This window comes from Bacillus cereus group sp. BfR-BA-01408 (genome assembly GCF_022663305.1).
Lineage (GTDB): Bacteria > Bacillota > Bacilli > Bacillales > Bacillaceae_G > Bacillus_A > Bacillus_A pacificus.
In genome coordinates, this window is sequence record NZ_JAKUFF010000022.1 from 1 (window position 1) to 56,635 (window position 56,635).

The following is a 56,635-nucleotide window of genomic DNA, read 5'->3' on the forward strand; positions in this document are numbered from 1 at the left end:
CGTTAAACCTTTTTCCTTTCTTTGTTTTTCAATTTTTTTACCAATATCTATATTTTCCATAATGAAAATCTCCTTAATTATTATTAAATTATATTTAAATAAATTAAATTAAAATTAACTTAAGTGGATAATTTATGTTAAACTATATTAAAATTAATTTAATTATAATTTATTAAATTGTAAGCTACAAGGTGATAAGGAGGAAGAGGAATGAAGGAAATAGAGAAATTAAAAGAGGAATATCCACTTTTAAATAAATTAATCGCAACAGAAGGAGTGTTTTGGGTGAATCCGAACATGGAAAAGTATGAAACGGCAATAAAAGATTCGCCACTGAATGAAGAGAATGTAAAAGATGCGGAAGAGAGGTTAAAGCGTTTTGCACCATATATTGCGAAAGTTTTTCCTGAAACGAAAGAGACTAATGGCATAATTGAATCACCTTTAGTGAAAATCCCTTCAATGAAACAAGCTTTAGAGAAAAATTATGAGCAACCTATTTTAGGAGAATTATTATTAAAATGTGATAGTCATCTTCCGATATCAGGGTCAATTAAAGCTAGGGGCGGCATTTATGAAGTGTTGAAGCATGCTGAACAATTAGCGTTGCAGTATGGTATGTTAACAGAAGAAGATGATTATTCCATTTTAGATAGTGATACATGTAGAGAGTTTTTTGCCACGTATTCTATCGCAGTCGGTTCAACAGGAAATTTAGGGCTAAGCATTGGGATTATGAGTGCGAAACTAGGTTTTAACGTAACGGTTCATATGTCAGCAGATGCGAAACAATGGAAAAAAGATTTATTAAGAAGCAAAGGTGTAAATGTTATTGAATATGAAGCTGATTACAGTAAAGCTGTAGAAGAAGGAAGAAGGCAAGCAGATGCAGATCCTAGCTGTTATTTTGTAGATGATGAAAACTCACATGATTTATTTTTAGGATACGCAGTAGCAGCCTCGCGTTTACAAAAACAATTAGAAGAGTTAGAGATTGTAGTGGATGAAGAACATCCTTTATTCGTTTATCTACCATGCGGAGTAGGGGGCGGACCTGGCGGAGTCGCATTTGGTTTAAAGTTATTGTATAAAGACAACGTACACTGTTTCTTTGCCGAGCCTACGCATTCTCCATGCATGTTACTCGGTTTAATGACAGGACTTCATGATAAAATTGCCGTTCAAGATATCGGGATTGATAATGTAACAGACGCGGACGGACTAGCGGTAGGAAGACCGTCTGGATTTGTCGGTAAAACGATAGAACCATTTTTGAGTGGAAATTACACAGTAAGTGATGAAGAGTTATATAGATTATTAAAAGAACTAGCTGATACGGAAAAGATTTATTTAGAGCCTTCTGCATTAGCCGGTATGATAGGACCAGTGAAAGTATGTGCAGAAGATGAGTATTTACAAAAACAACAGTTAACAGAGAAGATGAAGAAAGGTACTCATATTGTGTGGGGAACTGGCGGTAGTATGGTTCCAGAAGATGTGATGAATGGGTATTATAAGAAAGGTTTAGAATTAATACTGTAAGGAAAATGAGGCTAGTTATAGTCTCATTTTTTCATGTACATAAAAATCTTTGTTATTTTCACATATGTTCTTTATAGTATAGATATAAAGGATTACTAAGATCGAATAAATATAACAAAAAAGCTTTATTTTACATAATAAGAGGATGTGTATACGATGTCATTACAGACTAAATATATAGCGGGTATTTCGCTTGGGGTTATGGGGGTAGGTTTTGCGGCTTCTATTCCTTTTCAAGGGACGGTAGCTGGTGAGATTATTCAAGGTGGATTTGAAGCTGGGTTAGTTGGTGGACTTGCGGATTGGTTCGCAGTTACAGCTTTATTCCGTCATCCGATGGGAATTCCAATTCCGCATACAGCTTTGTTACCTAAAAACCGTAAACGAGTAACGAAAGGGCTCATCAATACGTTAGAAAATGAGTGGCTAACGAAAGAAAGTATTACGAATAAAGTAAAAGAAATGCAACTAGCACAAATGGTGCTGCAAATTGCAGAGAGAGAAATGCAGTCTAATGCTGTGAAAAAAGGGATTGTAACGATTGCTGAGAAGGCGATTGTTTCAATAGATACGGAAAAATTAGCGGTTATTATTGAAAAAGAATTAAAAACGTATTTGCATACAATGAATACAAGTAACATCTTACAAGTGCTTGTTGATCAATTAGTTGTGCAAGAATATGATGAGAAGACACTGGATTATATTTTAGTAAAAGTAAAAGATTGGACAGCGCAAGATGAAGCACGCTACCAGCTCGGAAGTTTAGGGATGAAGGCGATGGAAAATATAAAAGTAGATGGATTTTTACAGTTTACATTGAAGTCGTTTATGAATATTGTAGATGAAGATAAAATTGGCGGCATTTTGCAGAAATTCATTATTAGCAATATTAACAGCTTACAAGATGCGGATAATAGCACGAGACAGCTTATATTAGCAAAAATTCGTCAAGAAATTATAAATGTAAAAGAAAATGAAGCGTTACTACAAGAATTAGAAAATTGGAAAGAAAAATGGATTTCAAATTGGAATGCTACTGACAAAATTAAAGAGATGTTGGAACAAGCGCAGCAAAAAGCAGTTGCCTTTGTAAACAATGAAGAATTTGCGGATAAGTATGTTATTCCATTTTTGCAAAAACAAATGAATAAAATAAAAGATGATGAAGTGACTGTTCAAAAAATAGAAGATTGGTTACAAAAACAAGTTGTGAAGCTTGTTGAGAATAACCATTCGAAAATCGGAAAGCTTGTGCAAGAAAATCTTGATAAGTTAGATGATAAAACGTTAATTGAAATGATTGAAAATAACGTCGGTAAAGATTTACAATGGATCCGAGTAAACGGAGCTGTTTGCGGATTTATGATTGGCTTAGTGTTAGAGGGAATTAAAGCGATTATATGAGAAAAACCTTCCACAATTGTGGAAGGTTTCTTATTTTTCAATAACACTCATATTTAAATTGTAAGCTTTCTCAATGCTTAATTTGTACGTTCCATTTCCAGTTTTAATCGAATTTTTATACCAATGTTCTTGTTCGTTTAATTCTGGATTTTCTTCTGAAGTATTCTCTTCTTTTTTCGTTAAATCTTCAACTTGTTCCCAAGGTGTGTTTCCGTGGGATTCTTTTTTGTTTGTTATGGCGATTAAAGATACATCGCTTTCTTTCGTTAAATGAACAGATACATTTGAACTTTCCTGTACAAACCAATTATTTTGTAATTGACCTGGATAAAGGGATAGTTCGTTATTTGAAGCACGAACTTCTACATTTTTATTTTGTGGAAGAACGAGTGTCGGTTTGACCTGTGGTGCGGAATTCCATAACGTATGTTGAACTGGTAATGATTTTAAAGTGATATACATCGTTTCCCCGGCTGTTTGAACGGAAAGAAAATCTTCTTGTTTTAAATTAAGTTTTTCATTAGCTTTCGTCGTCATTTCATATGTTCCAAGAAGATGAATTTGATTTGTATCATTTCCCTCTATTGTTAGAGGGTGCTGTCCTGCATCCACTACAATTTTTTTGATAGATTCAGGTATATTAAGTTGTCCACTTGGAATATTACTCGTTTGGCGAGTGGTATGAATAGAATGACGAACTTCATCTAGCAATCCAGTTGATAATAAACAGTAAAAAGCAATGCCAACACTTCCTAAAACACCGATAAAGAAAATACTAAAAATATCATATTTAATAAATGATTGTTCCTTCTTAGAAAATAGAAGGTAAAGTAAAATTTCCACGCCAAGTATAATAAGTAAAACAGGCCACCATGCTGTTAAGGAATCTAATACCTCAGTACCTTTTATAACTGAAAATAGTAAGAAGCAACCTAATGCAATAATAGAAAGCCCCATTGAAAATGTTCCAACGCGCCATGTTCTCATTCTTTCGTACCACCTTTATTTTCTTTATTTCCAAGTAACAATTTAAAGCCGCCACCAATTAAGAGGAGTGCAACGATAGATGTTTGGAAATAGCGATAATACAGCTCGCTAAGATGAATGTTAAATATAGTTGCGAAGTAATCATTCAAAATAGGAAGGACTGTTTGATCTAATAAATAATACCCTCCGAGTGTAATTAACCCGATACCGATCCATCTTTGATGATTGATAAAATAATCAATGATAGGTTCGTCATGTACACGTTCTTTTCCATACTTTGCAGTTTGCTGTAAAGCGTCAAAGAAGCTATAGAACCAAATGATGGGTACTAAAAATAAAAACGCTGAAAGTCTTAATAAGTCAAGTAAATAGATGGAAAGTAAAAAGGCTGCCATAAGCTGGAGGCCTCGTCGCTGTAAGCCTAAATACATATGTCCTGCTCCAGGAAACATCGCTAAAATAGAAGCGAATGTTTTACTTTTCTTTCCTTGTTCACGGTGCTCTTCAAAATCTTCAAAAATAGTGCGGTCAACTAATTGCTCACCACGTTCTTTTTTCTGGAGTTGCTGAACAACATCGAAGAAATTATAAATCCATAAAACAGGTAACGTCACGAGAAAGATAAGGAAACTTTCTTGAGATGTTAAAAGGGCAACGAAAATGATCATACTTCCGATTCCTGTACAAGCTACTAAAAATGTAAGTCCACGTTGCATAAGCCCTAATTGAAAATGACCAAGTCCAGGGATGATGGAAAGAAGAATGATATAAAATCGTTCGCTCTCTTTAGAGGACTCTGTTAATTCTCCGGTTGCTTGTTTTTTCGATTGGTTAATAATCGTGATAACTAAATCTAGTAAGTTGACCACCCATAACACGGCTAGTAAAAATAGAGAAAGAAAAGCAATATCACGCGCTCCCAATGCTATTGTACAAAATGCTGCAAAGATAAATAGAAATACAGCCCCTCCGCTATATAAAATAAACCGTCCAAATTTCTTTAAATATAAATGTCCAAGCCCAGGAATTAGCCCTAATACAAGTGCTAAAAAGGGGTTTTTATTCATGCTTTGAACCTCCGTCCTTTTTTGATGTGTCTACCGATTTGTTTACAATTTGTTGTGAGATAGAAGACTCGTTATGTTTTGAAGATTTCTCGAAATTTGATGTCGCTGTGAAAATATATTGGAATAAACCACTTACCATAAAAATAATTGTAGCTGCGGTTGCAATTATGTAGTGAATAATCGTTCGCTTTAATGAGTTTGTTTTTATATTTTCATTAGGTTGTAGCGTTTTAAAATTAATTTGCGTCATAACTTCGTTCGTAAATGAATCATCATTTATCATTGGAAGGTTTTCCTGTTGTTCATCAATACTTTCCATATAAATCGCTAAACAATGATCACATTCATAAAGATGTTCTTCCATAGATTCACGTTCATTGCTTTCTATAACATTTAATGTATAATTGCGCCAATCTTCTTTTGAATAATGCATCATAGAAACTCTTCCTCCTTCCAATGTTTTTTAATCCATTTTCTTGCCCGATACAGTTTCATTTCGACTGTTTTCACTTCGATATTTTCCTGCAAAGCAATTTCGTAATAACTTTTTTCTTCTAAGTAATGTGCGAGAACGACATCACGGTAATTATGGGGAAGTTCTCTCAGTTTTTGAGCAATTAGTAATTTTTGTTCTTTCGTCAATAATAAATCCTCAATATTTTGAGAGGATTTTATATTTTCCTCAGTTTCTTTACATAAGGAGAGTTCTTCGTTTTCTCTAGCTTTTTTTCTCTTATAATCAATAGCGTGATTGGTAGCAATACGCGCCATCCACGTTTTTAATCCGCGAAATTGATAATTTGGGAGAGAGGCGTGAATTTTTACGAATACTTCTTGTGTAACATCTTTCGTATCTTCTTCATGTCTTAAAATAGAAAAGATAACTTGGAAAATATAGTGACGATATGTTTGCACAAGGATACGAAAAGCATGTTCGCTTCCTTGCTGTGCTTTTTCAATTAATTGTTTTTCCTCAATGGGTCTCTCCCTCCTTTTTGACGCATTCTATTATATAGACGTAAAGAATGATAAGTCACCCTACACATTTTGTAAAAAAAGAATAATATATTTTTTGCAGATGAGCTAGATGAAAAAAGGTGTGAAAAAATGGTAAAGAGAAGTATATAATGAGCAAGTAGGAAATGTTACAGGGAGAAAGGATGTGAGTGTTAGTAGGGAAAGGTCCATACTAACAAACATGAAAATTAAAATATTAATAGCAGATGATAATTCTTTTATTAGAGAAGGCATGAAAATTATTTTAAATACATATGAAGAGTTCGAAGTAGTAGATACAGTAAATGATGGGAAAGAAGCAGTGGAATATTGCAAAAAGAACGACGTTGATATCGCCCTTTTAGATGTTCGCATGCCAAATATGAACGGGGTAGAGGCGACGAAATTCATTTGCGAAGAGACGAAAACGAAACCGCTAATTTTAACGACGTTCGATGATGATGAATATATTTTGGACGCAGTGAAGAACGGGGCAAAAGGTTATTTATTAAAAAATAATGATCCAGAGCGTATTCGTGATGCGATAAAAGGAGTATATAACGGTCAAACAGTTATGCAAGATGTAGTTCTCGATAAAATTAAGTCTAATTTAATGGAAAGTAAAGAGGAAGAATGTAAAATAGATAAAAGTCTTTTTACTGAAAGAGAGCTGAGTATTATCGCATTAATTGCAAAAGGCTTTTCGAATAAAGAAATCTCGAAGCAACTTTTCATATCAGAAGGAACAATTGCAAATTATATTACGTCAGTTTTAGGGAAAACTGGACTGGAACATCGTACACAAATTGCGATTTATTATTTAACAGGGAAAGTAGATTAAAGATATGGAATTTTGGTTAATTGTAAGTAAATTAATTGTATTTATATATATTGTGTTTAGTTACATTTATTTAAATGTTGCAAACTTACCATGGATTATACTGACTTTGCTTTTATATCTTTCTGTAAACGTGCTAATTTCTATATGTAAAAAAAATACGAACAAAAACATATTAACTTCTGTATCGATTGGCTTAGTTATGTTATTTACATGGAAGATTCATCCGTTCTTTATTTTGTTTTTACCATTGAACTTATATGAAATTATATTCCGTTATATAGAGAAGAAATGGCAACTCTTTCTCATTATGATGATTCCTATTATCTTTACAAATGAAAGTATTAGAATGACATATGGATTAATTGTTGCATTTTCCTTTCTCGTATTAACGATGGCAGAACGGTATATATCACGCGTATTAAAGCTTGAATCACAAAATGATCAGATGCGAAAAAATATGCAACGGCTGACGAAAAGCTTAAATGAAAATAAAGAGTATATAAGGCAATCAGAGTACACATTTAAGTTAGAAGAGAGAAATCGACTTTCTCAAGAAATTCATGATAAAATTGGCCATTCGATGACAGGTGCACTTATTCAAATGGAAGCAGCAAAGAGATTAATGGCGATAGATAAAGAAAAATCTGCTGAGTTATTACAAAATGCAATTCATATTTCGAAAGATGGAATTGAAAGCATTCGGATTACATTAAAAAATATGAAGCCACCAACTGAGCAAATTGGTATTCATCGTATGAAATTATTCATAGAGGAATTTGCCGGTAAGCATGATGTGAATATTCCTTTCGTTTATAAAGGGAACTTAGATATGATTTCTCCTATACAGTGGAAGATTATCGGTGAAAATGTCACGGAAGCATTAACAAATGCGATGAAATATGCTGATGCGACAGTCATTTCAATCGATATTCATGTACTTAACAAGATGGTAAAGATACAAGTGAAGGATAATGGAAAAGGTGCAATGTTTGTTAAAAAAGGTCTCGGTATTATGGGGATGGAGGAACGAACGGCATCTGTAAATGGTAAAATTATTGTAGATGGAACAAGTGGTTTTTCAGTAACAATGTTGCTGCCGATATGAGAATGAATCATCTCATATGAAAAAAGTGAATAATCTCATGTGAAAAGAATGAACTTCTGCACTGAGCAGGTTCATTCTTTTTGTTTATACTAAAAGCAGAGAAACCGAAATAGGGGTGAAACGATGAATACTTTAGAAATTAAAAATTTAACGAAAAAATTTGGTGATTTCATCGCAGTTGATAATATGTCTTTATCTATTAAAGAAGGAGAAATATTTGGCTTTTTAGGATCGAATGGTGCTGGTAAAAGTACAACGATAAATATGGTTGCTGGCTTGCTAAGAAGTAATGAAGGTGAAATTAGCATACTAGGAAAAAATATAAAGAAACATAATCGATTTGCGAAGATGAATATCGGTATCGTTCCGCAAGATATTGCGATTTATGAAGAGCTAACTGCCTATGAAAATGTGAAATTCTTTGCTGGATTGTATGGGTTAAGGGGTGCTGAGTTAAAAGCGAGAGTGGAGGAAGCACTTCAATTTGTAGGGCTTAGCGATAAATATAAAAGTTATCCAAAAAACTTTTCAGGCGGGATGAAACGAAGGCTGAATATTGCTTGTGCGATTGCTCATAGACCGAAGTTAATTATTATGGATGAGCCGACAGTTGGAATTGATCCACAGTCAAGAAATTATATCCTGCAGTCTGTTCGAAAATTAAACGAAATGGGAAGTACGATTATTTATACGAGTCACTACATGGAAGAGGTAGAAGAGATTTGTACGAAAATCGCAATTGTTGATCACGGTAAAGTAATTGCAGAGGGCACGAAAGAACAGTTAAAAGCGATTATTACGGATACGAAAGACATTTGGATTGAAGTGAAGTCAGTAGAAAATTTAGATGTAGAACAGTTAAAAGAAATAAATGGAGTGAAAGCTGTTCAAATTGATGAGAATGTAATTAAAGTAAACTCGGATGCAGGGTTAAACAATTTAAATAAAATTATTCAGAACTTCATTAATCATGACATTGAAATTCGTTCGTTAGAGGAGCAGGCTCCAAACTTAGAAACAGTATTCCTTACGTTGACTGGAAGAAACTTACGAGATAAATAAAAGGTAAATGAAGAAAAGGTAAAGGGAGGTTCATCCATTGAACATCTTCAATATTGCAATTATGCATATGAAAAGAGATTTCAGAGACGTAAGAACTTTAGTTTTTATGTTAGCTTTTCCGATTGTGCTTATGCTTGTATTAGGTACAGCATTAACAAACGCATTTAATAGTGATAGTCATTCAATTAAAGATATACAGGTGCTATATAAAGATGAAGCGAGTAGCACGTTTTCTCAAGCATTTGAAGCATTTGCGAAAGAAGCTGATAAATCGGGTATTCATTTTAAAAAAGCTTCTGAAGGTATAGATGGGAAGGAAGCAGTGAAGCAAAATAAATATGCTGCTTATGTAGAATTAAATAAAGATGGCGCAAAATTGTACGGAAGTGACAAAAGTAGTATTGAGGGAAGTATTGTGGAAGGCATGCTAACAACATTTGTTGATAAGTACAATGTAGCAGCCGAAGTTGCAAAAGTAGATCCTAGTAAGGTGAGCGCAGTTATTTCAAACGGAAATCATAATGATTATATAAAAGAAACATCTTTACAAGCAGCGAAAAAGCCAGGTTCTATGGATTACTATGCAGTTGTAATGACGACGATGATTGCACTATATGCAGCGATGGGAGCCAGTTCTTTAATTCGAGGAGAACGAATACGTAAAACAGGAGATCGTCTCATTGCTGCGCCTATAAGTAAGGCTGAAATATTCATTGGAAAAGTACTTGGGAGCCTAGTAGCAAATGCTCTGTGCATATTGCTTGTCATGTTATTTAGTAAATTTGTTTTTCAAGCGAATTGGGGCGACCATCTTGGAATTATATTTATTATTTTATTAACACAGGTTTTTCTAGCAATTAGCTTCGGTTTAGGGATCGGATATATTACGAAAACAGCTGAAGCATCGAGAGCAATTATTATGGTAGTCGTGCAATTAGCTTCTATTTTTGGTGGTGCATATTTCGTAGTAGAAGAAAATTTCGTTACGAATTTATCACCATTAACGTGGGCAAATACAGCTGTTATGAAAATTATCTACGCGAATGATGTTGGGGCAGCACTGCCGGTAATAGGTTTAAACCTTGGAATTTCGGCACTCTTTTTATTAATTGCAATTATTGCATTACGTAGACGGGAGGGGCTATAGTATGAAAGATATTTTATGGCTCATACAAAAAACGTTATCTGTACTTTTGAAAAATAAAAAAAGTTTATTTATTATTATTAGCTTGCCAATAATAGGAACGCTCATCGCCTTTTCGGAATACGGAAATGTAGGGCAAGGAACGTTAAATATCGGGGTTATAAATAAAGAAAATCAACCTATAGTAAATGATACAGTGAAATTTTTAGAAGGATTAAAGCATGTAAATGTAAGTAAGATTAAAGGTTCTGAAGTAGAAGATAAACTCACTTCAAAAAAACTTGATGGTGTTATTACATTAGATTCTGGTTTTTCCGAAAGTGTTCGAGAAGGGAAACCTGATCATATTGAAATCTCATCGATTAAAGGTGATCAAGTAACAGGATTTATAAGGTCCTATTTATATAATTATATTGATAATATAGCAGCGATTAGTAAAGTTGCAGGAACAGATCAAAGTGCATTTGATACTATGTACGCAGGGTATCAAAAAAGTGCATTTAAAATGAAAACTGAAACATTAGAAGATACTTCGAAAAATAAAGATATGACAACCCAAACGATAGGTTACCTTATTATGTTTATGTTGTTTTCAGCAGCGAATTTATCGGGTCATATTTTAAAAGAAAAAGAGAATAGAACATATTTTAGACTCTTATCAACACCGATAGACGGAAAGAAGTTCATATTATCTAATGTTGGGGTAAATATGATGATACTAACAGTACAAATTCTAATTACAACTTTATTCCTAACGAATGTTTTTCATACGAATATCAATATGCCTTTCATAGTGATGTTGGGCGTGCTCATGTTATTTGCTTTAATAGCAATTGGAATATCATTAGTCCTTGTCGCTTTTTCGAAAAACTCAGCGTCAGCAAATGCAATGCAAAATATGATTATTGTACCGACATGTTTACTGGCTGGATGTTATTTCCCGTATGACATTATGCCAAAAGCGGTACAAAAAGTAGCTAATTTCCTTCCGCAGCGCTGGTTATTAGACACGATAGCAAAACTACAGCAAGGAATTCCATTCGCTGAGTTGTATTTAAATATTTTCATTTTATTCGCTTTTGCAATTGCATTCTTCTTAATTGCGATTTATAAATTTGGAAGAAATAATGATGCGAGGAACTTTGTTTAACAAAAAAAGGTGTGGCGTAGTGCTACACCTTTTTTGTTTTGTAATTTAGAGTATCTTTTGTAATATAGGAATGCTTTTGTAGAGCACTTCGTTATGTGAAGCATGCACAACACATTTATTTCCCTCTAGGAGAAAAACGCTATGTAAAATAGCGTTCCCGTCACCATGTTTTGTAAGCATATCACCGACGACTTTGCCGTCTGTCCATTTCAGACTAGAATATGAAGGAACGACTTGTAAATATTGAATGGTTTCCTCTCCATCTCCAGCAATGAGTGTAGTTTCAATATTTCTTTTTTGTATCATAAATCTATTTTTATTTAAATTATCGAGGAAAGGGTTTTTCGTTTTCATTTTACTATAAGGAATAAATGTAATTGAAGATCCAGATTTTATAAATAAATAATTCCCGTAATCTTTACACGGAATAACATCTTGTAATCCTGGAAAGTAAAGATGTATCGCCTCAACTGTATTCATTTTATATAAGGTGCTTAAGTAGTGAATGTATTGTTCCATATAAAAATGAACGATATTTATTTTAGAAGAGGCATGGACAGGGAGACTACCTCCAGTCCAATAACTATAATTTGCCGGAGATCCAGCGCTTGGTGTACAGAGTATGATAAGTTGATTTACATCATTTTTATATTCTTCACTTTGAACGTAAGAACGTCCAAGAAGTCCTCCCATACTATGACAGATTAGATTTAGTTTATCGCGCCCTGTAATTTTTTTAGCATAAGCAATCGTTTGTAATAAATATTTTTGTGTAGAAAAAATAATCCGCTGACGCCAGTCATAAAAACAAATAAATAGGTTTTTATTTCGTTCATAGCCCATACTTTCTAACATCAAAATAAATGGCTCATAAACAAATGCAGATAGTCCGAAGCTCCAATCACCAGTACCCGGAATAATAATATTATTCATTGAACCGAAAAGTCCAGGGACAAAAACAATAGGTGTTTTTCCTTTTCTCATATTCTTCGCTCCTTTACCTGTTTAACATCGATGAAAATGAAGAAATACATTCCGTATGAAAATATATTTAAATGAAACACTACAGAGTAGAATGTAATTTGAGCGGAAGGAAATTAAAATGATTAAAAAAATATTGCGAGTTACTTCTATTATTGTTGCTATTGTTGTTTTTATTTTAATTTGCATGCATATCGATGTTACCTTAGGTAGAAAAATGGAAGCCGGGAAAAACATGCCGACAGAGTATGCACCTCATTATAGTGACTTTCAATTATATGTAGAAGGGAAGTCATTTTATAAACAGTTATTTACTGATATAAGAGAGGCGAAGAGATCTATTTATACGTACTTTTTTATTTTGTCAGATGATAAAAGTAGCCATACTTTTTTAAACTTATTAAAAGAAAGGGCAAAAGAAGGAGTAAATGTCTATTTATCGGTTGATCGCATTAATGATTTATCATTTGAAAGAAAGAAGATAAATGAATTGCGGGAAAGTGGTGTACATTTTACATATAGTAGAAAACCTGAATTACCATTCGGGTTTTATTCACTTCACCATCGTAATCATCGCCGTATTACGACGATTGATGGAGTGATTGGTTATACGGGTGGTTTTAATATAGGGGATGAGTACTTAGGAAAAGATAAGCGATTTGGATATTGGCGTGACTATCATGTGCGACTTAAAGGAGAGGGCGCAAAAGATTTAGAAGAACAATTCGCTTTAGATTGGAAACGAGATACGAAAGAAAAGATAAAAAGAAGTACGAATAAAGCGAGTAAAGGGAATACATTACATACGATGGCTAGTTACAATGGACATCACGTCGCTGAAAAATATATAGAATTAATAAAAGAAGCAAAGCATTCAATTGTCATTACAACACCTTACTTTATAGCCAAAAATAAAGAAGTAATGAATGCTTTAATGGAAGCACAAAAACGTGGAGTTACTGTAAAAATACTTTGGTCATATAAACCAGATATTCCTCTTATTAAAGAGGCGGCGTATCCGTATATTCGCCAAGCTGTTAATAATGGAATTAAAGTATATGGTTATAAAAAAGGGATGTTTCATGGCAAATTAATGCTTATTGATAATGAACTAACTGTTATTGGTACGACAAATTTTACTTCGCGAAGTTTCAATATAAATGATGAAATGAATTTGTATATTCATGGTGGTTCAATTGTAGGACAAGTTAATGAGGCGTTAACGGAGGATTTTCATAATTCAAAAGAAATGACGAAAGAATTTTTTGAGAAGTTATCGTTTTGGGAGCGTTGTAAGGAAAAGTTGGGGGGATTGGCTGATTTTTATTTCTAAAGTTTAAAGAAAGGGAGTCTTTTATAGACACCCCTTTTTTATGATTAATAATTATTTTTCATGCACGAGCAATGAGGCATCATCATTAATCAACGTCCCCACATGTTCACCTAAGCAAATTCTTTTCATTACTCCAGGCTCATCAAAGTTAAAGACGTGTGCTGGTAAATTATAATCACGGGCAAGCAATAAAGCGGCTTGATCCATTACTTGTATGTTTTGCCTAACAATATCGTTATAGTTTAGTTTTTTGTACATTTTTGCTGCTTTATTATGTTTTGGATCACTAGTAAAGACGCCATCTACTCCTTGTTTTGCGACTAATATAGCATCACTATTCATTTCAATAGCCCTTTGAACACTTGGGTAATCTGTCGTAACGAACGGTTGCCCGTTACCACCTCCAAAAATAACGATATACCCGTTATCTAAATGGTGGATTGCACGTAGGCGAATGTATGGTTCAGCTACAGCATTAAACGGGATGGAAGTCATAACGCGCACTTCTGTATTTGTTTTACTTGTTAAAACACCGCGTAGCATTAAGCTGTTAATGATTGTACCTAACGTACCGATATTGTCAGCTTCTACACGATCGATTCCCCATTCTTCCGCTAGATGACCTCTAAAAATGTTCCCGCCTCCAATGACGATAGATACCTCAATACCTAAATCAACGATGGATAAAATTTCGTTTGCGATATGTTCTAATCGTTTGGAGTTAAAGCTATTTCCGGTTTGATCGGCAAGTGCACCGCCGCTTAATTTAATTAAGACACGTTTATAAAGCCTCATAACAATTCCCCCTATATAGATCGCAATAAAAAAGGAACAAAGGCGAATGCCTTTGTTCCTTTTTAAGAAAATGAAAAAGAAAAGAAGAAGATAGAACGAATTTTTGCACATAATTTTTCATATCATCCACTCCTTTTCATTTTGATTTGTTGTAAGTATATATCTTTTTGATTATACGAAACAATCTGATTACTTATCAAGTATATTTTATAGTTTTTTAACAAAATGGTGTCAATGAAAAAAAGAAGAAAAATATTTGAATTTTTTGTGACGAACTTGTAGGTTTTTGTATGATTTTGTAGGTTCGCTTATAAGATGTGTGAGTAGCGTTTATAAATTCAAATTGAAAGCGTTCGCATGAAGGGGATGAACATAAATGAAAAAATTCGGATTGGCAACACAAATTTTTGTCGCGCTTGTTTTAGGGATTGTAGTAGGGGCAGTCTTTTATGGCAATAAAACGGCGATTTCTTATATTACACCAATTGGGGATATATTTATTCACTTAATTAAGATGATTGTAGTACCAATTGTTATTTCAGCATTAATTGTTGCAGTAGCTGGTGTAGGCGATATGAAGAAGCTTGGGAAACTAGGCGGGAAGACAATTCTTTATTTCGAAATCATTACGACAATCGCTATTTTAATGGGGTTACTTGCGGCGAATATATTCCAGCCGGGTACTGGCGTTGATATGAATAACTTACAGCAAAGTGATATTTCTTCTTATAAACAAACAGCAGATGCTACAGAGAAGCAAGGATTCGCTGAGACGATTGTTCATATCGTACCGAAAAACGTATTTGAATCGATTGCACAAGGTGACTTATTACCGATTATTTTCTTCTCAGTATTATTTGGTTTAGGAGTCGCAGCAATTGGGGAAAAAGGAAAGCCTGTTTTTAACTTCTTTGAAGGTGTACTCGAAGCGATGTTTTGGGTTACAAATCAAGTTATGAAATTTGCACCATTTGGTGTATTCGCATTAATTGCTGTTACGGTTGCAAAATTTGGTGTAGCAACACTACTTCCTTTAGGAAAACTAGTGCTAGCTGTATACGTAACTGTTATACTATTCGTTGTGATTGTATTAGGTATAAATGCAAGAATGGTTGGCGTAAACATTTTTACGTTAATGAAAATTTTAAAAGAAGAACTTATTCTTTCATTTACGACAGCAAGTTCAGAAGCTGTTTTACCTAATATAATGAGAAAAATGGAAGAGTTCGGTTGTCCAAAGGCAGTTGCCTCTTTCGTAATTCCGACAGGTTATACATTTAACTTGACTGGATCGGCTATTTATCAAGCGTTAGCGGCATTATTTGTTGCACAAATGTACGGTGTGCACATGTCACTGACAGAGCAAATAACGTTATTATTCGTTCTCATGTTAACATCCAAAGGTATGGCGGGAGTTCCAGGTGCATCGTTCGTTGTTGTATTAGCAACGTTAGGTTCAATGGGGTTACCACTAGAAGGTATCGCGTTAATTGCGGGGATTGACCGCATTTTAGATATGATTCGCTCATCTGTCAATGTATTAGGGAATGCATTAGCGGCCATTGTTATGTCGAAGTGGGAAGGCGAATTCGATAATGAGAAAGCAAAACAATATGTAGAAACAGTCAAAGAAACAAAAGCAGCATAAGAAATCGTTAAGGAGTGAATAAGTATGGCAACATTAACTGAAGTTAAAAATGGTGTTCGAATTGAAAAAGATTTTTTAGGTGAAAAAGAAGTACCAAACTATGCATACTACGGTGTACAAACAATGCGTGCAGTTGAAAACTTCCCAATTACAGGATACAAAATTCATGAAGGTTTAATTAGAGCGTTCGCAGTTGTAAAAAAAGCTGCAGCGCTTGCGAATACAGATGTAGGAAGATTGGAATTGAACAAGGGCGGCGCAATCGCAGAAGCTGCTCAAGAAATTCTTGACGGGAAATGGCATGATCATTTCATCGTAGACCCAATCCAAGGCGGAGCAGGTACTTCAATGAACATGAATGCAAATGAAGTCATTGCCAATCGTGCTCTTGAATTATTAGGAATGGAAAAGGGAGACTATCATTATATTAGTCCAAATAGTCATGTAAACATGGCGCAATCCACAAACGATGCATTCCCAACGGCGATTCATATCGCTACATTAAACGCATTAGAAGGTTTATTACAAACGATGGGCTATATGCACGATGTATTTGAATTAAAAGCAGAACAGTTCGATCATGTGATTAAAATGGGTCGTACACATTTACAAGACGCTGTGCCAATTCGTCTTGGGCAAGAATTTAAAGCGTACTCTCGTGTGCTTGAACGTGATATGAAACGAATTCAGCAATCACGTCAACACCTATATGAAGTGAACATGGGAGCAACTGCAGTTGGTACAGGCTTAAATGCAGATCCAGAATATATTCAAGCTGTTGTAAAACATTTAGCTGCAATTAGTGAACTACCACTTGTTGGTGCGGAAGACTTAGTAGATGCAACGCAAAATACGGATGCATATACAGAAGTATCAGCAGCACTGAAAGTATGTATGATGAATATGTCTAAAATTGCGAATGACCTTCGCTTAATGGCATCAGGTCCACGTGTTGGTTTAGCAGAAATTATGTTACCGGCTCGTCAACCAGGTTCATCTATTATGCCAGGGAAAGTAAACCCTGTTATGCCAGAGGTAATTAATCAAATTGCGTTCCAAGTAATTGGTAATGACCATACAATTTGTCTTGCTTCAGAAGCAGGTCAATTAGAATTGAACGTTATGGAACCAGTACTAGTTTTCAACTTACTTCAATCAATTAGCATTATGAATAACGGTTTCCGTGCCTTTACAGATAATTGCTTAAAAGGAATTGAAGCGAATGAAGATCGCTTAAAAGAGTATGTTGAGAAGAGTGTAGGAATTATTACAGCCGTGAACCCTCATATCGGTTATGAAGCAGCAGCTCGCGTTGCGAAAGAAGCAATCGCGACAGGGCAATCCGTTCGAGAACTTTGTGTGAAAAATGGTGTACTGTCACAAGAAGACTTAGAATTAATTCTAGATCCATTCGAAATGACGCACCCAGGGATTGCAGGAGCAACTCTTTTAAAGAAAAATTAACAGAAGAGGGGGGACAAGCCCCTCTTTTTTGTTTACAATATAGAAATGCTATATATGAATAGAGGTAGGGATGTTATGAGTAAGTTTACAGTAGCTTCTAATGGTTCATTAGAAACGACATTAAGAGGAGTAGAAGTATTATCAACACCACTTTTAAATAAAGGGGTCGCTTTCACGCAAGAAGAAAGAGAAGAATTAGGTTTAAAAGGGTTATTACCGCCAGCAGTTTTAACATTGGAAGAACAAGCACGCCGAGCATACGAACAATTTTGTTCTCAGCCGGATGATTTATTAAAGAATGTATACTTAACAGCGTTACATGATCGAAATGAAGTATTATTTTATCGTATTTTAACAGATCATTTACGCGAAATGTTACCAATCGTATATACACCAACTGTTGGTGTAGCGATTCAAAGATATAGTCATGAATATCGTAAACCACGTGGTGTGTATTTATCAATTAACGATCCGTCAGGTATTGAAGAAGCGTTCGCCAATATTGGTGCAACAGCAGAAAATATTGATTTAGTCGTTGTAACTGATGGGGAAGGTATACTTGGAATTGGTGACTGGGGCGTTGGTGGTATTAACATCGCCATCGGAAAATTAGCTGTTTATACGGCCGCGGTTGGAATCGATCCTAGTCGTGTATTACCTGTAATTTTAGATGTAGGTACAAATCGTGAGGAACTATTAAACAATCCATTTTATATTGGAAATCGTCACCCTCGTATAACAGGTGAAGCTTACGATGAGTTTATTGATACATTTGTACAAGCGGTAAATAAACAATTCCCGAAAGCACTTTTACATTGGGAAGACTTTAGCTCTCGAAATGCACGAAAAATTTTAGATAAATATCGTCATGATATTTGTACGTTTAATGATGATATTCAAGGTACAGGTGCAGTTTCACTTGCTGCTGTATTATCGGCAGTGAAAGCTTCGGGTGTACCACTAAGTGAACACCGCGTTGTTGTATTTGGTGCTGGTACGGCTGGAATCGGTATCGCAGATCAAGTTAGAGATGCAATGGTCCGCGTAGGTGTATCAGAAGAAGAATCGTATAAGCGTTTCTGGTGTATTGATCGTAACGGATTAGTTACAGATAATATGAAAGATCTTCTTGATTTCCAAATGCCGTATGCAAGAAAAGAAGCGGAAGTAAGTGAGTGGAAGCAAAATGGTGTAATCGGACTTGCTGAAGTTGTGAAACATGTAAAACCGACAATTTTAATCGGTACATCAACTGTTGCAGGCGCATTTAAAGAAGAGATTGTTAAAGAAATGGCTTCTCACATAGAAAGACCAATCATTTTACCAATGTCGAATCCGACGCCACTTGCTGAAGCAAAACCAGCAGATTTAATCAAGTGGACAGAAGGAAGAGCATTAGTTGCAACAGGAAGTCCATTTGAACCAGTTACATACAACGGTGTAACGTATGTGATTGGACAATCAAATAATGCACTTATTTTCCCAGGACTTGGTCTTGGAACAATTGTCGTACGTGCAAGCGTCATGACGGATGGCATGTTCGCAGCAGCAGCTGAAGCAGTTGCGAGCATGGTAGATACAAGTCAGCCAGGAGCACCTATTTTACCAGAAGTTGAAGAGTTACGTAATATCTCGGAAATGGTAGCAATTGAAGTAGCGAAAGTTGCTGTTGCAGAAGGTGTTGCTAGAGAGAACTTAAGTGATAACGATATCAAGATTGCAGTGAAAGAAGCAATCTGGGAGCCTGAGTATCGCCAAATAAAAGCGGTAGAAAAGGTTAGAATATAGAAATAAAGCCCGTTTATAAATATAAGCGGGCTTTCACTTTTATTATTGAAAAAAGAATATAGGAAGTGGCACCTTTGAATTGGAATCAATTATGGAAGAAAGACATATCCCTTTTAATTATATTAATTGTTGTTGTTCCGATTGCTGGAGAGCTTAATTTTCATCCTTTTAATGATACGTTTCGCGTTAGCTTTGGTACGCCGTTATTCTTCTTTTTATTACTATTTTTAAGAAGAATACCAGCAGGAGTTGCAGGTATTGTTGTTGGTATATGTGTAGTCTTATTCCGCGTATGTCTTGACTGGGTCATGCAAGGTTCATTTCATATGACAGAATCATTTTATTTGCGCTATCCTGTGTTTTTTTATTATTTTATTTATGGAAGTCTTTTTTCACTCTGTAGGGTGAATAAGTTTCATCAGAGACCAATTATTATTGGATGTCTTGGAATTTCAATTGAAATTGTTGCAAGTATGTCGGAACTTGCGTTTTATCACATGTTAGTACTAGGTACAACAATAACAATTTCTGAAGTAAATAAACTCATCATTATTGCTATTTTTCGTAGCTTTTTTGCACTTGGCTTTTTAAATATGATGAATTTATATGAAACGAAATTAAAAGAATCACAAGTGCGAAAAGAAAATGAAAAAATGTTAATGCACTTATCCAATTTATATGTAGAATCTGTTCATTTGAAAAAAACGTTACAAAATGCAGAATTAATTACACAAGAAGCGTATCAATTATATCGGAATTTACAAGTAAGCGATCATTCGAATGGTAAAACAGCATTGAAAATAGCAGGAGAAGTGCATGAAATAAAAAAAGATAATCAAAGGATTTTTGCAGGATTATCTAAACTGTTATTAGATAAAAATGTGGCTGAGTACGTAGAAGGTCATGAGCTTACAGAAATGATTGTAAGAATAAATGAAAAGTATGCTGAAATGCTAGGGAAAGATATACGTTTCTCTAAACATATAGAAGGCGAGCATGCTGCATATCACGTGTATACAGTGCTATCAATTTTTAATAACTTAGTTGCGAATGCAGTTGAAGCAATTGATGATAGAGGCCTCATTCGTATTAAGTTATATAAACGAGAGCAACATGTAATCTTTGAAGTAATTGACGATGGCCCTGGTATTGCGCAAAAGTATAAGAAATTAGTATTTAAGCCCGGGTTTACTTCAAAGTATGATCAAACAGGAACACCGTCCACAGGTATTGGACTTTCTTACATATATGAAATGGTAACAGAGCTCGGCGGAGAAGTAAGGTTAGAAGACAATGAAAATGGGAACGGGTGTAAGTTTATCGTTTGTTTACCGGAGTGCAGTTTAAAGCGGGAAGGGGAATAGGTTTGTTTTATTATATTGTAGATGATGATGAAGTTTTCCGTTCGATGCTTTCGCAAATTATTGAGGATGGCGATCTTGGGGAAGTAATTGGAGAATCGGAAGATGGAGCTTTTGTTGAGGCAGAACAGCTAAATTATAAAAAAGTGGATATTTTATTTATTGATTTACTCATGCCGATGAGAGACGGTATTGAAACAGTTCGTCATATAGCGTCTTCATTTACTGGGAAAATTATTATGATTTCTCAAGTTGAATCGAAACAGCTCATTGGTGAGGCATATACACTTGGTGTAGAATATTATATTACAAAACCACTAAACAAAATAGAAGTAGTATCTGTTGTACGAAAAGTGATAGAGCGTATTCGTTTGGAGCGCTCTATATATGACATTCAAAAATCATTAAATAATGTATTTCAGTGGGAAAAGCCGCAAATGCGTAGTGAAACAGTGCAAGAAGAGAAAAAGATATCAGATTCAGGACGCTTCTTACTAGCAGAACTCGGTATTGCGGGAGAGAACGGAAGTAAAGATTTACTTAGTATGCTGGAATATTTATATGGACAAGAAAAGGCGCAAACATTTGAATTTGGATTTCCTGCGTTAAAAGATATTTTCCACCAAATTACACTGAAAAAATTAGGGGAAATAGCTTCAGATGCAGATATAGAGAAGGAGAAAAAAGCATCTGAACAACGTGTAAGAAGAGCGATTTATCAATCATTGAATCATTTAGCTTCCCTTGGATTAACAGACTTTTCAAATCCGAAATTTGAAAGTTATGCTCCGAAGTTTTTTGATTTCACTGTAGTTAGAAAACGGATGACAGAAATGACAAAGGATGGGGTAGCGACTTCTGGACATATACGAATTAATACGAAAAAATTTATTCAAGTGTTGTACTTTGAGGCGAAACGACTGATGGAGATAGAGTGAAAAGGTGCTTATAAATAAGCATCTTTTTTTGTTAAATCAACATTTTATATTTTCTCGTGAAGCATGTAAAATGTTAAGTAAGAGAAAATGGTTTTACATTAAGGAAGTGTTAAAACAATGAGTTTTACATTAAATAAATCGATTATTAAAGAAGTATGTGGAGAAACCTCATATAAAAGAGGCGAAGCTTATTATAAATCAAATAAAGTAATCGTGAATTACTATGATGAAACGAAAGAAATTTGTGAGGCGACAGTAAAAGGGAACGAGGATTTTCGTGTTACAGTAGAAAAAGCTAAAAAAGGTGATGTTGTTGCGAGATGTAGTTGTCCTTCATTAGCGTCTTTTCAAACGTACTGTCAACATGTTGCAGCCGTACTAATACAAATAAATTATAACCAACAAACGGGTGGAATGGGCTCTGTTAGTAGCAGAAATGATCAATTAACAAACGGGATGTTTCAGTTATTTGCAGACAAACCACTGAGGCCAAAAAGTAAACAACATCGGTTTGATACACGTGAAATATTAGATGTTGCGTTTATATGTTCACCAGTAGCGAAGAAAAGCGGTGGGGCTCTTCTTGGAATTCAGTTAAAACTTGCGAAAACATATTTTATAAATCATGTTAGAGAATTTCTTTCTAAAGTGGAGAAGAGAGAGGCTTTTCATTGTTCCAATGAATTTACATATACGCCAGATGTACACAGTTTTAAACAAGAAACAGACGCGATTATACAACAACTTATTAAAATATATCATAACGAAAAAATGTATGAAGATGCACTAGAAGTACATGCGAAACAAGATGAAAGTATGATATTTATACCGCCAGCTTCATGGAATGATATGCTCTCTGCACTTTCTAGAGCCGAGTATGTACAGTTGAAACAAAATGAGCAACTGTTCCAGGGATTACACATTTCAAAAGGGTTATTGCCATTACATTTTGAGTTTACGAAAGGGAATAATGGCGGGTTTACCCTTCATATAGACGATCTAAATCGTGTTCGAGTTATGGAGATGTATAACAACGCTCTTTACGATGGGAAATTATATCATTTACCTATGGAAGATTGTATGCGACTTATTGAATTGCAAAAGATGATGAGTCGCTCAAATAGCAATCAGTTTTATATTCCTGAAAATAAGATGGAACATTTCGTAGCGAAAGTTGTGCCTGGATTAATGAAACTTGGAACAGTGCGCATTGATGAAGTCATATCCGATCGTGTTGAAACGCCGTCGTTAAAAGCAAAGCTATATTTAGATCGAGTGAAAAATCGTTTGCTAGCAGGTCTTGAATTTCATTATGGAAACGTCGTGATTAATCCGCTAGAAGAAGACGGGCAACCTTCTGTTTTTAATCGTGATGAGAAAAAGGAAAAAGAGATTTTAGACATTATGAGTGAAAGTGCCTTTGCGAAAACAGAAGGCGGTTACTTTATGCATAATGAAGAAGCTGAGTATAACTTTTTATATCACATTGTTCCAACGTTAAAAGGTTTAGTTGATATTTACGCGACAACAGCAATCAAATTACGCATTCATAAAGGGGATACAGCGCCACTTATTAGAGTGAGAAGGAAAGAAAGAATTGATTGGTTGTCATTTCGTTTTGATATAAAAGGAATACCGGAAGCTGAAATTAAAGGTGTATTAGCGGCTCTTGAAGAAAAACGGAAATATTATCGGCTTGCGAATGGTTCTTTATTATCACTAGAGAGCAAAGAGTTTAATGAAATTAATCAGTTTGTAAAAGAATCAGGTATTCGAAAAGAATTTTTACATGGGGAAGAAGTGAATGTTCCGCTTATTCGGAGTGTAAAATGGATGAATGGACTACATGAAGGTAATGTTTTAAGTTTAGATGAGTCTGTTCAAGATTTAGTTGAAAGCATTCAAAATCCGAAAAAGTTAAAGTTTACAGTACCGCCAACTTTACATGCTGTAATGAGAGAGTATCAAGTATACGGGTTCGAATGGATGAAAACACTCGCCTATTACCGTTTTGGCGGTATTTTAGCAGACGATATGGGACTTGGAAAAACGCTGCAAAGTATTGCTTATATAGATTCTGTTTTGCCTGAAATTCGGGAGAAGAAGCTGCCTATATTAGTCGTTTCACCGTCCTCGCTCGTTTATAATTGGTTTAGTGAATTGAAAAAATTCGCCCCACATATTAGAGCGGTTATTGCAGATGGAAATCAAACAGAACGACGAAAAATCTTAAAAGACGTAGCGGAATTTGATGTCGTCATTACGTCATATCCATTACTAAGAAGAGATGTAAGGTCATATGCGAGGCCATTTCATACACTATTTCTTGATGAAGCACAGGCGTTTAAAAATCCTACAACACAAACTGCAAGAGCAGTGAAAACAATTCAAGCTGAATATCGTTTTGGACTAACGGGAACGCCTGTCGAAAATTCATTAGAAGAGCTATGGTCTATCTTTCATGTCGTATTTCCAGAATTATTACCAGGAAGAAAAGAATTCGGTGATTTAAGGCGTGAAGATATTGCGAAGCGCGTAAAACCGTTCGTATTAAGACGATTAAAAGAAGATGTATTACAAGAGCTTCCAGATAAAATAGAGCACTTACAGTCATCGGAGTTATTACCAGATCAAAAGAGACTATATGCTGCTTACTTAGCAAAATTAAGGGAAGAAACATTAAAGCATTTAGACAAAGATACGTTACGTAAAAATAAAATTAGAATTTTAGCTGGCTTAACGAGATTAAGACAAATATGTAATCATCCTGCTTTATTCGTTGATGATTACAAGGGGAGTTCAGCTAAATTCGAGCAACTGTTAGACATACTAGAGGAATGTAGAAGCACTGGTAAGAGAATTTTAATCTTTTCTCAATTTACGAAGATGTTGTCCATTATTGGTCGTGAATTAAATCGCCAAGCAATTCCATACTTTTATTTAGACGGGAATACACCTTCGCAAGAACGTGTAGAACTATGTAATCGGTTTAATGAAGGAGAAGGAGATCTATTCCTCATTTCTTTAAAAGCTGGTGGTACAGGTCTTAACTTAACAGGCGCTGATACGGTTATATTATACGATTTATGGTGGAATCCAGCTGTTGAACAACAAGCAGCAGATCGGGCATATCGAATGGGGCAAAAAAATACAGTACAAGTTATTAAATTAGTAGCACACGGAACCATTGAGGAAAAAATGCATGAACTACAAGAGAGTAAGAAACATTTAATCGCTGAAGTGATTGAGCCAGGAGAAGAGAAATTATCATCAATCACGGAGGAAGAAATTCGAGATATTTTAATGATCTAATAAAAAAAGCTATGCCTTCAAATGTATGAGGGTATAGCTTTTTTGTTGTAATAATTATATTTTGTTTTGTACAAAGTAAAGAAATCAAATGTTATTTCAATTATTTCTTTGTACCTTTACTTTTGTATGGCTTTGCTGCTTTCTTTTTCTTTGCGCTTGATTGCCAACGGTTCCATCCTTTACTTCCTGTACCTTGTCCTACACCTTTTTTCGGTTTTGCTTTCGTTTTACTCATATAATCACTCCGTTATATAAAAATCTTATTTGATAATAGTCAATGATTTAGAAAATACTCTTTATAAATGACTATGTTTGTTTTAAGTAAAAACAAACTGCTTGAATGCTATAGTATATCATGAATTTGCAAGTAAACTGAAAGGAATTACAAAGAAAATGAAAATAATACGAAATACTGCGGATTCTATATTTCGGACGATTACATTAATTGTTGTATATATGTTAGTTTCTGTTAGTGAAACGTTTTTTGGAATGCCCAGACAAAAGAAGTAAAGAAGGTATATTGGAAACAATCAATAAAGCCGTAAAATAAAGAATTGAAAAATATTTTAAAACTTTTTGTTGACTTTATTTATTTTTTGTATAGAATAATCATTAATAAAATGTTTCAGAGATGTGACAACAAAACGACTATGAAAGGACGAGTAGTAGTAGGACGTAGTCTAAGCGAGTCAGGGGTGGTGTGAGCCTGATACGAAGCCTATTATGAAGAACCTCCTGGAGTTGCTAACCGAAATCCTTGACAGGAAAGTAGACTTAGCCGGGAACTTCGCCGTTACAAGAAGAACAGTATCGAGATACTTCATCTCCGTATTGTATAAGTGAGCAACCTCTGTTGCTAATTTGGGTGGTACCGCGGAACCAAAGCCTTTCGTCCCAGTTTTTTGGGAAAGAAGGGCTTTTTTTGTTGGCTTCTTTTCACAACATCCAAACATTTTAGGAGGAAACCACCATGTATCAATCATTAATGACAGTAAGAGAGACTCAAATCGCAATTAAGGAAGTTAAAACATTTTTCGAGGATCAATTAGCAAAACGACTTGAATTATTCCGTGTATCTGCACCATTATTCGTAACGAAAAAATCAGGACTAAACGATCATCTAAACGGTGTAGAACGTCCAATTGAATTTGATATGTTACACTCAGGAGAAGAATTAGAAATTGTGCACTCACTAGCGAAGTGGAAACGATTTGCACTGCATGAATATGGATATGAAGCTGGTGAAGGTTTATATACAAACATGAACGCGATCCGTCGTGATGAAGAACTTGATGCAACACATTCTATTTACGTTGACCAATGGGATTGGGAAAAAATCGTTCAAAAAGAATGGCGTACTGTAGATTACTTACAAAAAACAGTACTAACAATTTATGGAATATTCAAAGATTTAGAAGATCACTTATTTGAAAAATATCCGTTCCTTGGGAAGTATTTACCAGAAGAAATTGTGTTCGTTACTTCTCAAGAACTAGAAGATAAATATCCAGAATTAACACCGAAAGATCGTGAACATGCAATTGCAAAAGAACACGGTGCAGTCTTCATTATCGGAATTGGTGATGCACTTCGTTCAGGTGAAAAGCATGATGGACGCGCAGCTGATTATGATGATTGGAAATTAAACGGTGACATCTTATTCTGGCACCCAGTACTACAATCTTCATTTGAATTATCATCAATGGGAATTCGTGTTGATAGTAAATCACTTGATGAGCAGTTAACGAAAACAGGTGAAGACTTCAAACGTGAGTACGATTTCCATAAAGGTATTTTAGAAGACGTACTACCATTAACAATTGGCGGTGGTATCGGACAATCAAGAATGTGCATGTACTTCTTACGTAAAGCACATATCGGTGAAGTTCAATCTTCTGTATGGCCTGATGATTTACGTGAAGCTTGCAAGAAAGAAAACATTCATCTGTTTTAATAGAAGAGAGAGAATAACTCAAAGAGTTATTCTCTCTTTTTTATTGTGTAAACGAGTGGTTTACAGCGGATTTTACTAATAGTTTCTTTCTTTTTCATCTCCTATTATGTCATAATTTTTTAAAAGAGGGGACGTTATGAGCTTAGGAGAGCAGTTAAAAAAACTACGAGAGTCAAAGGGATTTTCACAAGAAGATGTTGCTAAAAAGATTGGTGTGACAAGGCAAGCAATATATAGATGGGAAAATAATAAAAGTTATCCTGATATTGATAATTTAATTTTGCTTAGCGAAATGTATAATGTTACGCTCGATGCGTTAATAAAAGGGAATCAAAACATGAAAGAAAAAATACATATTGATGAAGATGATGAGGATTTTGAGAAAGAGAACGAATTTGGTTTTTATATTGGATTTGGTTTGTTAATTATGAGTGCTTTCGTTGAATATGAAAAAATACAGGTGGTTGTATTAGGCGTTGCATTATTCATGATGGTATTTTACTCGGATGTGAAGAAAGTTATTTTGAATGAATATAGATCGTTTTTTCATAGGAAAGAGCGATAAGTTATAAAATGAGAAGAGTCAGTTATATTTCCTTGGAAAAGGTAAAGCGAATAATTAAATTATTTCATAATGATTTTTTGGATGTTAGTGATATGTTAAAGAACTGTTTGGATAGAGTCTTGAAATCTATGTGTAAAATGAAAATATATTTTTAAAAACTCAAACAAGCATAACCACGTTCTGGAGTGAGGACATGGTTAAAAATATAGTAGTTTCATTTATAATACATCACTTACTTGTTACCGAGTTCTTCCGCTAAACCGATTAAAATCCCTTCGGTCCACGAATGTAGCAGAGACGGTAAGAGTTCTCGTATTGAACTACTTCACCAACGAGTTGAGCACCATGCTTAGTAGTAAGCCTAGATACCATTTCATCAATGTCTTCAACGGTGAACATGACGCGCAAATAACCGAGGGCATTGACAGGAGCTGTCCGGTGATCTCCTATAGCGGGCGGGGTAAGAAATCGCGAAAGTTCAATTCGGCTATGGCCATCTGGAGTCACCATCATAGCAATCTCTACGCACTGCGAACCGAGTCCGGTTACGCGACCAGCCCATTCCCCCTCTACAGTGGCGCGCCCTTCGAGTTTTAACCCAATCTCCTCGAAGAAAGAGATTGCATGATCAAGGGATTCTACAACGATGCTAACATTGTCCATTCTGAGTAATTTATTTTTTGACATTGTCTTTATCTCCTTATATGTAAAAGTGTATTATCTAATCATCATCTTCATTATACTATTAAAAAGTTACAAATTCCTTTCAAACAAAAACACCTTGTCACAGTTTAGGAAAATGTGACAAGGTGTTTTTAAGTATGTCATATAGTATCTTGTTAACAAACAATACCGAGACTTCCTTGCAAAAATATTTCTATCCTGTACGGCATTAAATGATCCGATTGTTGTATAGAATTAATTGTATTTTTTTAATGACACATAAATTTCTTGTCACTCTATATAATGCAAACAGCTTTCTATTTTTAATAGGAAGGAAATAGATTCATATAATTTGTTTTAAGTAGTACCGCTGGAAATTAACTCATTTGTACTAAAGGCACAATTTTCGCCATAAATGATTGATGCAGTGCCTCAACACCTGTCACTAAATGAAGGCGGTCAATAACGACAGACACTTTAATTTCTGATGTACTTACCATTTTAATATGAATATTTTCTTCTTTTAAAGTAGTGAACATATTCGCAGCAACACCTGGATTAGAGACCATACCAGATCCTACAATTGATACTTTTGCTAAATGATTTTCATATTCTACTGCTTCATAGTGAAGTGCCTCTTGATTTTGTTCCAATACTTCTAATGTTTCTCTTAAATCATTAGAATGGATGGAGAAGGAGAGATGAACAGTTCCTTCATTAGTAATACTTTGAATGATGATATCTACATTAATATGTGCCGCTGCTAATGTAGAGAAAACAGTTGAAAGTGAACCTTGTTCTAATCCTTTCACTGTGATGCGTGTAATATTATCTTCAAATGCAATACCTTTAACGATTGATTGTTGTTCCATGTTACATTCTCCTTTTACAATTGTTCCGTTTTCTTGTTCCATACTTGAGCGAACTTCTAAAATGACATTATGATTTTTAGCAAACTCAACAGCACGCGGGTGTAATACACCAGCACCGAGGTTTGCAAGTTCTAACATTTCGTCATAAGAAATTTCATCTAATTTATAAGCATCTTTTACAACTCGTGGATCCGTCGTATATACGCCAGTCACATCTGTGTAAATATCACATTTTTTTGCGTTTAGTGCAGCAGCTAATGCGACAGCAGTTGTATCAGAACCGCCTCGTCCAAGCGTTGTAATTTCAAAATCTTCACTGACTCCTTGGAAACCAGCTACAATAACAATCGTGCCTTTAGTAAGATAAGATTGAATTCGATCTGTATTAATTTCAGTAATCCGTGCACTACTATGTAAAGATTCTGTCGTAATACCAGCTTGCCATCCTGTTAATGAAATCGCGTTATACCCTTTTGCTTGTAGTGCCATCGTTAATAATGAAATAGTTACTTGCTCTCCTGTCGATAGAAGCATATCCATTTCACGTTTACTTGGATTTTCTGTAATTGCGTTAGCAAGTGCTACAAGTTCATCTGTACTTTTTCCCATTGCTGAAACGACAGAGACGATACTATGTCCTCGTTCATATTCTTCAATAATTAAATTTGCTACATGTTGAATACGCTCAACACTTCCGACAGAAGTGCCACCAAATTTTTGTACAATCGTTTCCATTACGAATTCCTTCTTTCATCCATTTTTAAGAATAGATTAGGACATATATAAATCCCAATATTCCTGTAGTTACCAGAGAAAAACAAAAAACACCATCTCAAATAAGTGAGGATGGTGCTGTTACAGGAAAAGGGAAACAGAAAACGGAGCTAATAAAAAAACCGCCAAAAAAGGAATACCATGAAAATGATATCTCTTTTTTGTAGATAGCTCTTCATACATACGCGTCTGTACATATGACAGTTCTGTTTCTATTCGAAAACAGCCCCAATCGATACATACAGAGAAATATATCGATTTCGGCAATACTTCCTTTCATCTAATTTCATAGACCTCCCTGTGTCTCCATTAGAATACTCATAAGTATCGCAACCTCTATCTCACGTTTTAGGCGAGAGTGTTTGATTTATGAAGTTGTTGGTAACATTTGTTTTATAATAATTTAAATTTTTCGAGGAATCAAGTGTTTTATATATATTTTAAAAATTCTATTTTTTTACGAGGGAGTTTGTGAAAAATGTAGCAAAATAAATTTATTACATGTACATTAAAATTATAGTTCATTGGAGGTGGAAGAATGAAAGGGAGAAAGCCTATTTATGTTTCAGCAGACATGTAATAGATAGTAAGGAATACAACGGCTTAGTTGATAAAATGGATGATTTTCATAGTGAGGCATTTGACGTGACGAAGATACCTTTAAGCATTATTCGGTTTTATGAAAATACAAAAGAGTATGAGTTACAATCGCATATTAAATGGACTCGTTCGTTCCGCCTGTTAGCATTTTGTTATGAGAAAATGAGTAAGCGTGTAGGACAAATACATTTAGGAATGGGCGGCAAGTGGGAAACAATGCACGGCTCTATCATAGGGGTAATGGATGAGAAGGATGGAAGGGAGAATGTAAGAGCTTGGTTAAGAAAAAATGAAGCAGGAGCATCTATTTTTGTAGCTCTTTACTCAAAACATACGTATAAGAATGAGACATATATGAATATCGCATTGCCTCTACCATATTCGAATATGACGGGGATTTTAAAATTACGTAATGATAATAATAATTTAATTATTACTAGTAAGCTGAGAAGAAATGGTAAGGGAGATGAGGGGATTTATTTACATACTCGTTTCTTTACAGTACGGTTACCGTTAGCTGAGACGTTTATTATTAAAGAGGGCACCAATCAAATGTTAGAAGCTAACCATAAAATGTGGATATTTGGAGTTAAGTTTTTAGAAATTGATTATGAGATTAAGAAAATAGAGGAGAAGTAAGAAAAGCTTGGAGAGATTCCAAGCTTTTTTACGTATGGGTAATTGTCATAGCGACTTGTTTATCTAAGTCTTTGTCCCAAACACGTTGAATTTCAAATGTACCTTTTTCAAAAAATAATGGAAATCTTTCTTTAAACCAATCTTGCATAGGAAGATTTAGTGCTGTATCGATTGGTACCCATAATAATTCGCCTTCAGGAGGATTCGAAAGGAGTTCACCTTCAAATGAATCTGTCCAATAGTTAAATACCATATATCGAACATTTTCTTTCGGATTTACGTATTCATCTAATCCTTTAAAAGTTAAATTTGAAACAAGTAATCCAGTTTCTTCTTTTACTTCCCGTTTAGCAGCTTGAACGATACTTTCTGGAAAATCTACTTTTCCGCCGGGAGCGATGTAACCAGGGAAGCCAAGGTGATTGGGGCGCTGTATTAACAATACTTTGTTATTCCGCTGAATCATACACATTGTATACATACGGTGCTCTATATCTTTCCAATTGTTGCTCATATGAATCTCTCCTCTTAATAAAATCTTATAGTTTTTAACTATAGTTATGTATGACAAAAAATACAATAATAATACAATATTATACAATTTTCAATTGACTATTACTAATTTTCAGAACTATAATGAGTCTGTTACATAAATACATCGTACTTGAGAGGGGAATATATTCTATGAAAAATAGAATAATCGCAGCAGGAGTAATTGCAGCTAGTATATTATCGTATTCATCTAGTAGTTTCGCGCAAACGAAAAAATTTCCAGATGTCCCAGCTAAACATTGGGCAGAAGACTCTATTTACTATTTAGTAGAGAAAGGTGCAGTTACAGGTAACGAAAAAGGAATGTTTGAGCCAGGAAAAGAAATCACTCGTGCAGAAGCAGCTACAATGATGGCTCAAATCTTAAACTTACCAATCGATAAAAATGCTAAACCATCTTTCGGTGATTCTCAAAACCAATGGTATACCCCATTCATCGCAGCTGTAGAAAAAGCTGGCGTTGTAAAAGGGAAAGGAGCGGGCGTATTCGATCCAACTGGGAAAATTGACCGAGTTTCAATGGCCTCTCTTATTGTAGAAGCTTACAAATTAGATTCTAAAGTAAATGGTACTCCAGCAACTAAATTCAGTGATCTAGAAAAAAGTTGGGGTAAAGCAAAAGCTAACATTCTAGTTGAATTAGGGATTTCTATTGGAACTGGTGAAAAATGGGAGCCTGAAAAAATTCTAACTAAAGCAGAGGCAGCTCAATTTATTAAAAAGGCAGATTCTCTTAAAATAGGTAACCCTTTAGTAGAAAAGGTAGTTATTATTGATCCTGGTCATGGAGGATTTGATCCGGGGAATCCAGGACAAGGCGTAGAGGAAAGTAAAATTGTATTTGATACATCTTTAAGATTACAGAAGTTGTTAGAAAAAAATACACCTTTAAAAGCTTTGTTAACACGTGAAGAAAATGGAAATCCAGGAAGTAACAAAAATGAATCTCTTGCGAATCGAGTAAAATTTGGTCAAGAGAACAATGCAGATATATTTGTAAGCATTCATGCAAATTCTTCTGAAAAACATGATGGTCATGGAACGGAAACATATTATTATAAAAAATCCAAGCGTGGAGAAGAGACACAGATTGAAAAGGATAGTGAAGTATTAGCGAATAAAATTCAAAATAGAGTAGTAGAAGCACTACATACAAGAGATAGAAAGATAAAAGACAATCACTCACTTTATGTAGTAAATAATAATACAGTACCAGCAGTTTTAACAGAGCTTGCCTTTATTGATAATGATATAGATAATGGTAAATTAGCTACTGAATCAGGAAGACAAATTGCTGCTGAGGCAGTTTATGCTGGTATTTTAGATTATTATGAATGGAAAGGTTTCGATGTTGCAAAATATCGTTTAGCTAAATAACAATGTTGATTGCTAAGCCCATCGCCTTTATATAGATGGGCTTTTTATGTGATTTTATGTAATTTTGTATCGGAATAAAAAGATATATCGTATTATATTGATTATAAATAAAATAATGGTAGATTAGTTGATTTTTATCACGTATACTTTTACTGTTGACTATTTAAGAGTTTGTTAGTTTAATAGGGAAAATTATACGATAAAGGGAGGCAAGTTAACACGGGACAAGCATATAAAAAACGTGTTAAAAAATTTATGAAAAAAGTTATTTCTAATGTGTTAGCAGTGACAGTCGCGCTTCAAGTAGTGATGGCTCCAGCAACTTCGTTTGCATCTACAAAAGAATTTCCAGACGTTCCAAAAAATCATTGGGCACTTGAAGCAATTACTGATTTAACGTCAAAAGGGATTATTGCAGGTTACGATAATGGTAAATTCGGCTTCGGAGATGTTGTAACTCGTGAGCAAGTAGCAGCATTAATGTATCGCGCATTAAAACCAGAAGCAAAAAGTGATTATAAAAATCCATACTCTGATATTAGTGCAGGAACGACAATGTTCCCAAAGGAAATTTTAGCATTAACAGATATGGGGATTTTCGTAGGTGATGATAAAGGAACGTTTAGACCGAAAGAATCATTAACTCGTGCTGAAATGTCTGTTATTTTGCAAAGAGCATTTAAATTAGAAGTAAAAGCACCACATACATTTAATGATATAGATGCATCATATTGGTGGGCAAAAGAAGCAATTAGTGCATTGCAATCTAATGGTGTATCAATAGGGAATGGACTTGGAGGATTTGATCCATCAGGTGTATTAACACGTGAAAGCTATGCACAATTGTTATATAGAGCGATGCAAATTAAAAAGGATGTTCCTGCTGAACAGCCTTCATATATTAATCTAGATGTGACATTACCATCTAACGTAACAGCGCAAGAGATTGATAATTATATTCAAAGATTCCATCCAGATAGCCCGTTAGTTGGAATTGGACAAGACTTTATTAAAGCGCAAAATGAGTATGGTGTGAATGCACTATACTTAGCTGCACATGCAATCTTAGAATCTGGTTACGGTAAATCAGAAATTGCATATCGTAAACATAATTTATTTGGTTTAAGAGCATATGATCGTGATCCATTTGCATATGCAAAATATTTGCCGTCATACGGACTAAGTATTTCATATAACGCTGATTATGTAAAAAAGAACTACTTAGAAGAGGGTGCAAGATATTTCAAAGGTTACACATTGCCAGCAATGAATGTTATGTATTCAACAGATACAGCATGGGCTGGAAAAATCGCTAATATCATGGAACGCATTAAGCCTTTTAATAAAGCAGATTACCAAAATGCAAAACGACTACCGAAAAACCCTAATACATTAAATGTAGAAGTATTAAGTGAAGCGATTCCTTATACAGATTATGCAAAAGATGCAAAAGCTACTGTCCAATCGGTAGGATCTTACTATCAAGTTCCATTCCCGTTTAACAATCCAATTAAGAGTGTACCAAATGTGACACAAAATGAAGTTGGAAAATTAGAAAATGGTACAAAAGTAAATGTATATCGTGAAGATCCAAATGGCTGGGTAGAATTTTCATTTGAAAATGCGCAAGAAAAATATTGGACATTGAAGAAGAACTTAAAATTATAAATAAAAAGGTGTTTTCATTTATGAAAACACCTTTTTATTTATATTCATCAAGTAATATTCCATAGTATGTAATATCCATAGGTTCACCAGATTTTACAACATGCTGTTTAAACGTTCCTTCATGTTTCATTCCGATTTTCTCCATAATTCGCCATGAACCAGGATTATTTGTAAAAGCTGCAGCGAATATTTTATTTAAATGCAGCTCGTTGAATCCATAGTGTAGTAGTGTTTTCGCTGCTTCGGTACCAAATCCATTTCCCCAATAAGGCTTTCCAACCCAATAGGCCAGTTCCCCACGTTTATGAATATGATTTAAATTTAAATTAATTACACCTATTAATTCTTTATTATTCTTATCTATTATAGAAAAAATCACAACTTTTTTATCGATCTCTGCTTGTATCATATGTGTAATGAAATCTTTTGCAGAGCCTTTTGGATATGGGTGTGGAATAGATAGGGTTGTTTTAGCAACATCATAATCGCTAGCTAATTTTTCGATTACTAGAGCGTCATATAATTGTAATGAGCGTAGTATGAGTCTTTCTGTCTCAATTGTTTTCATATATTATCTCCTTTATGTTCTTGATAATATTACCATAAATTTAATAATTTCATATATAATTAGATTGAATATTATTAAAAATAAAACATTTTATTAGGAGGATTTAATCCTTCGAAAAGAGGAGAGAGGTATGCAAGGAGAAATACCAACAGAGAAAAAATTAAGCTATATCGGTAAATTGCTATTGCCAGTTAAAGCGTCACCACATTTTAAATTTTTATGGATTGGGCAATTGCTTTCGACTTTAGGTAGTTCGATAACGATGGTTATTTTGCCAGTCGTTGTGTATTCATTAACTGGTTCAACAGTTGTAATGGGAATGACTATGGCAATGTACATGCTCCCTAATATTCTTGCGTTACCGTTTGCTGGATTAGTCGTAGATCGAATGGATCGGGTGAAAGTAATGTTATTTACAGATATAATTCGCTGCATATTAATGCTATTACTTGCAACACTTATATTTATGGATGTATTAACAATTCCACTTCTATATGTACTTGTAGCATTATATGGACTTATGGAAGGCATATTTCAGCCAGCGTATGCGGCTGTAAGAGCGAAAGTATTTGTACCAGAAATTCGCAATGCAGCTAATGCATTAACGCAAATGAGTAATCAAGGTATACGACTAATTGGACCAGCTCTTGGAGGATTAATCGTTTCAGTTGCATCTGCTGGAATAGGGTTTGGACTAGATGCAGTAACGTATTTGTTATCATTTTTTTGTTTATTATTTTTAAGAGAAATAAAGTTTAAAAAAGTAAAATCTATTGAAAAGAAAAAAGTCGATTATAAACAAGAGTTTATGGAAGGTGTTTTTGTTTTAAAAAGTCATCCGTGGCTATGGATTACAATTTTAGTCTTTTCTTTCATCAATATTTGTTATGCAGGAATTATCGTCGTATTAATTCCATGGTTATTTAATGTTCATCATCATTTTGAAGCATATGTGTATGGATTAGGCATGGCATCCTCTGGTGTTGGAGCTGTAGTTGCTGCGCTAATATTTGGCGGGAGAGAACGGTGGTATAAGCGGGGAGTACTTGCCTATGGTGGTGTTTTAATAAGTGGTTGTGCGCTTTTAATAATGCCGTTCATTACTTGGGCACCTGTTTTAATTATATTAATGGCAATTGAAGGGTTCGGTATGATGATATTTGGACTCATTTGGGAGACGAGTTTACAAGAGCTTGTGCCAGAAGAAGCATTTGGAAGAGTGGCAAGCCTTGATATGTTAGGTTCATTTGCTTTATTGCCACTAGGTTATGTAGTTGTAGGGTGGTTAGCTACTGTCATAGGTGGCGAGATAACGATTATAACACTAGCTATTTTAGTACTTGTAACAATTGGAGTAGCATTATGTGTGCCGAGTATTCGAAGATTTGATTGATGATATAAGGGAAGGTGGGAACGACTTATATGCTTATAGAAAATTTGAACGATATAGTCGCAAAGGAATGGGACAACCAATATACTTTGCAGGAAAAGGTCTTTGAAGCAAAAAATTTCACAGTCTATATTGCTACCCAAAGAGAAAATAAGCTAGCATATAATCAACTAGTATTAATAAAACATTTTTGTAACGAAAAGCCTTCCGTGCATATTTGGTATAAGAAAATTAGCACCGATGCAACAAAACTGGACATCACAAAAGAAGTGACAGAAGCCATTCAAACTGGTTTTGTAAATGAAGAGTAAGCCCTAATTAAATTAGGGCTTACTCTTCATTAAATACAAATGTTTGTTTCATTTTTTTACTTTCATTTACTGGATGGCCGTTGTAAGAAAAGTTCTTTTCTTCCCAAGTAATCACAACTTTAAAATTATGGCTATTAAAGTCTAATGGGAATACCATGTAGTCAAAGCTTGTATGACTTTTAGAAATATTTTCATTAGGTGTAGTAGGTTTAAAGGTAGCTTTAGAGGTAGGATTGTTATCAAGTATTTCCACGGATACGTTTGATACATCATGACCGATGTTTTTTACGAGTAAACTATATGTATCAAATACACCTTGTTTTGGCTGGATTGCTTGCTTGTTTACGTTATGAGATTTATCAATTTCGATATACCATTGTTTAGACTTTGATGCAATTGGTAGTGATTGAAATGTGTATGCACTAGCTTGTATTGGTAGTGCTAAGCATATAAGCGTAAAGAGAGTTAATATTTTTCGTTTCATTTTTTGAGAGCTCCCATTCTGTAACGGATTTATTTATTATTATCTTCTCTTTATGTTAAGATATACTATATAATATAAGGGGTTCGTTTTATGAATATTGGGTTAGGAGTTATTATATTATTTGCTATGCTTGTATTTAGTTTTATTACAGCTTTTTCTAAACAAGAAAGCCGATCCGCCTTTAGGCATGGAATGAAATGAAAGGGAAGTTGGATCCGGAATACTACTAAAAACCGTAAGGATCGTGGTTCTTTAAGTATCCGAAGTTTAGATAGTGTCTTCAGATTTTTTGTTTTAATTTTTCGGAAATAAATGATAATAGAAGAATGTTTTAAAGTGTTGGTTGAAGGGATATGTAACGAGCTTGATATGGTTAATATGGCAATGGTATGTGATACTAACAGCGTTCATTTGTTTTTAATTAAACGGACGGTCATCCCCTTAGCCCTACAAATAAAATGATTAATATCAAAATGTTTAAGAGAAGAATTCCCTCATCATAACGTTAAATGTAATAGGATGTTTATGTTTAGGGGATTAAAGAAGGAAGCTGTGTAAAGGTCATACTACACAGCTTTTTTGTACGTCTAATTTTAGAATAATCGATTAAGCGTATTTAATTGTTACGTATACGTAGTTCTGTCTCACTATCAAAAAAATGTGCTTTTGTTAAACTAAAGGCTACTGAAAGCTTATCGCCAGCTTTCAGTTCTGATCGAGCATTAATTCGTGCGACAAAACTTTGATTTTCAAGTTTTCCATGTATCATAGTCTCAGCGCCTAATAGTTCAGCAACTTCAACATTAATTTCGACAGTTGAATCGGGAGAAGATTGAAGGACAATTGGTTCATCGTGAATGTCTTCTGGACGAATACCGAGTATAAGTGTTTTTTTGTTATATCCCTTTTTCTGCAATTTTTTTAATTGCCCTTCTGGTACTTTAAAACGAATATTTTCTATATGAAAATAGTTATCTTTTAATGTTCCAGTAAAAAAATTCATGGCCGGAGAACCAATGAATCCGCCAACAAAAACATTTTCAGGAGTATCATAGACTTCTTTTGGTGTACCAACTTGTTGTATGATACCATCTTTCATCACAACAAGGCGTGATGCCATTGTCATTGCTTCCGTTTGGTCATGTGTTACATATATAGTAGTTGTGTTTAAGCGGCGATGAAGCTTAGAAATTTCTGAACGCATACTTACACGTAATTTAGCATCTAAATTGGATAGAGGCTCGTCCATTAAGAATACTTTTGCATCACGAACGATAGCTCTTCCTAATGCAACACGCTGGCGCTGTCCACCCGATAATGCTTTTGGTTTTCGCTTTAAATAATCTTCAAGACCTAATATTTTTGCTGCCTCAGTTACACGACGATTAATTTCATCTTTTGGTAGTTTTCGTAATTTTAAACCAAACGCCATATTATCGTAAACAGACATATGTGGGTATAGTGCGTAATTTTGAAATACCATTGCAATGTCACGATCTTTTGGAGCGACGTCATTCATAAGTTTACCATCAATATAAAATGAGCCGTCAGAAATGTCTTCTAAACCTGCAATCATACGTAGAGTAGTTGATTTTCCACAACCAGAAGGACCAACAAATACAATAAACTCTTTATCTTGAATATGTAAATTGAAATCAGAAACAGCAGTTGTTTTATTATCGTATAATTTGAAAATATGATTTAATACGAGTTCAGCCATTATACATCGCCCCTATTTTTATAATTAACTGAATTATAAGTTTTATTTAATGTAAGGTGAATTGGTAAGTTGCACAAAAAATGTTAATTTTTTTATGCAAAATTACGAGATGTTCAAAGAAAGAAAAGCCAAATAAACAGCCACAGCACCTTCAAATGTTTTTATATTCAATCCTGTTTTTTCAATAAATTTGTCAATTCTATACTGTAAAGTATTTCGGTGTAAATATAATTGTTTAGCCGCAAGTGATACATTTAAATTACATTGGAAGAATACTTTAATACTCTCTATTAGTTCTTTATCATTGGAAACATTTTCTAATAAACGGTTTGTATATTTTTCTCTCTTTTCTTTTGGTAATAAGGTCATTAATTGATAAGGGAGAAGTTGTTCAATGTATGTAATTTTCTTTGATAAATAGGGAGAAAGATAAGAAAATAAATTTCGTTCCCATTGATACAAGTGAGAAACTTGATTGGTTTGGGTGTAGTGTCTGCCGACAAAAAAGGATAAGGATATAAAAAAATCTGTTTCTAGCGTATCAAGGGCTGTTTGCAATCTATATTCAGATGTATTTTCTGTTAAGATGAGGACTCCAGTTTGTGAAGTTTCCCATATTGTAGGAGTATCAAAACCAAGTATTGAATGTAAAGCATTATGAAATTCTTCTCGTTCCGTTATAGGATGTGTTGTGAAGAAATGTAAAAAGCGTACAGATGTTATTTGAATATCTTTACTCTGATATAACGCTTCGTACCAATACTTTTCTATTTTTGTTTCGTAGCATGTGTCAGTATGGATGGGAGTTAAGAGGGATGAAAGCAATTGCCCCTCCCGTTTATGTAAGCGAGATTTACGAATTCCTACTCTATTCCCGTCAATCAAAAACCAACTGTAATCTTCAGAAAGTATTGCTTCATTAATTTTTATATCTTTAGCGTAATATTTTTTTAATTGTTGAATCATATGAACACTCCTTATCTTTATATTATTTATTAATAACAAATTATATAGGGATAATGGATTAAGATGGTTTGTTATAAAATTAAAAAAATTCAGAAAATATATTGCGGAGGAAAAAGTGATAGTGTTATACTTCATAACAACTGGTAATGACAACATCATGTCGTGATTAAATTGGTATATGTATAAATAATATATCAATGATAGTTTATTCCTTCAACTGGTAATGACATAAGTCTACTAAATTTGATAGGGAAGGGAGAGAAGAGCATTGTTTTTTATCAATGAATATTTTTTGTAAACGTTTTCTTTAAGGGGAGCTCCAAACCTTTTGTAAAGTTGATTATATTAGTTTAATTTGTCATCAGTGAGTTAAAAGAAACATAAGTAAAGATTTTGTTATATAGATGATTATTTTCAGGGGAGGAACAGGGATGAAAAAGTGGTTTATTTTCTTTTTGTCAACATTGTTATTGACAATAGTAGGCTGTTCTAACAGTGGCGAAAAAGTTAACACGTCATCTAAAGATGAAAAAATAGAATTACGATATGCACTTTGGGATAAGAAACAGCTACCAGCAGTGGAGAAAGTGGTCCAACAGTTTAATGAAAAACATCCGAATATTAAGGTGAAAATAGAATTAACAGCGTACGGGCAGTATTTTCAGAAGCTTGAAACGGCAGCAACAGGAAATGCATTGCCGGATGTATTTTGGATGAATGGTCCAAATGTTGTGAAATACGCTTCGGGGAAAGTATTGATGCCTTTGGATGATAAAGCGAAAAAGGATAAGTATAAATTGGAAAATTATCCGAAATCTTTAGTTGATTTATATACAGTAGATAATAAAACTTACGGTATTCCAAAAGATTTTGATACAACGGCACTTTGGTATAATAAAAAATTATTTGATGAAGCTGGAGTAGCATATCCAGATGATTCATGGGATTGGGAGAAAATGAAAGAAGCTGCAAAAAAATTGACGAAAAAGGAAAAAGATGTTTGGGGATTTGCAGCAGCAATGGGAAATCAAGGTGGCTATTATGATCTCATTTACCAAAATAAAGGGTATGTTCTTTCTAAAGATAAAAAAACAGTAGGATTTAATAAACCACAAGCAATTGAAGCGTTTAATTATAACATTAGTTTTATTAAAGAAGGATTATCACCAACATTTGCTCAAATGACAGAGACAACAGCATCTGATTTGTTTTTATCAGGTAAAGTAGCGATGATTTTTGATGGGCCTTGGATGGTACCAGAATATAAGAAAAATCCTGATTTAAATATTGCTGTTATGCCAAAAGGGAAAGAAAGAGCTGTTATGATTCATGGTCTAGCAAATGTCATCTCAGCGAAAACAAAATATCCGGATGCAGCTTGGGAATTTGTGAAATATTTAGGTTCTAAAGAGGCAGCAGATGTGTTTGCAGAAACTGGAACAGTTATTCCTGCTTTTAATGGAACACAAGAAGCATGGGTTAAATCCGTTCCAAACTTGAATTTACAAGCGTATATCACTGGTCTTGAATATTCTTACCCATTACCGAGTGTGAAAAATACAGGAGCTTTATGGGAGCAAGAAACAAAAGTATTAAAAAGGGTATGGGGAGGAGAATTGAATGTTGAAGATGCAACAAAAGAATTAACAGAGAAAGCAAATGAAGTTCTTTCTAAAAAATAAGGAGAGGGATCCTCTCCTTGCTTTAAATCAAAAATTATGGGAGGAGTGAAGAGATGGAGGATCTATCAATAAAGGTAGTGGAGCAAAAAAACACACATATACAAAAAAAATATAAAAAGAAAAAGAAATTAGATTATATATGGGCATATGTCATGATTGCCCCAACTATGCTAGGATTATTCATTTTTTATATGTGGCCAATTTTGCAAAATATTTATTTTAGTTTTACAGCGTGGGATGCGTTTGGTAGCTATGAATGGATTGGATTAGAAAACTATAAAAAGATGTTTACTGATCAAGATTTAGGAAAGGCTTTTCAAAATACATTTATTTATATCGTGCTTACTGTTCCAATCAGTATATTTTTATCCATCATATTAGCGGTGCTATTAAATCAAAACATTAAAGGGAAATCCCTGTATAGAACATTATATTTTTTACCTGTTATTACAATGCCTGCTGCAATCGCGATGGTATGGAAATGGATCTATAATTCTGACTATGGGTTACTCAATTACATGTTATCATGCTTTGGAATTGATGGTCCTAATTGGCTTACCAACCCTAACATTGCATTATATTCAATTATTATAGTTGCGATTTGGGGTGGGATAGGATATAACATGGTTATTTTTCTATCTGGTCTCCAAAACATCCCTAAAACATACTATGAAGCAGCAATTATGGATGGAGCCCGGCCAATTACAATTTTCTTTAAGATTACATTGCCACTTTTATCGCCAGTTATTTTCTTTGTAACGATTATGTCTTTAATTGGGGCATTTCAAGTATTCGATCTCATCTTTATGATGATTGGTAGAACAAGTAATGTAATTGAAAATACACAATCTATTGTTTATTTATTTTATCAAAATGCCTTTATTTTGAATGAAAAAGGATATTCGGCAGCCATAGCAGTTGTATTATTAATTATTATATTAATCATTACAGCGATTCAAATGATATTACAGAAAAAGTGGGTGCATTATGATGAATAAAAGAGTAGGTGCAGTCAATAAAAATAAAATTATGATTCATGCAATGCTTATCATAGGTGCCTTATTAACCATGGGTCCTTTTATTTGGATGATATTAACGTCTCTAAAGACTTATGCAGAATCTGTTCAAGTTTCACCAGTTATTATCCCATCTCAATTTATGTGGAGTAACTATACGGAAATATTCAACTTATTACCATTTTTAAAATTTATGATGAATACTGTAATTGTTACAATAGCTAGAACGATTGGGCAGTTGTTTTTATGCTCATTAGCAGCTTATGCTTTTGCTAGAATACAATTTCCAGGTAGAAGTGTACTGTTTTTACTTACTCTTTCCGTCCTAATGGTTCCAGCTCAAGTGTTTTTGCTTCCACAATATTTAATTATGGTAAAACTGGATTGGTTGAATACATTACAAGCGGTAATTGTACCTGGGTTATTTAGTGCATTTGGTACCTTTTTATTGCGTCAGTTTTTTATGGGCGTTCCAAAGGAACTAGAAGAAGCAGCGAGATTAGATGGTTGCAATCACTTCCAAATTTATTGGTATGTTATGCTGCCACTTGCGAAACCAGGTTTAATTGCACTTGGTATATTTACAACACTCTGGTCTTGGAATGAATTGATGTGGCCGATGATTGTAAATAATTCACCAGATATGATGACATTATCAGTTGGCTTATCTTCACTACAAGGGCAATATGCAACAAACTATCCTGTACTAATGGCGGGATCATTTTTAGCGATTTTACCAATGTTGTTATTGTTTATTTTTTTACAAAAACAATTTATTGAAGGAATTACAATTACAGGTGGAAAATAAGAATAATAGAATAGGAGAGGATATGTATGATTACGGCGGCATTAATTGGGGCAGGAAGTCGTGGAATGTACGCTTATGCTTCTTACGCGTTAGAACATCCAACAGAGATAACTTTTGTTGCGGTTGCAGAATTGGATAATGCAAAAAGACAGAAATTCTCTGAAATGCATAACGTTTCGGAAGATATGCAATTTGAAACATGGGAAGAGTTATTAGCGAAAGAAAAGCTTTGTGATGTATTGCTTATTTGTTCGCCCGACCGGTTTCATTATAAACCTGTAATGCAAGCGATTGAGAAGGGATACAAAATTTTATTAGAAAAACCAATGTCACCAAGTCCTACAGAGACATTGGAAATTGCAGAGGCTGCCACGAGATATAACGTGTTATTAACGGTATGTCACGTGTTAAGGTATGCACCATTCTATAGGACTTTAAAAGAAATTGTTGATCAAAAGAAGATAGGGGATATCGTTTCAATTCAATGGAATGAAAATGTCGGTCATTGGCATCAAGCACATAGTTTTGTAAGAGGGAATTGGCGTAATAAGTCTGAATCAAGTTCAATGATTTTGCAAAAATGTTGTCATGATATGGATGTGCTACAATGGCTTGTGGGTGCAGAGTGTGAAAAGATTTCATCTTTTGGAAGTTTGACTCATTTTAAATCTGAACATGCACCTAAGGGTTCGACGTTACGTTGTACAGATGGTTGTGAAGTTGAGGGAAACTGCCAATATTCTGCTCTAAAATGGTATTTACATGAGAGAGATGAATGGCCAGCGAATGTAGTTTCTATTGATACAAGCATTGAAAATAGACTGGAGGCACTAAAAAAGGGACCTTATGGGCGTTGTGTGTACCATTGTGACAATGATGTTGTGGATCATCAAGTAGTAAATTTGCTGTTTGATAATGATGTAACAGTTGCTTTTACAATGTCTGCATTTACAAAAGAGTGTTGCCGTACGTTTAAAATTATGGGAACACATGGTGAAATTCATGGTCATGATGTATTAAATGAATTGAAGGTCAAATATTTTTCAGGTGAAGTTGAAACGATTTACCCAAAAACAATAGAAGGTGGACATATGGGAGCAGATAATGCAATTATGACTGATTTTATCGAAAAGGTAAAAAGCAATAAAACAGAAAGTTTAACGTCTGCAATGATTTCGGCAAATAGTCATTTGATTGCATTTGCTGCTGAAAGATCAAGAATAACGGGTGAAACAGTAAATCTTAAGCAATATGTGAAAGAGTTACAACAATCGATGAATCTAGCAAAGTAAGAAGAGTGCATATAAAGAAACAAATTAAATATACGATTCAAGTAAATTTTAACAGATAGAATAAGCTTATCTTTCTCTGTGAGAAAGTAATGGTAATTCCTATTTTCATTCGATATAATAGCCATAAACTGGTCATAACAACTTTATAGATGAGGGAGTAAAACATGATTGCAAAAGATAATCGAACACCATTATACTACCAACTAATGGATATTATTGTGGAGCAAATTGAAACTGGGAATTTACAAGAACATGATAAGCTTCCATCAGAACGTGAACTATGCGAGATTCATGATGTAAGTAGAACAACAGTAAGGCAGACGATGCAAGAATTAGAAAAAGAAGGATATATTTATAAAAAACATGGTAAAGGGAGTTTTGTCTCACCTCGTGTATTTAATCAAAGTCTTGTCCGTTTTTATAGTTTCACAGAAGAAATGAAAAAATTTGGAAAGGTTCCATCATCAACAGTCGTATCATTTTCCATAATTCATTGCGATAAAAAAATATCGAAAATTATGAATCTTAACAATGGAGAAGAGGTGTATCAAATTACGAGATTAAGGTTAGCTGATAAAGAACCCATGCTATTTGAAACATCTTATATTCCTGTAAAGTTCTTTCCATATTTAACGAAGAAAGAATTAGAAGAAACACCAATGTACGAGATTTTCCGTAAAAAATACCAAGTTCATATCACACGTGCGGTGGAAAGTTTCAAAGCGATTGCAGCAGAAAAAGAGCATGCAACATGGCTACAAGTTGAAAAGAATGAACCATCTTTATCTCTAGAACGTATTGCATATGCGAAAGAAAATATAATTGAATACACACAGACCATTGCAAGAGGAGATAAATTTACTTACACAGTTGAATTACAATAAGTATAGTTATACTTATTGTAATTCAACTGGTAATGATGACGTGATAAGATGTGGACTAATATTAAGGGGGTTCTGAAATGTTATTACATGCAAATGATGAAATAAGAGAAACATATGGAGCGTGTTTTACAGCGAAAGAAATTGCACAACAGCCAGATCTTTGGGAGCAAGTATATTTGAATTTTCAAAGCAAACATCATGAAATTATAGACTTCTTTTCACGTATTTCAAGAGATCATGAACAAGTGAGGGTGATTTTCACTGGTGCAGGGACATCCGCTTTTGTTGGAGACACAATTGTTCCATATGTAAAAAGGATTACGGATTTAAAGAAAATGCATATTGAAAGCATTCCAACAACAAATATAGTCTCAAGTCCTTATTACTATCTTCAGCCAGACATCCCAACAATTTTAGTGTCCTTTGCTCGCTCAGGCAATAGTCCAGAAAGTGTAGCGGCAGTGCAATTAGGAGAACAAATTATTCATTCAGTTTATCATATTATTTTAACATGTAATGAAGAAGGAAATTTAGCGAAGCAATTTCAGCATAAAGAGAACGCCTTTGTTATGTATATGCCACAGGAGGCAAACGATCAAGGGTTTGCAATGACAGGAAGTTTTACTTCTATGATGTTAACTGCACTTATGTTATGTAACTATAATCAGACCCATCTTTTAGAACCTAGCATTATGGATATTGTAAGATTAGGAAAAGATGTAATCAAAAAACAAGAACAGGAAATTCAACGAATTGCAGAAAAAGAATTTCATAAAATTGTATTTTTAGGATCAGGCGTATTCGAGGGACTTTCTCGAGAGGCTGCTTTAAAATTTTTAGAGTTAACTGCTGGTCGTATCCCAGTTACGTTTGACACAACACTTGGGTTTAGGCATGGACCGAAATCAATTTTAGATAAGGGTACAGTTGTTCTATTATTTTTATCTAATGATGAGTATACGAAAAAATATGATCTTGATTTATTAAAAGAGCTTTTTCAAGAGAAAGAAAGAAGCGAGATTATTGTTATAGCACATCAAGATAATCAGGAAGCAAGGCGAAATTCAAATACGTTTTTATGCAATGACGGACGCAATCTGAAAGATGACATGTATATTACGTTTATTTATATATTATACGGACAAATTTTAGCGTTATATAAATCTATTGCATTAGGGATTACTCCAGATAACCCTTGTCCAAGTGGAAGTGTAAATCGTATCGTTCGAGGGGTAACAGTACATCCTTATAAAGGAAAGGAATAGCAATTTATGAACTACTATGTCAAAGCATCTATGTATCTACTAGAAGATGGTGTTCGTGAGGGTGGATATTTACATATTGTAAATGGCTACTTTCTAAAACATGTTGAAGAAATAGTAGACGGAGCGTTAGTAATGGATTTTGAAGGAAGTATTATTTCTCCAGGATTTGTGGATACACATATTCACGGTGTAGCGGGACATGATGTAATGGATAGCACATATGAATCGTTAAACAATATTTCTATTATGTTATTGGAAAATGGTGTTACGAGTTTTTTACCCACAACATTAACTGATTCTTCGGAAAATATAATGAAAGCTTTAAAAAATATAGCTCATGCAAAAAAAAGAGGAGTGGAAGGGGCCAATATTATTGGAGCTTTTCTTGAGGGACCTTGTTTTACGGAGGTCTATAAAGGTGCACAAAACTCTAAATATTTTATTGATCCAACCATTGAAATGTTAGAGGAGTGGATTGTTGCATCAGAAGGGACAATTAAAAAAATTGCCATGGCACCAGAGAGGAAAGGTGCTATTGCGTGTATACATCATGCTGTGAAAAAGAATATTCATGTAGCAATTGGGCATACGAATGCAAACTATGAGATATGCCAGAATGCGATTCAAGCAGGAGCGACGATTTTTGTGCATACGTTTAATGGAATGAAAGGATTACATCACCGTGAACCTGGCGTTGTTGGAGCGGTACTCTCAACTGAGCATGTGTATGGTGAAATCATTGTAGATGGACATCATGTACATCCAAGCGTAGTGAATATTTTATATAAATGTAAAGGATACGACAAAACTTGTTTAGTTAGTGACTGTATGCGAGCGGGCTTATTAGGGGATGGCACATATAATTTAGGAGAATTTGTTGTCCAAGTGCAAGACGGCATTGCCCAAACAGAGGCGGGTTCTTTAGCAGGAAGTACACTTCGATTTATTGATGGTGTGAAGAATATAGAGAAATGGACAAATGCATCGTTATGGGAATGTGTTCATATGGGATCGTTAATTCCTGCTAAAAGTATTGGAGTTGATAATGAAATTGGAAGTATAGCACTAGGGAAAAGAGCTGATTTTCTTATATTAACAGAGGATTTAGATCTTATAGGAACAGTTGTAGGGGGAGAAATGAAATATAAAAAGAATAAAGAGAGGATTTGAGAGTATGCTTGTTTCAACTCAATTTATACTGAGAAATGCACAAGAACAGGGTTATGCGGTTCCGGCTTTTAATATTCATAATTTAGAAACTTTAAAAGCAGTAATTGAATCCGCAGTAGAGCTTAGGTCACCTGTTATTATAGCTGCTACACCAGGCACAATAAAATATATGGGAAAAGAATATCTTTTGCATATGATTGAAGCAGCGAGAAAGCAATATGAAATACCAATTAGCCTACATTTAGATCATCATGAGGATATAAGTGATATTAAAAATTGTATTGATTCAGGAGTTCGCTCTGTTATGATTGATGCATCGCATCATCCATTTGAAGAAAATGTTCAGATTGTTCAGGAAGTTTCGTTGTATGCAAAACAATATGGAGTAACAGTAGAGGCTGAATTAGGGCAATTATCAGGAATAGAAGAAGATATAAAAGTAGAAAACTCAATTTATACAGATCCTTACCAAGCGAAAGAATTTGTAGAACGCACGAATATTGACTCATTGGCAGTTGCAATTGGAACGGCACATGGACTATATAAAGGGGAACCAAAATTAGATTTACAAAGATTAATAAATATCAGAAAGCAAGTCAATATTCCTCTTGTACTACATGGTGCCTCTGGGTTATCGGATAGTTTAGTGCAAGAAACGATTCGTTTAGGAATTTGTAAAGTGAATATTGCAACAGAGTTGAAAATTGCATTCGGAACAGCATTACGTCATTATCTACATTCTCATCCAGAAGAAAATGATCCGCGTAAATATTTTTCAGATGCAATTATGGCGATGAAACGGGTTGTTGTAGATAAAATAAAGATGTGCAAAAGTTTCAATCGTGTGTAAGGGGATATTCTTATGATCGCGACAATTACATTGAATCCATCTGTTGATATGCGATATGAATTAGGGGAATTAAAACTAAACAAAGTACATCGTACGAAAGACTATGAAAAAACTGCCGGTGGAAAAGGTATTAATGTATCGAGAGTACTTCGTTTGCTGGGAGAAGAAGTAACAGGAGTTGGGTTACTCGGTGGTAGTAATGGCGAGTTCATAAGGGGGAAATTGGAAAATCTATCAATTGTTGATGAGTTTGTTTCCATTAAAGAAGAAACTCGTAATTGTATAGCGTTAATCACAAAAAAATCTGCGTCGGCTACTGAAGTGTTAGAAGCAGGGCCAACTATTTCGGAGGATGAAATAGCTCTTTTTATAAAAAAATATGAAAAGATAGTAAAAGATTTTGAGTTTATTGTTGCATCGGGAAGTTTACCTAAGGGTATTTCAAAGTCATTTTATAAACAGTTGGCACAAAAGGCGGCTGAAAATGGTAAGAAATTCATATTAGATACAAGTGGAGAGCCCTTATTTCATGGCATACAAGGAAAACCATTTTTAATTAAACCAAACAGGCAAGAAATTTGTCAGTTGCTTCAAAAAAAACGTGTGTCACAGGAAGAAATGATTGCGGAAGCAACTAAAATTTGTGAGAGGGGCGTGCAGTATGTTTTGTTATCACTTGGAAGAGAAGGAGCGATACTTATTACGAAAGATGAAAGCATAAGGGCAATTATTTCAGAAGTAAAAACTATCAATGCCGTTGGCTCAGGTGACGCAATGGTTGCAGGAATAACGTTAGCACTCGCAAAGGGGTATGGGATAAGGGATGCACTTCGTTTTTCAGTGGCGTGTGGAATGGCTAACGCAGCTGAGGAAATAACAGGTTACATACAACTTAAAAATGTAGAGAATTTCTATAATGAAATTACAATTGTCTAAAAGTAGGAAGGGGAGAAATATGGGGAAGTACGTTGCTTGTTTTGATATTGGAGGAACTTTTATAAAATATGCAATGATTGATGAACAAGGAATAGTACATGAACAAGGGAAAATAAAAACACCAGTACAAAGTCAAAAGAAAGAAATTTTGTATCGCATTTGTGAAGTAATATATGAGTTTGAAAAGAGCTATAAAATTCATTCTGTAGGTGTATCATCGTGTGGGATTATCGATAATATCAAGGGGGAAGTTCTGTATTCTGCCAATATTTCGGGATATAGCGGTACAAAAATAGCAGATTACATTTATAGTGAGACAGGGTATGTGGCGAGTATTGAAAATGATGTTCGTTCAGCTTGTCTCGGTGAAATGTGGAAAGGAGTAGGGCAGGGGAAAGAACATATTGTTTTAATCACACTTGGAACCGGGATTGGTAGTGGAATCATTACAAATGGCAAAATGCTTCAGGGAGTGAAAGGATTAGCAGGAGAGCTTGGTCATATGATAATTGTTCATAATGGAGAAAAATGTAGTTGTGGTGGAGAGGGATGTTATGAGAGATATGCATCGACTTCGGCATTGATTCGTCAGTATAAAGAAGCATCAAAAATTCAAGGGCTAGAGATAGGCACAATCACAGGTGAAGAAATTATAGAACGTATGTACAGAGGAGAACGATTGGCAAAGGATGTATATGAGCAGTTTCTACAGTATGTTGTTGCTGGTTTAGTAAATATTACTTATATATTTAACCCCGAATTAATTATTATTGGGGGAGGTATTACAGAGCAAGGTGAACCATTTTTGAAACAAATTCAAGAAAGGTTCCATGACAAAATAATGGATATCTATCAAAATAAGGTGGAAATCGCTTTAGCATCATTACATAATGATGCTGGTGTATATGGAGCTTGTTATGTAGCGTTGAATCAATGTGAGGAAAAATCAATGAATATATAATTTTAGAAGATATTTATCGAGAATAGTTAACACGTAGAGCTTTTTATTTTCAAACAACCATTATCTTGTTTATATATCAGCTGATGGTTGTTTTTGTTTGAAATATTAATAGGAATATACATTTGTTGATGATGTGCTATAAAATATGTACGGATGTGATTTATCATTTCGGTTCTCGATTTGAAGTATAAGTCAAAAGGAATATAATTATGAAGAAATTACCAAAAAGTATGGTAAGATAACATTGTCATACAACAAGGGGGATTTGTTTTATGGAAAATGGAGTTCTTGCTAAAGTAGATGTAACGAAAAGAATTGAATCGAAATCTAAGTACAATAAGAAACTTGAAAAATATCAAAGGCGCTTATTAGCGTTGCAGCAAATTGTAAAAGAAGAAAAAATTGCAGTTATGCTCGTTATGGAAGGCTGGGATGCGGCTGGAAAAGGCGGAGCGATTAAACGAGTGACAGAGCACCTTGATCCGCGTGGGTTTCAAGTAAATCCAATTGGAGCACCAGCACCTCATGAGAAACGGTACCATTACTTGCAACGTTTCTGGCGGAAACTACCTCAGTACGGGCAAATTACTATTTTCGATCGCTCGTGGTACGGCCGCGTGTTAGTTGAGCGTGTTGAAGGTTTTGCTACAAAGGAAGAGTGGATGAGAGCGTATGGTGAGATTAATGATTTTGAAAAACTACTAACAGATGATCATTATATAATCGGTAAGTTTTTCTATCATATTAGTAAAGATGAACAGTTAAAGAGGTTTAAAGATAGAGAGAATAATCCTTTAAAAAGATGGAAAATTACAGATGAAGATTGGCGTAACCGTGAAAAATGGGACGAGTATGTTGAAGCAATGGAAGACATGTTTGAAAAAACAAATAAGCCAAATGCAAAATGGCAAATAATCGCGAGCAACGATAAATTATACGCACGTTTGAAAACGTTGAAAGTGATTATTTCGTTAATTGAGGATTATTTTGTAGAGCATGGTATAGAATTGCCTTCTTATTATTATGAAATGAAAGAAGGTAAGACGGAAGACTTTGAAACGAATCAAGATGTAGTTGTAAAATAGTACAAGGTTTACATATGAAATATAAAGTAGAGATACCCTGTAATTTGGAACAACAAAATTACAGGGTATTTTTTATTTAGAAACATTTTACAATTAACAGAATAAGGTATATAATCAATAATCATATTAACAATGTTAATATGATTATTGATTATATGCTATGTGGGGGTCTTATTTTGAAGGGAAGAGATGTTGTTTTAGGTTTGTTGATGGAAAAAGAATTATCTGGTTATGATATTAAAATTGTGTTTGAAGACGTATTTACTCATTTCTTTGATGGAAGTTTTGGAATGATCTATCCAACGTTACGACAGTTGGAAAAAGAGGGGAAAATAAAAAAAGAAGTTGTTATGCAAGAAGGGAAACCAAATAAGAAAATGTACTTTATTACAGATGAGGGGCGTGAAGAGTTTTATCAATACATGCAAACGGATGTAGAGAAAGATGTTTTACGTTCAGATTTTTTAATGAGGATGTATTTCGGTAATTATAGCGATGATCAGGCGATAAAAAAATGGATTAAGGACGAAATTGAAAGGAAAGAAGCATACATTGCGGATCTACGTCTGAAATATGAAAAGTGGAGAGAAGGTATTACTTTTGTTGAGGAAATTTCACTCGATGTAGGTATCGCATCGTATAGTGCTCAAGTTGAGACATTGAAAAGAAAACTAGAACAATTAGAAACAAAAAAACAATAAAACAGAAGAATGAAAAACAAGTTCACAATAAATAAAGGGTGGATGAATATGGAGCAATCAAAGGGGATTAAGATTGTCTTTTTAATGTGTTTAGGTATATTTCTTTGTATGATTGATACGACTATTATGAATATAGCTTTACCAGCGATACAAACGAGTGTAAATACTTCATTGGAAAAGATGTCTTGGGTATTAAATGTTTATACAATGACAATAGCAGTACTTGCTATTCCGTTAGGGCGGATAGCTGATATCTTTGGAAAAGCAAAGATGTATATTCTTGGTTTGGTGATTTTTGGTGGCGGGTCAGTACTGTGTGCTTTTGCTAATACGGGAGATTTTCTTATCTTTTCTCGCTTTATCCAAAGTGTAGGGGCAGCGATTTTATTTCCAACTAGTATGGTAATTGGTGTATCAGCAATGCCATTAGCTAAGAGGCATGTTGCACTTGCAATTTTAGGCGTAACACAAGGTCTGTCAGCTGCGATGGGACCAGTAATAGGTGGAGTTATTACACAAAATTTCGGTTGGAGATGGGTGTTCTTCGTAAATGTTCCAATTTGTATTCTTGGAGTCATTTTATGCTGCACTATGTTAAAAATAAAAAATGAAGAACGTATTATCTCAAAAATAGATTGGGTAGGACTACTATTAAGTAGCTTAGCAATTTTCTCTTTTACTCTCATATTAGTAAAAGGAAATACATGGGGATGGCAAAGTAATATAGCTTTGTCTTGTTATGCACTTAGTACTATTTCTCTTATTCTATTTGTTTTAGTAGAACGAAAGATTCATAATCCGATGGTGAATTTAAATTTATTTAAAGATCGAATGTTTGTCGGAGCATCTATCGTTGTCATATTAAGTAATGTATTTTTAATTGGAGTTACTGTATTACTTCCAACATTCTTAACGAAAATACAAGGTCGAACGGAAATTGAAGCAGCTTTTTTAGTGACACCTATTTCAGCAATGATATTTTTTGTCTCACCAGCTGCAGCAACTTTAATTAAAAAACTCGGAAAAGTAACTATTATTTTATCAGGCTTTCTTGTTATGGGCTTATCTTATTATTGGTTGCAAATGATTGATGTTAATTCAACAAATATAGAAATTATTATTCCATGTATGATATTGGGTGTTGGGTATGGTTTAGTAGTAGGTCCAATTACAGTTTTAAGTGCTTCTTCGTTTGAAGGGGAATTATTAACTGCTTCTCAAAGTGTTGTGTCAATGTTGCGGCAAGTAGGTATTGTTTTAGCGGTCGCAATATTTGTATCTAACTTAACTCACAACTTAACTGTAAATAAAGAGAATGTATATCGTTATGCAGAAGAAAAGGTGCGTAATATTCATGTGAGTAGTGTCGAGCAAGCTGAGATATTACAAGTAACAAAAGAAAAAATAGAGAATCAAAGTATAGAAACGAATGTAGAAAAGCATCAAAATGAAAAATTTGTAGGGTTAAATAAAGAGAAAAAAGACGAATTAATTCACCAAAAAGTAGATGAAGTATTAAATGCTGTTCCAGTAGAATATAGAGATATAAAAAGAGAAGAAGTTATGAATCAAGTGACAAATGAAGTTGAAAAACAAGAAGAAAGTATAAAGAAAGAAGTACGTGCATTTTCGAACGATGTGAATCATTATGCTAAGAATCAGATGGCTATGAGTTTTACAGATTTATATAAAGCGAGTGTGCCAATTATTTTACTCTTTGCTTTAGTGAGTTTGTTATTTTGGGAAGGGAAAGCTTTGAGTAAAAGAAGGGAAAAAAGGGTAGTAGGGGGATTGGAAGGGAAATAGGCCAAACATGAATTTTATTCTAATTATTGAAAGTTGGCTATTAACAAAGGAAAGAACTCCACGGACGAAACATGAATGGCGGAGTTCTTTCCTTTGTGCTTATAGACATATGTGTCACTATCATGAAGTATTTACTCTCATTCATTATCAGCCAAAATCAAAGATGAACTGAATAGTATGAATAAGTATTTTTACATACAATGAATAGGTACGTATCAAGTTCAAATATAGGATGCATAATATTACTTTTATAGGATTCTACATATGTTTTCAAGGAGGTTGTATATGTCTATAAAACATATAAATCTGGGGATTCGATTTTTTCTAGAATTATGTGCTCTTGCATCACTATGTTATTGGGGCTTTCAATTTTTTTGGAATGTATATGGGAAATATGTTTTTGGTATTGGTTCACCACTACTTTTTGCAATAATATGGGGGCGGTTCATTGCACCTAAAGCATCATTAAAATTGCCAGAACCATATAGGTTTATGCTAGAAATCATCTTGTTTGGAGTTAGCTCTGTTGCTCTATATGTTGTTGATCAAAAATCCTTTGCTATTATTCTTGCCGTGTTATTTATAATAAATCGCACTTTAATCATTGTCTGGAAACAGTAAATTTACTACAGTATCTATATAAAATTACATGTCATGTAGTTTTATATTGTATTTTAATAATACAAAAGAGCGGTGTTAAAAATTAGAGGATTTTGTTGTTCTATAGTACATTAACAAAGGGGATTAGTTTTATAGAGAGGATGAGGAAATAATAGATACAGCAGATGTTTCAATAACTAATCGTATGTACACAGAAGATGAGCAACAAAAATTATACAAACGAACGTTAATAATCGTAAGTATTTCACAAATGTTCGGCGGAGCAGGATTAGCTGCTGGGATTACAGTAGGTGCACTTCTTGCGCAGCAAATGCTAGGGACAGATGCATATGCAGGATTACCGGCAGCTATGTTTACGATGGGATCTGCGATAGCGGCTTTCTTTGTTGGGAAGTTATCGCAAAAGTATGGTCGCCGCGTAGGGCTTGCAGCAGGTTTTATAGTAGGCGGGTTAGGGGCTATTGGAGTTGTGATGGCAGCTTTAACAAATAGTATTATTCTTTTACTGGTTTCTTTACTTATATATGGCGCGGGCACAGCTACAAATTTACAAGCGCGTTATGCTGGAACGGATTTAGCGAATAAGAAGCAAAGAGCAACTGCTATTAGTATTACGATGGTAATGACGACTTTTGGTGCGGTCGCAGGTCCCAATTTAGTAGGTGTAATGGGAAGGTTTGCTCATTCAATTGGAATTCCTGAACTTGCTGGTCCGTTCATATTATCAGCAGCTGCATTTATACTGGCGGGTCTTGTACTATTTGTTATGCTTCGTCCCGATCCGTTACTTATTGCTAATATGATAGAATCATATAAACAAGAACATACATATAAAGGCCAACCGGTAACAGAAGAAGCGAAAGAAAATAAAAGAGGCATTACAGTTGGAGCTATCGTAATGATACTTACGCAAATCGTGATGGTTGCGATTATGACGATGACGCCAGTTCATATGGGACACCACGGTCATGGATTAAGTGCAGTAGGACTTGTGATTGGTTTTCATGTGGGTGCAATGTATCTTCCGTCTCTTGTTACAGGAATGTTAATTGATAAAATCGGTAGAACTACGATGAGTATAGCAGGCGGAGTAATTTTACTAGCAGCAGGTGTCATAGCGGCGATAGCGCCAAGTGATTCTATAATACTATTAATTGTTGCTTTGTCATTACTTGGATTAGGATGGAACCTCGGTTTAATAAGTGGTACGGCTCAAATTGTTGATGCAACTATCCCTTCCACACGTGCAAAGACACAAGGGAAGATAGATGTGTTTATTGCGCTAGCTGGAGCTTCAGGTGGAGCGATGTCAGGAATGGTAGTGGCGAATTCAAGTTATGCGGCATTATCATTAGCTGGAGGGGGGATAGCTTTCATGCTTATTCCTGTTGTGATATGGTCCCGAAAAGGATAACGAAATTGAAGTGAGGTTGTCCCAAAAGGTCGTTAAAAACGACCTTTTGGAGACAATTTCTTATATTTCACCTTTATATGGATAAAAACCCCAATCATAAATAGAAAACCCATTGTTTTTCTA

At 34.4% G+C, this 56,635-nt stretch carries 47 protein-coding genes, 3 pseudogenes, 1 riboswitch and 1 other annotated feature; of the genes and pseudogenes, 36 read left to right on the plus strand and 14 right to left on the minus strand.

Going from position 1 to position 56,635, the window contains the following annotated elements:
• The first annotated feature begins 210 nt into the window (after window positions 1-210).
• Both dsdA and MR083_RS11955 read left to right on the plus strand, forming a co-directional pair.
• A complete protein-coding gene (gene dsdA, locus MR083_RS11950; protein ID WP_242269353.1) occupies window positions 211-1,542 on the plus strand; it encodes a D-serine ammonia-lyase in 1,332 nt (443 codons plus the stop codon).
• A gap of 156 nt (window positions 1,543-1,698) precedes the next feature.
• Window positions 1,699-2,946: a DUF445 domain-containing protein gene (locus tag MR083_RS11955; RefSeq protein WP_000058334.1), complete on the plus strand. Its 1,248-nt coding sequence runs from the start codon at window positions 1,699-1,701 to the stop codon at window positions 2,944-2,946.
• Window positions 2,947-2,976: 30 nt separating this feature from the next.
• Here the strand turns inward: MR083_RS11955 and exsE are convergent, their stop codons facing one another.
• Genes exsE through MR083_RS11975 form a run of 4 tightly spaced genes read right to left on the minus strand, consistent with a single transcriptional unit; the run spans window position 2,977 to window position 5,915 of the window.
• Window positions 2,977-3,933, minus strand: coding sequence for an exosporium protein ExsE (gene exsE, locus MR083_RS11960; protein ID WP_242269355.1), 957 nt, complete (start codon window positions 3,931-3,933; stop codon window positions 2,977-2,979).
• On the minus strand, window positions 3,930-5,000 hold the full coding sequence (locus MR083_RS11965) for a hypothetical protein (RefSeq protein WP_001039094.1): 1,071 nt from the start codon (window positions 4,998-5,000) through the stop codon (window positions 3,930-3,932). The genes exsE and MR083_RS11965 overlap by 4 nt, the downstream gene beginning before the upstream one ends.
• Entirely contained in the window at window positions 4,993-5,436 is a 444-nt protein-coding gene (locus MR083_RS11970; RefSeq protein WP_242269356.1) for a hypothetical protein, read from the minus strand. Before MR083_RS11970 ends, MR083_RS11965 begins: the two co-directional genes overlap by 8 nt.
• Window positions 5,433-5,915, minus strand: coding sequence for an RNA polymerase sigma factor (locus tag MR083_RS11975; RefSeq protein WP_001195481.1), 483 nt, complete (start codon window positions 5,913-5,915; stop codon window positions 5,433-5,435). The genes MR083_RS11970 and MR083_RS11975 overlap by 4 nt, the downstream gene beginning before the upstream one ends.
• Window positions 5,916-6,198: 283 nt before the next feature.
• Between MR083_RS11975 and MR083_RS11980 the strand changes: the two genes are divergently transcribed.
• The 5 genes from MR083_RS11980 (at window position 6,199) to MR083_RS12000 (ending at window position 11,298) form a co-directional block, all read left to right on the plus strand.
• Window positions 6,199-6,837 (plus strand): response regulator transcription factor, encoded by a 639-nt coding sequence (locus MR083_RS11980; protein ID WP_000694106.1) that lies wholly within the window; start codon window positions 6,199-6,201, stop codon window positions 6,835-6,837.
• 4 nt (window positions 6,838-6,841) lie between these two features.
• A complete protein-coding gene (locus tag MR083_RS11985; RefSeq protein ID WP_242269357.1) occupies window positions 6,842-7,942 on the plus strand; it encodes a sensor histidine kinase in 1,101 nt (366 codons plus the stop codon).
• A 123-nt stretch (window positions 7,943-8,065) separates the two neighbouring features.
• Entirely contained in the window at window positions 8,066-9,004 is a 939-nt protein-coding gene (locus MR083_RS11990) for an ABC transporter ATP-binding protein (protein WP_088106597.1), read from the plus strand.
• A gap of 37 nt (window positions 9,005-9,041) precedes the next feature.
• The gene (locus MR083_RS11995; protein WP_001020172.1) at window positions 9,042-10,151 is read left to right on the plus strand and encodes an ABC transporter permease; all 1,110 of its coding nucleotides are present in this window, start codon (window positions 9,042-9,044) and stop codon (window positions 10,149-10,151) included.
• A 1-nt stretch (window position 10,152) separates the two neighbouring features.
• On the plus strand, window positions 10,153-11,298 hold the full coding sequence (locus MR083_RS12000; RefSeq protein ID WP_242269359.1) for an ABC transporter permease: 1,146 nt from the start codon (window positions 10,153-10,155) through the stop codon (window positions 11,296-11,298).
• A 45-nt stretch (window positions 11,299-11,343) separates the two neighbouring features.
• Here the strand turns inward: MR083_RS12000 and MR083_RS12005 are convergent, their stop codons facing one another.
• A complete protein-coding gene (locus MR083_RS12005) occupies window positions 11,344-12,282 on the minus strand; it encodes an esterase/lipase family protein (protein WP_001225403.1) in 939 nt (312 codons plus the stop codon).
• 118 nt (window positions 12,283-12,400) lie between these two features.
• Here MR083_RS12005 and cls point away from each other — a divergent pair, with 118 nt between their 5' ends.
• Window positions 12,401-13,612: a cardiolipin synthase gene (gene cls / locus MR083_RS12010; protein ID WP_000591936.1), complete on the plus strand. Its 1,212-nt coding sequence runs from the start codon at window positions 12,401-12,403 to the stop codon at window positions 13,610-13,612.
• Window positions 13,613-13,663: 51 nt separating this feature from the next.
• Here the strand turns inward: cls and pyrH are convergent, their stop codons facing one another.
• Window positions 13,664-14,407 carry a UMP kinase gene (gene pyrH / locus MR083_RS12015; protein ID WP_242269362.1) on the minus strand — a complete coding sequence of 248 codons (744 nt, stop codon included), beginning with the start codon at window positions 14,405-14,407 and terminating at the stop codon, window positions 13,664-13,666.
• A gap of 376 nt (window positions 14,408-14,783) precedes the next feature.
• Here pyrH and MR083_RS12020 point away from each other — a divergent pair, with 376 nt between their 5' ends.
• From MR083_RS12020 to MR083_RS12045, 6 genes are all read left to right on the plus strand, one after another.
• The gene (locus MR083_RS12020; protein ID WP_000713289.1) at window positions 14,784-16,055 is read left to right on the plus strand and encodes a cation:dicarboxylate symporter family transporter; all 1,272 of its coding nucleotides are present in this window, start codon (window positions 14,784-14,786) and stop codon (window positions 16,053-16,055) included.
• A gap of 24 nt (window positions 16,056-16,079) precedes the next feature.
• Window positions 16,080-17,519: an aspartate ammonia-lyase gene (gene aspA / locus MR083_RS12025; protein ID WP_000224208.1), complete on the plus strand. Its 1,440-nt coding sequence runs from the start codon at window positions 16,080-16,082 to the stop codon at window positions 17,517-17,519.
• Between the two features lie 75 nt (window positions 17,520-17,594).
• Complete coding sequence (malS, locus tag MR083_RS12030; protein ID WP_242269365.1) at window positions 17,595-19,307, plus strand: oxaloacetate-decarboxylating malate dehydrogenase; 1,713 nt, start codon at window positions 17,595-17,597, stop codon at window positions 19,305-19,307.
• Between the two features lie 65 nt (window positions 19,308-19,372).
• Window positions 19,373-20,671, plus strand: coding sequence for a sensor histidine kinase (locus tag MR083_RS12035; protein WP_242269367.1), 1,299 nt, complete (start codon window positions 19,373-19,375; stop codon window positions 20,669-20,671).
• A gap of 2 nt (window positions 20,672-20,673) precedes the next feature.
• Window positions 20,674-21,606 (plus strand): response regulator, encoded by a 933-nt coding sequence (locus MR083_RS12040; RefSeq protein ID WP_000500326.1) that lies wholly within the window; start codon window positions 20,674-20,676, stop codon window positions 21,604-21,606.
• A 117-nt stretch (window positions 21,607-21,723) separates the two neighbouring features.
• A complete protein-coding gene (locus MR083_RS12045; protein ID WP_242269369.1) occupies window positions 21,724-24,918 on the plus strand; it encodes an SNF2 helicase associated domain-containing protein in 3,195 nt (1,064 codons plus the stop codon).
• A gap of 100 nt (window positions 24,919-25,018) precedes the next feature.
• On the opposite strand, the gene MR083_RS12050 is transcribed toward MR083_RS12045, so the two are convergent.
• Window positions 25,019-25,153: a DUF3934 domain-containing protein gene (locus MR083_RS12050; protein WP_000047591.1), complete on the minus strand. Its 135-nt coding sequence runs from the start codon at window positions 25,151-25,153 to the stop codon at window positions 25,019-25,021.
• Between the two features lie 406 nt (window positions 25,154-25,559).
• Window positions 25,560-25,818, plus strand: a binding site (T-box leader).
• Between the two features lie 70 nt (window positions 25,819-25,888).
• On the opposite strand from MR083_RS12050, the gene asnA reads away from it, so the two are divergent.
• Together asnA and MR083_RS12060 are read left to right on the plus strand one after the other, a co-directional pair.
• Window positions 25,889-26,872, plus strand: coding sequence for an aspartate--ammonia ligase (gene asnA, locus MR083_RS12055; RefSeq protein WP_000284908.1), 984 nt, complete (start codon window positions 25,889-25,891; stop codon window positions 26,870-26,872).
• Between the two features lie 136 nt (window positions 26,873-27,008).
• Window positions 27,009-27,437, plus strand: a complete 429-nt coding sequence (locus tag MR083_RS12060) for a helix-turn-helix domain-containing protein (RefSeq protein ID WP_000051966.1) — start codon at window positions 27,009-27,011, stop codon at window positions 27,435-27,437.
• Between the two features lie 232 nt (window positions 27,438-27,669).
• Here MR083_RS12060 and MR083_RS12065 read toward each other — a convergent pair.
• A pseudogene (locus MR083_RS12065) lies at window positions 27,670-28,124 on the minus strand (VOC family protein).
• Between the two features lie 353 nt (window positions 28,125-28,477).
• Window positions 28,478-29,707: an aspartate kinase gene (locus MR083_RS12070; protein WP_074614961.1), complete on the minus strand. Its 1,230-nt coding sequence runs from the start codon at window positions 29,705-29,707 to the stop codon at window positions 28,478-28,480.
• Between the two features lie 199 nt (window positions 29,708-29,906).
• Window positions 29,907-30,093: riboswitch (Lysine riboswitch) on the minus strand.
• A gap of 223 nt (window positions 30,094-30,316) precedes the next feature.
• On the opposite strand from MR083_RS12070, the pseudogene MR083_RS12075 reads away from it, so the two are divergent.
• A pseudogene (locus MR083_RS12075) lies at window positions 30,317-30,985 on the plus strand (YndJ family protein); the annotation flags it as partial.
• Between the two features lie 28 nt (window positions 30,986-31,013).
• Here MR083_RS12075 and MR083_RS12080 read toward each other — a convergent pair.
• Entirely contained in the window at window positions 31,014-31,499 is a 486-nt protein-coding gene (locus MR083_RS12080) for an 8-oxo-dGTP diphosphatase (protein WP_000070005.1), read from the minus strand.
• Window positions 31,500-31,669: 170 nt separating this feature from the next.
• Between MR083_RS12080 and MR083_RS12085 the strand changes: the two genes are divergently transcribed.
• Together MR083_RS12085 and MR083_RS12090 are read left to right on the plus strand one after the other, a co-directional pair.
• A complete protein-coding gene (locus MR083_RS12085) occupies window positions 31,670-32,914 on the plus strand; it encodes an N-acetylmuramoyl-L-alanine amidase (RefSeq protein WP_242269370.1) in 1,245 nt (414 codons plus the stop codon).
• Window positions 32,915-33,169: 255 nt separating this feature from the next.
• Window positions 33,170-34,582, plus strand: a complete 1,413-nt coding sequence (locus tag MR083_RS12090; RefSeq protein ID WP_000756005.1) for an S-layer homology domain-containing protein — start codon at window positions 33,170-33,172, stop codon at window positions 34,580-34,582.
• A 34-nt stretch (window positions 34,583-34,616) separates the two neighbouring features.
• On the opposite strand, the gene MR083_RS12095 is transcribed toward MR083_RS12090, so the two are convergent.
• Window positions 34,617-35,150, minus strand: a complete 534-nt coding sequence (locus tag MR083_RS12095) for a GNAT family N-acetyltransferase (RefSeq protein ID WP_000848386.1) — start codon at window positions 35,148-35,150, stop codon at window positions 34,617-34,619.
• Between the two features lie 130 nt (window positions 35,151-35,280).
• Here MR083_RS12095 and MR083_RS12100 point away from each other — a divergent pair, with 130 nt between their 5' ends.
• Together MR083_RS12100 and MR083_RS12105 are read left to right on the plus strand one after the other, a co-directional pair.
• Entirely contained in the window at window positions 35,281-36,543 is a 1,263-nt protein-coding gene (locus tag MR083_RS12100) for an MFS transporter (protein WP_001161145.1), read from the plus strand.
• A gap of 29 nt (window positions 36,544-36,572) precedes the next feature.
• On the plus strand, window positions 36,573-36,851 hold the full coding sequence (locus tag MR083_RS12105) for a hypothetical protein (RefSeq protein ID WP_046646890.1): 279 nt from the start codon (window positions 36,573-36,575) through the stop codon (window positions 36,849-36,851).
• Window positions 36,852-36,870: 19 nt separating this feature from the next.
• Here the strand turns inward: MR083_RS12105 and MR083_RS12110 are convergent, their stop codons facing one another.
• From MR083_RS12110 to MR083_RS12120, 3 genes are all read right to left on the minus strand, one after another.
• Entirely contained in the window at window positions 36,871-37,335 is a 465-nt protein-coding gene (locus tag MR083_RS12110) for a hypothetical protein (RefSeq protein WP_000823326.1), read from the minus strand.
• A 616-nt stretch (window positions 37,336-37,951) separates the two neighbouring features.
• Window positions 37,952-39,055, minus strand: a complete 1,104-nt coding sequence (locus MR083_RS12115; RefSeq protein ID WP_000829438.1) for an ABC transporter ATP-binding protein — start codon at window positions 39,053-39,055, stop codon at window positions 37,952-37,954.
• Between the two features lie 102 nt (window positions 39,056-39,157).
• Window positions 39,158-40,021 carry a PucR family transcriptional regulator gene (locus MR083_RS12120; RefSeq protein ID WP_000615935.1) on the minus strand — a complete coding sequence of 288 codons (864 nt, stop codon included), beginning with the start codon at window positions 40,019-40,021 and terminating at the stop codon, window positions 39,158-39,160.
• 431 nt (window positions 40,022-40,452) lie between these two features.
• On the opposite strand from MR083_RS12120, the gene MR083_RS12125 reads away from it, so the two are divergent.
• The 15 genes and pseudogenes from MR083_RS12125 to MR083_RS12195 all read left to right on the plus strand — a co-directional run bounded on the left by MR083_RS12125 (window position 40,453) and on the right by MR083_RS12195 (window position 56,512).
• Complete coding sequence (locus MR083_RS12125) at window positions 40,453-41,703, plus strand: ABC transporter substrate-binding protein (protein ID WP_000758670.1); 1,251 nt, start codon at window positions 40,453-40,455, stop codon at window positions 41,701-41,703.
• A gap of 53 nt (window positions 41,704-41,756) precedes the next feature.
• On the plus strand, window positions 41,757-42,701 hold the full coding sequence (locus MR083_RS12130; RefSeq protein ID WP_000389887.1) for a carbohydrate ABC transporter permease: 945 nt from the start codon (window positions 41,757-41,759) through the stop codon (window positions 42,699-42,701).
• On the plus strand, window positions 42,694-43,527 hold the full coding sequence (locus tag MR083_RS12135) for a carbohydrate ABC transporter permease (RefSeq protein ID WP_242269374.1): 834 nt from the start codon (window positions 42,694-42,696) through the stop codon (window positions 43,525-43,527). Before MR083_RS12130 ends, MR083_RS12135 begins: the two co-directional genes overlap by 8 nt.
• 26 nt (window positions 43,528-43,553) lie before the next feature.
• On the plus strand, window positions 43,554-44,819 hold the full coding sequence (locus MR083_RS12140) for a Gfo/Idh/MocA family protein (RefSeq protein ID WP_042874859.1): 1,266 nt from the start codon (window positions 43,554-43,556) through the stop codon (window positions 44,817-44,819).
• Between the two features lie 164 nt (window positions 44,820-44,983).
• Window positions 44,984-45,703, plus strand: coding sequence for a GntR family transcriptional regulator (locus MR083_RS12145; protein WP_000560688.1), 720 nt, complete (start codon window positions 44,984-44,986; stop codon window positions 45,701-45,703).
• Window positions 45,704-45,780: 77 nt separating this feature from the next.
• Window positions 45,781-46,968, plus strand: a complete 1,188-nt coding sequence (locus tag MR083_RS12150) for an SIS domain-containing protein (RefSeq protein WP_242269372.1) — start codon at window positions 45,781-45,783, stop codon at window positions 46,966-46,968.
• Between the two features lie 6 nt (window positions 46,969-46,974).
• Complete coding sequence (gene nagA / locus MR083_RS12155; protein WP_001110429.1) at window positions 46,975-48,138, plus strand: N-acetylglucosamine-6-phosphate deacetylase; 1,164 nt, start codon at window positions 46,975-46,977, stop codon at window positions 48,136-48,138.
• 4 nt (window positions 48,139-48,142) lie between these two features.
• Window positions 48,143-48,988, plus strand: a complete 846-nt coding sequence (locus tag MR083_RS12160; RefSeq protein ID WP_000961492.1) for a tagatose-bisphosphate aldolase subunit GatY — start codon at window positions 48,143-48,145, stop codon at window positions 48,986-48,988.
• A 12-nt stretch (window positions 48,989-49,000) separates the two neighbouring features.
• Window positions 49,001-49,924, plus strand: coding sequence for a 1-phosphofructokinase (pfkB, locus tag MR083_RS12165; RefSeq protein WP_000562124.1), 924 nt, complete (start codon window positions 49,001-49,003; stop codon window positions 49,922-49,924).
• Window positions 49,925-49,943: 19 nt separating this feature from the next.
• Window positions 49,944-50,885 carry an ROK family protein gene (locus MR083_RS12170; RefSeq protein WP_000521667.1) on the plus strand — a complete coding sequence of 314 codons (942 nt, stop codon included), beginning with the start codon at window positions 49,944-49,946 and terminating at the stop codon, window positions 50,883-50,885.
• A gap of 272 nt (window positions 50,886-51,157) precedes the next feature.
• The gene (locus MR083_RS12175; RefSeq protein ID WP_000427383.1) at window positions 51,158-51,970 is read left to right on the plus strand and encodes a polyphosphate kinase 2 family protein; all 813 of its coding nucleotides are present in this window, start codon (window positions 51,158-51,160) and stop codon (window positions 51,968-51,970) included.
• 176 nt (window positions 51,971-52,146) lie between these two features.
• Window positions 52,147-52,684 (plus strand): annotated as a pseudogene (locus MR083_RS12180) (PadR family transcriptional regulator).
• Window positions 52,685-52,719: 35 nt separating this feature from the next.
• On the plus strand, window positions 52,720-54,477 hold the full coding sequence (locus MR083_RS12185) for an MFS transporter (protein WP_242269373.1): 1,758 nt from the start codon (window positions 52,720-52,722) through the stop codon (window positions 54,475-54,477).
• Between the two features lie 285 nt (window positions 54,478-54,762).
• Window positions 54,763-55,098, plus strand: a complete 336-nt coding sequence (locus MR083_RS12190; RefSeq protein WP_000023130.1) for a YrdB family protein — start codon at window positions 54,763-54,765, stop codon at window positions 55,096-55,098.
• Window positions 55,099-55,246: 148 nt separating this feature from the next.
• A complete protein-coding gene (locus tag MR083_RS12195; RefSeq protein ID WP_242269376.1) occupies window positions 55,247-56,512 on the plus strand; it encodes an MFS transporter in 1,266 nt (421 codons plus the stop codon).
• Window positions 56,513-56,635 lie beyond the last annotated feature (123 nt).

Excerpts from the sequence above, each read along its gene's own strand:
- dsdA (WP_242269353.1), top strand. The coding sequence starts at position 211 with ATGAAGGAAATAGAGAAATTAAAAGAGGAATATCCACTTTTAAATAAA.
- MR083_RS11955 (WP_000058334.1), top strand. The coding sequence starts at position 1,699 with ATGTCATTACAGACTAAATATATAGCGGGTATTTCGCTTGGGGTTATG.
- exsE (WP_242269355.1), bottom strand. The coding sequence starts at position 3,933 with ATGAGAACATGGCGCGTTGGAACATTTTCAATGGGGCTTTCTATTATT.
- MR083_RS11965 (WP_001039094.1), bottom strand. The coding sequence starts at position 5,000 with ATGAATAAAAACCCCTTTTTAGCACTTGTATTAGGGCTAATTCCTGGG.
- MR083_RS11970 (WP_242269356.1), bottom strand. The coding sequence starts at position 5,436 with ATGATGCATTATTCAAAAGAAGATTGGCGCAATTATACATTAAATGTT.
- MR083_RS11980 (WP_000694106.1), top strand. The coding sequence starts at position 6,199 with ATGAAAATTAAAATATTAATAGCAGATGATAATTCTTTTATTAGAGAA.
- MR083_RS11985 (WP_242269357.1), top strand. The coding sequence starts at position 6,842 with ATGGAATTTTGGTTAATTGTAAGTAAATTAATTGTATTTATATATATT.
- MR083_RS11990 (WP_088106597.1), top strand. The coding sequence starts at position 8,066 with ATGAATACTTTAGAAATTAAAAATTTAACGAAAAAATTTGGTGATTTC.
- MR083_RS12000 (WP_242269359.1), top strand. The coding sequence starts at position 10,153 with ATGAAAGATATTTTATGGCTCATACAAAAAACGTTATCTGTACTTTTG.
- MR083_RS12005 (WP_001225403.1), bottom strand. The coding sequence starts at position 12,282 with ATGAGAAAAGGAAAAACACCTATTGTTTTTGTCCCTGGACTTTTCGGT.
- cls (WP_000591936.1), top strand. The coding sequence starts at position 12,401 with ATGATTAAAAAAATATTGCGAGTTACTTCTATTATTGTTGCTATTGTT.
- pyrH (WP_242269362.1), bottom strand. The coding sequence starts at position 14,407 with ATGAGGCTTTATAAACGTGTCTTAATTAAATTAAGCGGCGGTGCACTT.
- MR083_RS12020 (WP_000713289.1), top strand. The coding sequence starts at position 14,784 with ATGAAAAAATTCGGATTGGCAACACAAATTTTTGTCGCGCTTGTTTTA.
- aspA (WP_000224208.1), top strand. The coding sequence starts at position 16,080 with ATGGCAACATTAACTGAAGTTAAAAATGGTGTTCGAATTGAAAAAGAT.
- malS (WP_242269365.1), top strand. The coding sequence starts at position 17,595 with ATGAGTAAGTTTACAGTAGCTTCTAATGGTTCATTAGAAACGACATTA.
- MR083_RS12045 (WP_242269369.1), top strand. The coding sequence starts at position 21,724 with ATGAGTTTTACATTAAATAAATCGATTATTAAAGAAGTATGTGGAGAA.
- MR083_RS12050 (WP_000047591.1), bottom strand. The coding sequence starts at position 25,153 with ATGAGTAAAACGAAAGCAAAACCGAAAAAAGGTGTAGGACAAGGTACA.
- asnA (WP_000284908.1), top strand. The coding sequence starts at position 25,889 with ATGTATCAATCATTAATGACAGTAAGAGAGACTCAAATCGCAATTAAG.
- MR083_RS12060 (WP_000051966.1), top strand. The coding sequence starts at position 27,009 with ATGAGCTTAGGAGAGCAGTTAAAAAAACTACGAGAGTCAAAGGGATTT.
- MR083_RS12070 (WP_074614961.1), bottom strand. The coding sequence starts at position 29,707 with ATGGAAACGATTGTACAAAAATTTGGTGGCACTTCTGTCGGAAGTGTT.
- MR083_RS12080 (WP_000070005.1), bottom strand. The coding sequence starts at position 31,499 with ATGAGCAACAATTGGAAAGATATAGAGCACCGTATGTATACAATGTGT.
- MR083_RS12085 (WP_242269370.1), top strand. The coding sequence starts at position 31,670 with ATGAAAAATAGAATAATCGCAGCAGGAGTAATTGCAGCTAGTATATTA.
- MR083_RS12090 (WP_000756005.1), top strand. The coding sequence starts at position 33,170 with ATGAAAAAAGTTATTTCTAATGTGTTAGCAGTGACAGTCGCGCTTCAA.
- MR083_RS12095 (WP_000848386.1), bottom strand. The coding sequence starts at position 35,150 with ATGAAAACAATTGAGACAGAAAGACTCATACTACGCTCATTACAATTA.
- MR083_RS12100 (WP_001161145.1), top strand. The coding sequence starts at position 35,281 with ATGCAAGGAGAAATACCAACAGAGAAAAAATTAAGCTATATCGGTAAA.
- MR083_RS12105 (WP_046646890.1), top strand. The coding sequence starts at position 36,573 with ATGCTTATAGAAAATTTGAACGATATAGTCGCAAAGGAATGGGACAAC.
- MR083_RS12110 (WP_000823326.1), bottom strand. The coding sequence starts at position 37,335 with ATGAAACGAAAAATATTAACTCTCTTTACGCTTATATGCTTAGCACTA.
- MR083_RS12115 (WP_000829438.1), bottom strand. The coding sequence starts at position 39,055 with ATGGCTGAACTCGTATTAAATCATATTTTCAAATTATACGATAATAAA.
- MR083_RS12120 (WP_000615935.1), bottom strand. The coding sequence starts at position 40,021 with ATGATTCAACAATTAAAAAAATATTACGCTAAAGATATAAAAATTAAT.
- MR083_RS12125 (WP_000758670.1), top strand. The coding sequence starts at position 40,453 with ATGAAAAAGTGGTTTATTTTCTTTTTGTCAACATTGTTATTGACAATA.
- MR083_RS12130 (WP_000389887.1), top strand. The coding sequence starts at position 41,757 with ATGGAGGATCTATCAATAAAGGTAGTGGAGCAAAAAAACACACATATA.
- MR083_RS12135 (WP_242269374.1), top strand. The coding sequence starts at position 42,694 with ATGAATAAAAGAGTAGGTGCAGTCAATAAAAATAAAATTATGATTCAT.
- MR083_RS12140 (WP_042874859.1), top strand. The coding sequence starts at position 43,554 with ATGATTACGGCGGCATTAATTGGGGCAGGAAGTCGTGGAATGTACGCT.
- MR083_RS12145 (WP_000560688.1), top strand. The coding sequence starts at position 44,984 with ATGATTGCAAAAGATAATCGAACACCATTATACTACCAACTAATGGAT.
- MR083_RS12150 (WP_242269372.1), top strand. The coding sequence starts at position 45,781 with ATGTTATTACATGCAAATGATGAAATAAGAGAAACATATGGAGCGTGT.
- nagA (WP_001110429.1), top strand. The coding sequence starts at position 46,975 with ATGAACTACTATGTCAAAGCATCTATGTATCTACTAGAAGATGGTGTT.
- MR083_RS12160 (WP_000961492.1), top strand. The coding sequence starts at position 48,143 with ATGCTTGTTTCAACTCAATTTATACTGAGAAATGCACAAGAACAGGGT.
- pfkB (WP_000562124.1), top strand. The coding sequence starts at position 49,001 with ATGATCGCGACAATTACATTGAATCCATCTGTTGATATGCGATATGAA.
- MR083_RS12170 (WP_000521667.1), top strand. The coding sequence starts at position 49,944 with ATGGGGAAGTACGTTGCTTGTTTTGATATTGGAGGAACTTTTATAAAA.
- MR083_RS12175 (WP_000427383.1), top strand. The coding sequence starts at position 51,158 with ATGGAAAATGGAGTTCTTGCTAAAGTAGATGTAACGAAAAGAATTGAA.
- MR083_RS12185 (WP_242269373.1), top strand. The coding sequence starts at position 52,720 with ATGGAGCAATCAAAGGGGATTAAGATTGTCTTTTTAATGTGTTTAGGT.
- MR083_RS12190 (WP_000023130.1), top strand. The coding sequence starts at position 54,763 with ATGTCTATAAAACATATAAATCTGGGGATTCGATTTTTTCTAGAATTA.